Raw genomic sequence first — 57,671 nt, forward strand, 5'->3', positions numbered from 1 at the left:
GCCAGATCATCGAAGTCGGCAGCGGCGTCGATGCGCCGTTCGACATCCTGGCGGCATTCGACCGCATCGACCATCCGCCCCGCGGCCGCGATGGCGGGCGTGACGGCGAAGCCGGCTATGTCGGACTGAAGTCGGGACGGAAACTGCGCGGCAAGGGCTTTCAGACCGTGCCACCCGACGATCGGCTTGTGGTGCTGACCCCCGGAGGGGCCGGGATCGGCGATCCCAGGGAGCGCGTGCCGGCAAGCGTGCGTGAGGACGTCGAAAGTGGCCTGGTGTCGGCCGACAATGCAGCTGCGGTTTATGGTTTCACGGGCTGACGCGTCCAGCGGAGGCATGCGTTTCGACTTCAACGAACGGAGTGGGCAGATGATTACGCGACGGGCTTTCACGACAGGAGCGGCAACGATGCTCGCCGTCGGCCACGTTTCGACGCGCGCCAGGGCGGCAACGGCGAACTGGGACATGTCGACGGTGTGGCCCGACGGCAATTTCCACACCCAGAACGCCATGGCGTTCGCCGAGGAGGTCAAGAAGCAGAGCGGCGGCACTGTCAACATCACGGTGAAGGCGGGCGGCCAGCTTGGCTTCAAGGGGCCCGAACATCTGCGGGCTGTGCGCGACGGTCTGGTGCCGCTCGCCGATGTACTCAATATCCAGCAGGTCGGCGACGAGCCGTTCATGGGCGTCGAAAGCATTCCGTTCCTCGCCGGCTCGATGGACGAGCTGAAGGTCCTGCAGAAATATGTGCGGCCCGAATACGAAAAGATCACCGCGCGCAATAACCAGAAGATCCTCTATATCGTGCCCTGGCCGACACAGTATCTCCACCTCAAGGTCAAGGTTTCGACCGTCGACGGCTTGAAGAACATCAAGATACGGGTTCCGGACAAGAACAATGTCGACATGCTGAACGTGGTCGGCATGGCGCCGGTGCTGATTCCCTGGGGCGAGACGATACCGGCGCTGGCGTCGGGCGCGGTCGCCGGCGTGTCGACATCGGCGGTATCGGGTGTCGACGGCAAGTTCTGGGAGTTTCTGAAATACGTCTATCCGACTAACCATGTCTGGTCGTCGCAGATGGTGACCGTCAATCTGGATTCCTGGAAGGCGCTGAGTGCGGATCAGCAGCAATTGGTCGCAGGCGTTGCCGCGAAGATGGAGCCGGATTTCTGGGCCAACGCGCTCAAGGCCGACGTCGACAGCCTCAATCGCCTCAAGGAAGGCGGCATGGAAGTGGTGCCGGTGCCTGACGCGATGATGAAGGAGATCCGCAGCAAGACCGAGCCGTTGCTCGAGGCGTTCCTCAAGCGGGTGCCGGCGGCCGACAAGCCGGTGCGGGCCTATCTCGCCGAGCTCAAGCGCTAAAGCCCGGCCATGGCGACCGTCCTGCCAGTTGCTCCGGAAAGTCTCAACGCGGCGGCGCCTGCGCCGGTGCGTATCCTGCTCGACATGATCGATCGTCTCGGCCGGCTCGACGGCTGGATCGGCGGCGGTTGCCTGCTGACGCTGACGCTCCTGATGCTCGCCGAGGTGGCTACGCGCTGTCTCTCGAATATCCTGCCGTTCTTTCCCCCGACGATCTCGATCGCCTGGGAGTATTCTTCCTATCTGATGGCGGCATCCTTCACCTTCGGCGCCGCCATGACGCTACGCGTCGGCGGTCATATCCGCGTCGTGCTGCTCCTGAAAAACGCCCCGGCGCCGCTGCAGCGGGCGCTCGAGATACTCTCGGCGCTCGCCGGCTTCGTCTTCATGGCGTTTCTCACTTGGGCAATGGTCAAGTTCGCCTGGGGATCGTTCGTGCGCGAGCAGGTATCGACGTCGAGCGAAACGCCCCTGTGGGTTCCGCAGGCCGCTGTCACCTTCGGCATGCTGCTGCTCACGCTGCAATTCCTGGCGCGTGCCATCCAGGCGACGCTTGGGTTGCCGCTGGAAGATCATCGCATGAAGGCTTCTCCCGTCGAATGATTGTGCAATGAGAGCCGCCATGATCGCCGTCGGATACCACATCCCATGACCATCGAAGTCGTCAGCCTGTTCGTGATCCTGTTCGCATTGCTGGCGGGCGGCCTGTGGATCGGGTTGACGCTCGCGCTCACCGCGACCCTGCTGCTGGCGATGTTCCGGTCGATCCCGCTCGACAAGCTGCTGCCGCAATACGCCTGGAACATCCTGACGACGCAGGAGCTGCTGGCGTTGCCGCTCTTCATCCTGATGGGCGAATTGTTGTTCCGCACCCGCCTGTCGCGCTCGCTGTTCCAGGGGCTGGCGCCATGGGCAGGGCTGTTGCCGGGACGCCTGCTGCATGTGAACGTGATCGGCTGCACGATCTTCGCGGCAATCTCGGGCTCGTCCGCAGCGACGACGCAGGTAATCGGCCGCATGTCGCTGAACGAACTGCTGCGCCGGGGTTATTCCCGGGATATTGCGATCGGTTCGCTCGCAGGAGCGGGTACGCTCGGCTTTCTGATTCCGCCATCGAACATCATGATCATCTATGGTGTGCTCGGCGACGTCTCGATCCTGAAATTGTTCACCGCGGGTGTGTTGCCCGGCCTCCTGCTGGCCGGCACCTTCATGGCCTGGGTGATGCTGCACACCACGCTGAACGGCACGCTGGTGCCGGAGACGGAAGCGAAGCTGTCGCAGATCCCGTGGGGCGAACGCTTCGCCGCCTTGAAGGATCTGGCGCCCGCCCTGTTCCTGATCGCCTGCGTGCTCGGCTCGATGTATGGCGGCCTTGCGACGCCGTCGGAGGCGGCGGCCGTCGGCGTGCTCGGCGCGGCGCTGGTCGCGTGGGGGCAGGGGTCGATGTCACAACAGGTCATGCGCGACGTGCTCATCGGCTCGGTGATTACCTGCTCGATGATCGCGCTGATCGTGCTCGGCGCCTCGATCCTTGGCAACGCGGCAGCGTTTCTCGGTATTCCGCAAGCCGTGGCCGCGTTTGTGAAGGGGCTCGGCCTGTCACCGTTCATGCTGATGTCGTGCTGGTCGTGTTTTATCTCATTCTCGGCGGCTTCCTCGACGGCTTCTCGATGATCGTGATGACGCTGCCGATCGTGCTACCCATCGTGAAGGCTGCCGGATTCGACGAGATCTGGTTCGGAATTTTCCTGGTGCTCGCGGTAGAGATGGCACAGATCACACCGCCTGTGGGGTTCAACCTGTTTGTCATCCAGGGCTTGACGGAAGACGGGCTCGGCTATATCGCGCGCGTCACGTTGCCCTACCTGCTCATCATGGTCGGCTTCGTGCTGCTGTTGACGCTGTGGCCCGGCATTGTCACGATCTTGCCGAGGGTGCTCTACGGATAATGGCCTCACGGCCGGAAACGCTCGTCATCAGCCGCGCTGCAAGGGCGTGATAGCCACAAAAGAGAGCCTAGATCTGTTCCTCCTCGACTCGGTGGAATCCGTTTGATGGTTCATCATGGGGCGCCGCTCGCTCGGCAACAGTGATTTTCGCCGAAAGGCAAGCTCCAAAGTCGCGAGAGCTTCCTGCCGGGCCGGCGCAAGCCGATCTGGTGAAGCGCCTAATGGTGGATCGGAGCGAGAGTCCAAAGTTATTAATCGTTTAGAGGACGGCGTGTGTACGATGTGTGCACCGGGAGATCAAAGAAAATCTCAATACAGCTAGCATGCGCAGGCGCCAGCCGAGCGTGTGTCGCTTGCCGTTGAGCATGAGGTGCGTTGAAATTCGCAGGCTGTAGACGCGAGTGACTTGCACGCGGGTCTATTCGCGGAATGAGCAGTTCAGTTGTCTGCGCATTAATCGGCAGGTACAACAGCGTGTAATCGGTACAGTTGGCTCCAACCAGATCAGACGAACCGTCGACACAAGGTCGCCTCCGGCAACAACGAGATCCATCATTTCGGGCAAGGTTGTCCGGCGGCTCCCCACAGGGCCATATCCTTGACGTGATCCTCGAAGCTGCCCGGTGGCGTCGTGCGTCCTGCTCCGGGCTCCCACGCCCGGGGAATGAAGCCGTTGAGCGATGCATCGTGCCGCAAATGCGCGAGCAGTGCGATGGCGTCGCGGCCGCCATTGCGTTTGGGGTCCTTCAGTTGCGCGCAAATCTCGGCGCCACTCTTGCCGAACCAGATGAATTCGACCGGGGCAAGCTGCCAGTCGATGCCGGCGCGCAACGGCGCCGGTGCGGGTTCGTTGGGCTGGGTTGAGGTCATGTGACAGGTAGAGCAGCGGATCGTCTCAGCCCCGATGCGGCTCTTTCCGCCATGGATATTCATGCCATGTACTCGGGGCTTGCTTTCGCCCGCCGGTGTCCACATCGGAATGGCCCTGGCATCGACATGACAGTTGGCACAACGAGGATGTGTCACCACCGCCTCAATCCTCTTCCAGGCCTCCAGCCCCTTGGCGCGGCTGACACTGCCGGGCGGCAGCGCATCCTTCGCCTGGTCCTTGGCCACGACCATCCCGGTCAGGGCCGCAATCGATGAAGTAGCGAATGCGAGCGCGATCAGAGATTTCTTCATGGCTCGCCCTCACACGAAATCGATGAACTTGTTGAACGGCATTTCGCGGATGCGCTTTCCGGTGGCCGCGAATATCGCATTGGCGAGCGCAGGTGCGGCAGGAGGAACGGGTGGTTCGCCGACACCTCTCACTTTCGGGTCGTTCTCAAGTCCGCGAACTTCGATCTCGGGACATTGGTAGAGCCGCATGGCCTCATGGTGGTTGTAGTTGGTCTGCTGCACCGCGCCCTTTGCGTAGGTGAGTTCGCAGTTGATAGCGTGGCCGAGCCCCCAGATGACCCCTCCCTGTACCTGGCTCTGGAAGTTGACGGGGTCGACGACCTTGCCGACATCAACCGCGACCCAGACCTTGTCGATCCGGATGCCTCTCTCCGTCATCGTCACTTCGACGACTTCGGCCGTCGGTGTCCCGAAGGACTCGACGAATGCCACGCCGCGTCCCTTACCCTTGCCAAGCGGTCCCTTCCAGTCGGACATCTCTGCGACTGTTTCCAACACCTTGCGGTAGGTTGGAACGGCGCACATCTCGATGCGCGCCTTCAACGGATCGAGGTTCGCCGCGTGGATGAGTTCGTCGATGAAGCTTTCGGTAAAGAAACCGGCCGTCGAGGCTCCGACCGAGCGCCACGTGGTACACGGGGATAGTCCCTGCGCTTCATAGCTGGTGGCCCGAAAATTCGGGATGTCGTAGCAGACATTCCAGAGGCAGGCGGCAAGCTGGCCGTCCGGATCGTTCGTGGGCGCGCCCATGCGCTCGAGCAGCCCCTTGAATGGCGCCGTCGAAGCCAGTTGCAGGTCGGCCGCGACGATCTTGCCTTTCTTGACGCTCCCCCTGTACCGGGCGAGCGCAATCTGTCGCGGAATATCCTGGACGAAATCTTCCTCGCGCGAAAAGACGAGCTTTATCGGCGTTCCGCGCATCTGATCGGCGATCTCGGCGAGGACACGGACGTTCTCGAATTCGAGACGGTGCCCAAAACTTCCGCCGGCCCATTGATTGTGAAAGGTCACCTGCTCCGGCTTGAGGCCGATTGCTGCGGCCGCGATGGACTGCACGGCCTGGGGACTCTGGTGACTGACCCAGATTTCCATTCCGGCGTCGGACACGATGCCAATTCCGTTCAGCGGCTCAAGGGGCTGATGTGCCACGTAGGGGGCGCGATACTCCGCCTTGATTTGTGTGCCACCGTTCAAGCCGGCGTCGATGTCTCCGGTCTTCTTCCACTCCTTGCCCAGAAATTTGGGCTTGAACGACGTTTCCAGGATTTTCCAATGGTCGGCTTGCTCGGCGGGATAGGTCGAGGGCGCCCACTTGCAGTCGATCGCTTCAGCCGCCTTCATGGCATACCAACTGTTTGTCGCAACGACGGCGACGCCATTTTTGATTTCGACGATATTTTTGACGCCCGGCATCGAGTGGGCCTTGCTCGCGTCGTAGGATTTCATTGGCTGACCCTTGTTGGGGTTCAGCTTGACGGCGGCGAACAACATGCCTTCCATTTTCAGATCGATGCCGAACTTTAGTTCTCCCATGGCCTTCGGTCGAATATCGAGGCGTTCCATCGGCTTGCCGAGCAGTCGCCATTTCGAGGGATCGCGCGGCTTCGCGTCGAGCACCGGAGGAATCGTCGCCGCTTCCGCCGCCAGTTCGACGTAGGGAATTTTGGTTCCGTCGGGCAGGATCGCCTGGCCGGATTGGGTACGGATATCGGCGACGGCGACGCCGGAACGTTTGGCTGCCGCAGCCTTCAGCGTCTCGCGCGCGACCGCGCCGGCAACGCGCAACTTTTCATAGCTGTCCGGGATCGTGCTCGAGCCGCCCGTCATCTGCAGGCCGGACTTTCTGAGCGCCTCCAGCATGGCGGCACGCGCTTCTTCGGCGGCGGCACTTTGGTCCGCTGCCACAAACGGCGCGAGTTCGTCCGCGAAGCCGGTGTTGAAGTAGGCGGGATGCGGCGCTGCGAATCGGATCTCGAACTGGCCGGGATCGAGGTCCATCTCTTCGGCAATCATGATCGGCTGTACCGAACCTACGCCCTGACCGATGTCGGCGTGCTGTGCAATGAGGGTGATTTTTTCCGGGCTTATCTCGACCCAGGGATTGAAGCTCACGGAGTTGGGCCCGAGGCGGGCCGCCAATGGATTGCCGTTGGCCGTCAGGTCGACGTGTTCGGCACACGCGTAGGAGCCGAAAGCGATGCCACCGGCGATGGCGGCCGATCCGACGATGAAGGCGCGACGGGAAAGATTCTGCACATGTCGCATATCACTTCCCCGCCATCTTCGTGGCAGCCGCATGGATCGCGGCGCGAATGCGCGGATAGGTGCCGCAACGGCAGAGATTGCCGGACATCACCTGATTGATCTCTTCGTCCGTCGGCTTCGGGATCAGCTCAAGGAGCGAAATGGCCTGCATGATCTGGCCGGTCTGGCAATAGCCGCACTGCGGCACCTGGTGTTCGATCCACGCCTGCACAACCGGGTGCTGGTCTTTATTGCCCAGCCCTTCGATCGTAACGACCGACTTGCCGGCCACCTCGCCGATATGCGACTGACAGGAACGAACAGCCTTTCCGCCAACATGAACGGTGCAGGCGCCGCATTGCGCTACTCCGCAGCCGTATTTGGGACTGGTGATACCGAGTTCGTCCCGCAGCACCCAAAGCAAAGGCATCTCGGGAACGACGTCAACCCGGCGCTTGATGCCATTGACCGTGAGCTCGATCATATCGATATCCCTTCGCGGATGATTGTTGTCATCATCGGAGCGGCGTGCTCCGTCGTTCAAGCCAGGCTTCTAGCGCTGATGCGGGCCGAGATATCGGGCACGCTGCCGCGACGATACTGGCTGACCAGCGCCAAGCGGTATTCGCGAATCCTGCGGGATCATGTGCAATCCCTGCTGAATTAAGGGCGCAATAGACCGCTGACATCGACCCGGCCGCAGCACAGCTCGCGGTATTGCCCCGGAGTGAGACTCGTGGCCTTTCGGAACACGCGGGTGAAATTGGCTTGAGAGCCGAAACCGAATTCCAGCGCAATTTCGACCAGGGACAGGTTGTCGCGCGCCAGTTCTTGCCGCGCAGCCTGGACGCGGCGATCGATCACATAGCGGTGTGGTGACAAGCCTGTGGCTTCGCGGAACAGCCGCGAAAAATGATAGGGGCTGATGCACGCCTGGGCCGCCAGCTCCTCGAGCCTGATCTCGACGCCAAGAGAAGCCTCGATATAGTCCAGCACGCGCTGAAGCCTTCGCGGATCGAGCGACGGCGACCTTGCGGGCGGGCGCCAGCGGTCAATCGTATAGTGCCCCAGAAGATGGGCTGCGAGCGCGACCTGGATCCCCTCCACGAACAGCGCATCGGTCGGCTGGCGAGGACGATGGACCAGGTCACGAAGCGGCGAGCAGATGTGGAAGAGGACCTGGTCCGCCAAGCCGTCGGCACGGGCGATCTGCACCTTGTCCGGATCAACATCAAAGTCGGCGAGGGCGCTTTGGTCCAACAGTGTCGGAGACAGGTAGAGATGGAGACACTCCATCTTGTCCGACAGTTCGAGATGGGTAACGTGCGTTCCCACGGGTACGAGATAGCTCATGCCCGGCCTGGCAAGGCTCGTCTGAACTTCGCCGTTGCCGGCCCGGTAGACGATCCCGCCGCCCGCCAGCAACAGAATGACTTCCGTGCAAGTGGGAATCTTCGTTGCTTGCCGCCCCGCCTCGAATTTCCGATGTTCGATGCTCAGCGAAGGCAAGTCTGTTGCCTCCGCCAGCTTCTCGCTGTTCTGGTATTTTTGATCTCCATACGTGGCGAGCGCCATCGTGACCTCCCCTCGAACTGCGACGGGTTCCGGCCCGATATCGCGAGCGAGTGCCGATCGCGGTCGGAGTCGCGATCGCTGCGACGCAGACAGAAATCTCACTAGCTACCGTGCCGGGGCAATCATACGGAGTTGTTGGGTGAACTCGCAGCGGAGTCCAGAGGTGGAACTGTTAAAAGAGGTAAAAGGCAAGCAAGCCAATGGCTTGGCCATGCGCCAGATTGAGCCTCGCAAGTAGTGGTGATCGCGCACGGGATCAGCAGGATTCGTCCCTCATCGCGCAGGAATCGGAAATACCGGAATGCACGCGGGGTCTAGTGATGGCTCATCGAACGGTAATGCCGCCGTGTCGAGGATTGGAGCCCCTTATGAAGCCGATGCTCTCAGCGCTTGCCGCAATATCGATCGCAACCGCCCAAGCTGCCCCCGCAGCTTCGGCCGAAAGGACCGTTTCCATTGTCCTTGTCCATGGCGCCTTCGTCGATGGGTCGGGATGGAAGGGCACCTACGACATACTCTCGGACGCCGGCTATGAGGTGCTTGTCGTCCAGCAGCCGACGATCACGCTTCATGACGATGTCGCAGAGACCGAACGCGTCATCGCCAAGGCTCGACATCCCGTGATTCTCGTCGGACATTCCTACGGAGGAATGGTCATCACCGAAGCGGGAGACAATCCGAAGGTTCGCAGCCTCGTCTATCTCGCCGCATTTGCTCCTGATGCCGGCGAGTCGGTAAGCTCGCTCGCAGAAGCACCTGCGCCAGCGGGCGAGCACAAGGCTCCGCTTGTCACTGAAGGCAACTATCTCCTCGTTGACCGCGATAAATTCCCTTCGTCGTTCGCGGCCGATGTCGACATCGCCACAACGCGCTTCATGAGTGCCGCGCAACTACCATGGGGCTTGCAGGCGGTGCAGACCAAAGTCGGTCGTGTGGCCTGGAAGTCGAAGCCGACCTACTACATGGTGACAAGTGAGGATCATATGATCCNCGCCGACGGCGCAACGCATGATGGCGCAACGGTCCGGCGCGAAAGTGGTGGAGTTGAAGAGCAGCCACGCAGTAATGCTGTCACATCCTCGCGAGGTCGCGGCCTTCATCAAGAGTGCGGACCCATCCTCAACTGACTGATGCAGATCACGATAGAGCATCAAACGCCAGGGACGAAGATCTAGCGATTGCTTCCCGCGCACGATGGCTTCGCCCGCCATGACGAAGGGGATGAGGTATGGCACTCATGGATATTCTGCCCGGCAAGCTGGGCTTCGGTGCGGCGCCGCTCGGAAATATGTTCCGGGACATCCCGGAGAAGGAAGCGCTCGCGACGGTGAATGCGGCGTGGGACGACGGCATCCGCTACTTCGACAATGCACCCTTCTACGGAGCGGGGCTGGCGGAGATCCGCATGGGCGCTGCCCTCGCCACGAGGCCACGTGGCGATTACGTGATCAGCACCAAGGTCGGCCGCGTGATCCTGGACGAGATCGAGGATGTAAGCGCTCGCGATCTAGGCGAGAAAGGTAATGTCTTCAAGTATGGACGCCCGAACAAGATCGTAAACGATTATTCGAAAGATGGCACGCTGCGCTCGATCGAGGACAGCCTGACACGGCTGGGCACCGACCATATCGATATCGCCTTCGTGCATGACGTGGCGCAGGATTTCTATGGCGACGAGTGGCTGGCGGTCTTTGAGAGTGCGCGCAAGGGCGCGTTCAAGGCGCTTGACCGGCTACGCGACGAAGGCGTGGTGAAGGCTTGGGGTCTCGGCGTCAACCGGGTGGAGCCGATTGAACTGCTGCTAGCGCTGGAAGGTCCACGCCCTGACGGCTTCCTGCTCGCGGGCCGTTACACGCTTCTGGATCACGCCCGAGCGCTCGAGCGGGTGATGCCGATGGTTGCGGAACATGAACTCGCCATTATTGTCGGTGGCCCCTACAGCTCGGGGGCGCTCGTCGGTGGTCCGAATTTTGAGTATGCGCCGGCGCCTCGGGAAATCCTTGAGAAGGTGGCGCGGATCAAGGCGATCGCCGATCGCTACGGCGTCAGCATGAAGGGAGCAGGATTGCAGTTCGCGCTCGCGAATCCGGTGGTTGCTGCTGTGATTCCGGGGGCGAGCCGTCCGAGCCGCATCGCCGAGGACCGGGCTGCCCTCGAAGAATCCATTCCCGCCGATTTCTGGCGCGAACTTCGTTCGGCGGGTCTCGTCAATCCCGCCGCACCCCTTCCCGCGGCCGGCCGAGCGGTTTGAGGGCGGGGCAAGTTCATTCCTGCGAACTGAACGTCGTCCGGCGGATGGCGCAAAGTCTATTCAATTGGAAAGGAGAGGGAAATGACCGACGAAAAACGCGACACCTCCGAAATCGGGCGACGGGCGATGCTTCAAACAGCCGGCGCGGCTGTGATCACAGGCCTCGCGGCCGGCGGCGCACCGACAGTCGCACTCGCCGCTGCGCAGGACACTGGCGGCATGTCGGCGGCCGACCGCAATGAGGCGCCACTTGGTGCGCGGCTCCAGGGGGTCCAGCATTTCGGGCTCACCGTCCAGAACATGGAGCGGGCCTATGAATTCTATACCGCGGTGCTGGGCGGCACCGAGGTTTTCCGCCACGGCGATTTCCAGGGCGATGAGGTGCAGAACACGCTGCTGGCCGACCAGGAAATCGAAGCGAACGCTCGCGGGGTCAATCCTCGGACGATCGGTGTTCCCGACCTGCGAGCCGGGGCGCAGCGGCTCGATGTTCGCTTCATCCAGTTCGACAATGTCGTGATCGAGTTGCTCCAATATCGCGACGCCGACCAGCCCATGGGTACCTCAAAGAGCTTCGCTGAGCCGGTGCAGCACATGAGCCCAGCCTTTCCGCGCATGATGCACATCTGCTTCTATGTTCGCGACGATGTCGACTTCAACAAGTTCATCGTCGACCTCGAGGCAGAATCGGCGCGCCGCGGCATGACCCAGGTGAGGGCGAACCGCACGATCCGCGTCATGACCGAGGCGGACCGCAAGGCAGCTCCCCGCAGCTCCAACACGAACCGGGTGACCCAAGCCCCGTCGGACGGTTGGGAGCTGATCTATTGCAAGGGCCCGGAAGGCGAACAGCTCGAGTTTGTAAAAGCACTGGGCCCCGTCAAGAAACGTTTCAGCGAAGCCCTCGCGAAGCGGCAGCAGACGATTACCCGCTGATCCGCATGGCCCGGCGGCCGAACGGTCGCCGGCTCGCCTTGGCCAAACGTTCATGACAACCATGAAAAGGGCCCATGATGCAGACGATACGTCGCAACTCGCGCGCCACGGCGCTGTTGGCCCTCTCGCTGTCCCTAACGGCGCCGGCGGCAGTCGCTCAGCAGGCACCGCATGGGCGCTACCAGGATATTCGCGAAGGCGCCTATTCAGTGGTCGCCCAGGTGCGCGCCAAGCCTGGAAAGGAAGATGCTCTGCGGGCTGCTACCTTGCCTCTCATCGACCTGGTTCGCGGCGATCCCAAGAACCTGGTCTACTTTCTCCAGGAAGACCGCGCCAAACCGGGGCATTTCATCTTTTACGAGATTTTTGCCAGTCGAGCAGATTTCGACGCACATAACGCCATGCCCTATGTTCAGGAATGGTTCGCCCAGCTCCCAGAGCTTGCCGAGGGCGGCGTCGAGGTGATGCGCATGGCGATCCTCACGATGCCCAAAAAATAAGCGGAATTGCCGAGAATCAATCCGCAGCTTGCAGATAGCCAAGCTGCCGCGCTGGAGCCTTTACGGGTCCCAGGCCTCCTGCGGCGAAATGCCCGCCGCAGTCGGGTTCCCATGCGTCTTAGCCATTCTGCGTGTAGACTCCGGGTCAAGAGCTTGTTCGAATAGCTTTTCCCAGTTTGACTCACGCGTTGGCCGACGATGAAACGTCCTCATTCAGAAGGGCTGGCTAATAAAGCGAACTTACCGAGCGTACCTTCTGGCGGTTCGCCTCTGACGCAGACCGGGTGATGCCGGTGAGGGTCGCGTCTCAATCAATCGTTTCGCCGAGATCAACGCGTGGCAAGGGCACTGGTCAGTCTCCTGCGCATCGGGCAGACGCGGAGATTTCGTTTGGGCCATATCGGTTCGATCGTGATCGGCGAATGTTGTGGGAAGGGGACCTCCTGTTGCAGGTTGGGACTCGGGCGCTGGCAATTCTGAGCGCGCTCACCGAAGTGCCCGGACGTCTTGTAGCGAAGCACGAACTGTTGGAGCGAGCATGGCCTGGTGGCCGCGTGGACGACGCGAATCTGAAGGTGCAAATTTCCACCTTGCGAAAAGCACTCCGCGGCTGTGAGGGATTGATCAGGGCCGAAGCGTCCCTGGGCTATCGCTTCCTCGGAGAAGCGGTGCGTGCTGATCCGTATCTCGATGCCCAGCGGCGCTCCTCCTTGGTGCCGCAGCTTCTTACCGAGCCTATCGGGCGCGACGGCGTAATTGCGGAAATAGTCAGCCTTCTCAAAGAAAGCCGGCTGGTAACGGTCCTTGGTCCCGGCGGTATCGGGAAGACAACGGTCGCGCTCGCGATTGCGCATCGACTAGCCCATACCTTCACGGATGAAACCTGCTTCGTCGATCTCAGCAGGATTGCGCGCGATGATCAGATCGGTGAAGCAGTCGCGCGTGCACTCGGCTTCCCGGTCGGGGAGGCGCCGCCAGCTTTTGAGCAGATACAGGCCGCGCTGCAGGGGAGACGAATTCTTCTGGTGATCGACTCCTGCGAACACGTGGCCGATGCGATCGCGCTGCTGGTCGAGCAGGTTCTAGGCCTCTCCAATGAGGTCTGGATACTGGTAACATCCCGGGAGTCCTTGAGGGTTGGAGCCGAATTCGTCTGGCAGCTCGAGCCGCTCGAAGTACCGCCCTCTCTGATGGATAACGCAGCGAATGCTGCGCGATACCCTGCAGTTCAGCTCTTCCTAAGGGCCGCGGCCGAAGTTTCGGACGACTTTACGTTGGACGACGAGATCGCGCCGACTATCGTCGAGGTCTGTCGGCGTCTGGACGGAATTCCCCGAGCCATCGAAATGGTGGCTTCCATGGTCGCTACCCTCGACATTGGCGAGATTCGCCGCAGCCTGGATCAACGCTTGCCCTTGTTGGAGCTCGATCGCCAGGACGCCAACCCTCTGCACGATTCTCTTTTCTCGACCCTTCGCTGGCGCTGCGATCTTCTTCCGTTGAACGAGCGAGCGGTGCTGCGCCGTTTGGCGCTCTTCACCGGTGCTTTCACTCTCGATGCTGCGGTCGCGGTCGCCGCTGATGACGTTACGGATGCGTCTGCCGTTCGTGAGGCGGTTGTCGCGCTCGCCAATAAATCCTTCCTGATCGTAAACCTTCGGATCAGCCCTCCAGAATATCGCCTGTTCGAGACCATGCGGGCGTACGTGGCGAGCCCCAGAGGTGAAGGGGATGCCACGGAGCGGCTCGATCGGTGTCAGAATTGTTGACCCTTGAGGACCTGACGCCCGAGTGCTCATACTTGATGAGCGTCAGGGTGCGTTGATCCCGGCGAGGATAGTTTGAGCCCGCGCGAGAAACGGTACACGTGATCTGTCCTGCCGATTGGATAGAAGATCGACAAGTGCATTGCGGGCGGCCTGCGGTCGCCCTGCCTCAAGCTCGAACTCGGCGAGGCCAACAGCGGCTTCGCACTCATACAGATAGAAATCGTGCTGCTTGCTAAGTTCGATTACTTGGCTGAATAGCTCGCGTGCCGTATCGACATCGCCACGCCGGTTACGAGCAATGAGTACCTTGGCGAGGATTGGGTGATGCTTGCCGATGAGGCGAACGTCGGATGGGCCCAGGCACTGGCTCATCGCCTTCGCAAGTGCAGATTCTGCGCCATCCAGGTCGCCAACAATTCGTCGAGCGTCCGCGAGTTCAATCCACAAAATTGGATGAAGAGAGCCGGTTTTGATTATAAACTCATCTGCTAGGCAGGAAGTCAGGAGGCGCTCTGAGGATCGAGCGTCTCCATCCGCATATCTGAAAAGAAGCGCTCGAAATGCCTCGGCAACCGCATGCCAGGGCCGGTAGTGCCGTGACACTTCCTCCAGTTTTTGCAGGCAGCTGCGTGCACGCTGAAATTCCCCCGACGATATGTTCACCCATGTGGCACCTTGGGCAAGAACAAAATACGTGGTTGTCAGATGTCCTTTTGCCTCGGCTTCGTCTATCGCTGTGTTCGAAAGCGACAATGCCTGCTCACAATACCCCATGTAGTGCTTGGCAAGTGCCAACCCGACCTTGCAAGAGATGAACGAGTCGATTCCTCCGAAATACAGGTAGGCGCTTCTGGAGATCGACGGGCAGTCCTGCAGGAACGTCTCGAACCGCTGATGAGCTGATCGTATCGCTGAGTTTTCGAAGTCGTTGAATGCGGATATCCGTTGCAAAAGGTAGTGCACGTCAGGATTGTTGGATCGCTCTGCCGCCTTGGCAAAGGCGTCGAGATAGTGCGTCGCCTGGCGGCGGGTTAGAAGCGTACTCTGAATAATGCCGTAGAGGGCTCGCAGCTCCAGGAAGTCATCTTCGGCAGCCTGCGCCGCTTGCCAGGCACGCTCATACAAGCTCGCTCCCTCGAAACCCGGAAGGTAAACCTGCGCGGATGCGAGGGATACCAGCAAGCGAGGCCGTGCTGCTGCATCAAACGCGGAACGGCCATCGACGAGGTGAAATGCCTTGGTTAGATAAGGGACCCCTTGAACCAACGAGGTGAGCGCGAGCCAAAGCCGTTCCGCGGCGATTGCAAGCTTTACGCCGAGTTTTGGATCGCAAGAAAACGCCCAATCCAGCGCCACCCGAACCTCGTCCAGGTAGCCCCGCATTTTCGCGTTCTCGGATGCGTCGTCATAGAGGTCCCAGTCGATGCCGTCGAGCAGCCGGAGGAAGTATTCCGCGTGACGTCTCTGCGCTATGTCGCCTTCAGAGAAGTCCAGCTGAGCTACATAAGCTCTCGTCGTGTCCAGCAGACGATACTCCGCATAGATCGATTCCGAGTCGAAGGAGAGAAGTGAGCGGCGAGACAGACCTGTAATGGCGTCGTGCGCAGCGGATGCGCTGAGCTGATCGCCGCTTGCCACGGCGATGCCGGCATCAAGCGTGAAGGTTCCGGCAAAGCAAGCGATTTGTCGAAGAGCAAACTGTTCTGCTTGGGATAGCAGATTATAGCTCCAGTCGATCGTTGAGAACAGCGACCGTTGACGGGGAACAACGCTTCTTCGATCGATATTGATCACCGACGATTTTTCGTTGAGGCTGCGTAGTGCCTCCTCGAAGCCAAGTACCGCGGCAATCGAAGCGGCAATTTCGATTGCCAGCGGGATACCATCGAGCCGTCGGCAAATCTCTGCGACGGCAGCAGCGCTGCGATTATCGAACTGCAGTTTCGCCGCCCGCTGGTGGAGGCACTTCAAGAATAACTGGACGGACGAATAGGTCTTGATGTCGTCCGCGTGCGTCTCGGCAGCCTTTGGGGGAACTGTGAGGGGGGCGAGTCGCCAGACGGCCTCGTCATCAAGCTGCAGTGGCTCTCGCGTCGTAACGAGAACATCTACGTGCGCCGTGCTGACGAGCAAGGCGTCAACGAGTCTCGCCACTGGACCGAGCACATGCTCGCAACAGTCCAGGATCAGAAGCATCCGCCTGTCGTGGAGGCCCAGCACGATCTGTTCGATGTCGGGCCAGTCTGTTACCCTTAATCCGATCGCATTCGCCAATGCCGTGTAGACGAGGTCAATCGAGGATATTCGGCCAAGATCGACAAAGCAGACGCCATCGGGGTAGCTTGCGGCCCGGTCATTTGCGACCTGCAATGCAATCGTTGTCTTCCCGATGCCGCCCGACCCGAGGATCGTCACGAGTCGTCGGCTATTGATAAGGTCATGAATCCCATCCGCCGCCGCCTCGCGGCCGATTGGCTTCACGACCATTCCAGGGATGCCGAATCGAGGCTGGCTCTCGGAGCGAGGAGGGGCCGGCCTTTTCACAACCACATCGGCGTCGAAACGGTATCCCTGAGACGGATCAGCTTGGATTGCGCCGCCGTAATCACGCAGGGCCTTCCTCAGTCCCGAGATTTGCACGCGCAAATTGCTTTGATCAACGTGCAAGCCAGGCCATGCGCTTTTGATCAGGGTGCTTCGACTGACAGTTACGCCAGGTGCTTCAAGGAGAGTTTGCAGGATCGCTAACGCGCGAGCGCCAAGCCGAACCGGGACGTTTCCGTCCCATAGCGTATGGGTAGCCGCGTCAAAGCGAAACGGTCCGAAGAATATCTCTCGGTTCACCATTGCACCTGCTTGGGTCCCATATCCCGCGGTGCACTTTAGAGCAGTGCCTCAGGTTTGCTTACCAGAATATCCGGATGTCCGTTAATGGCAGCCCTTAACGGACGTCGATGTTGGGGGCGGACTGCCTCCGGTATCGGGGGGGAGAGCGGACGTGGAGCAAGGCATGTCGCACCCTAGTTCGTCGGCAGATAGCAGCCGGGCACGGCGCCTCGTGCGCATGTGCTGGCGGCAACCGACGTTTGCAACTCCGTTTCGCTATGCTGGCGCTAGTGAGCCGGCACGCGGAAGGCGGCTCGGTAATTCGCCGGGCTGGTGCCAAGCCGTACCCTGAAATGATGTCTCATGGCGTCGGCGGAGCCAAAGCCGGTTTCTGCAGCGACGCCTTCGATCGGGATTTGCGTTGCCTCCAGCAGTTCGCGCGCTGTCCCGCCAATTGCCATCGCCGGGATACGCTCCTTCGGCTTGTTTCTCATCCTTTGGGTGCCGTCCCCGGCTAATCTGGGCCAAGTACTCCTTGGCGGTGGCGCGTCGACATCTCACTAGCATCGCCAATGGAAACCCTAATTGATGAAGCCCGCTTGCCTCCCTGTCTGAGGTCGCCTTGGACCGTGAAAGTCCGCCTTCGCTTCCCAATGACGACAAAGAAGCCTTTCAATTCCGTGAGTTACTGAAGGGCGTCGTACTTTGGCGCGCTCTTGGAAGCTGCGGCGAAGCGCTAATTCTGAACTCTTAATCAGCGGGTCCCAGGTTCGAGCCCTGGTGCGCCCACCATCGCGNCCATTCTTTTTCAATAGGTTACGAAGACGTCGCCGAACCAGAACCGGATTGCTCGGTTCTCGCTCGCACTGGCTACGATTTCCTCGCCAGACTACGCCGCTCTACAATATTGCGCTCCTGACGGAGGCGGTCCGCCTCTCGCGCGAGTCGTTGCCGCGAAAGGCGCGATGCAGCCTGTCTGCGCAGACATCATGCGAGCGTTGCCAATAGGGAAAAGCGTCGAACCTGGCGCGCGACGACCGGGTATCGCTGGCCATCGATGACGATCCCGCCCAGGTAATGGATATCACTGGGCCGACCATGGCGGCGCAGCGGCTCGGTTGGCAGGCAACTGCTTCAGCCGGGTTGCGCGCGGCCGCCTCTGAAGAACTCCGAATAGAGACAGATGAGGAAGAGCGCGAAATGAACGATGGCACGCGCTCCGCTGATGGCAGGCGTTTCGACAAAGCCGGTACCGAGAAGCGGCACTGAGAACCCGGCCAGCGAAAGATAGGTCAGGTCCCGGAAGAGACGAAGAAGGCGCCAGCGAGGAATTTTCGGACATCGGTGCTCCGCCAGGCGAGGTAGAGGCTGCCGACGGCCATGAGGACGCCGGCGATGGCGTAGATCGCGATGATTATGGGTGGTCTCCGAGAATTCGAATTTCCGTTCGGCCCATAGCGCCGGCGCTCCCGTCGCCAAGTATCGGGTAAGCGTCGCGACGTCACCGTCCGGTATGCATCAATGGTTCGGGTCATCCGGAGGGTTTGGACACTCATGCCGACGAGCACGACCGCACTCAACCGCTGCATCAGCGAACTCATCGCGCGCTGGGACAGCCTAAGTTGGAGTTCCTTTGCGCTACATCAAAAACACGATTGCCGTATCGCGCTAGGAAAAGGCAGTGCAGCCGAAGAGCCTGTCAGCCGAGGGCTGTTGATGTTGGGGGCTCAACCTCCTTGGCACTCCGTGATCTGAGCAGGAGGATCACATGTCCGTAAGCAGCGACGCGGACGATCTGGGTTCCGCCGTGCGTTTCACGCTAGAAACGACCCATGCCATAGCGGTGTGTCCCTTCCACTTGGACGTAACGATCCGTACCGGTGACGACGCTGCTGAAAGCCATGCTGTTGCGCGTGCCAGAAAGCTCGTCAAGAGCGACGGCACGGCGTGGCAAGGAGAAGCTCTTCGTAAGGAGTTTGTACGCCAACTCAGCAAAGCCGCTGACCGTTACTGCCCCCACTGTGCCATGTTCGGGGACTCAGTGGTAACTCAGGAAAGTGCTGACGTTGATCGTTCGCGTTCTTCTTCGGGCGATGACGAGAAGGAGACGCAGTTTGCCTGCGAGGGGTGCGGTGATCTCGTGGCGCTTGAAAGGGCGAAGGTGCGAGAGGACATCGGGAGCCTCGATAAGGATCGGAGCGCCTTTCTCAATGGTTCATTGGCAGCCATGACGATCATTGAGCGTTTGTCCCGGGAGCATCGCAATATTGAGATGCTGCTCGGAGTCCTTGAGCGCGAACTGGAGATATTCGATCGCGCGGGCCGCCCCGACTATGAAGTTATTCGCGCGATCATTAGCTATTTTGAAATTTATCCGGAGGTGTACCATCATCCCCAGGAAGACTTGGTCTTTGCCAAGCTAAGACTTCGCGATCCCGCTGCGGCCGCAAGAGTCGGTGACCTCGCACTAGAGCACCAAAAAGGGGCCGAGCGTTTCCGCCGCGTCGCTCAAGCGATCGACGGTGTCCTCGCGGATCGTGAAATCCTTCGACAAAATGTGGATCACATCGTTCGCGAATTCATCGAGCACGAGCGGCATCACATGATGATGGAAGATCGCTATTTCTTTCCCGCCGCCCTCAAGGCTTTGCGGCCTGAGGATTGGAGTGAGATCGAGTCGACCTTGACCAATCATGATGATCCGCTGTTCAGCGAGGCGGCTGAAGAGACGTTCGACGTGTTACGAGCGCGCATCTTGCAATTGGAAGAAGAGGCTGAAGCTGAACGACGGTAGTCGCAGGCCACGCCGCGGGCGGCTCAGGGGCCACAAGGGCCCCCCGGGGTGCGTTTCTGAGGAGGCTCAAATGTATACGCGCGTTCTGGGACTCACGATATCTGCGCTCGTTCTGACGTGTGGCGCTGGCGATGCGAGTGCACAGCACCAAATGGCGCCCCAGTCAGACCAGCAACAAACTCAATCCCATCCCATGGGCGAGGGAGGGGTCGGCACGATGAGGCAAGGAGGCATGATGGGTGGGGGTATGATGGGCGGAGGCATGATGAGGCACGGCATGATGGGCGGGGGCGCGGTGGGGCACCCGATTATGTTTCGCATGATGTTCGCTCTGATGGACAGCGATGGCGACGGAACGATCTCATTGCCGGAGTTTCAGGCGGCTCACGAACGAATCTTCAAGGCCATGGACAGCAACAAGGATGGCCGACTGACCCAGGAGGAGATGCAGGCGTTCATGCACGGGGCCGGGAGATCGGTTCCGCAGCAGTAGGAATCTCGATCGATCTCCTCGACGCCGCCCTCGGCCGACAGCCGTCCACGTTGTAGAGCAAACGGTTCGTCGTGCTTTTTGATGTCGATGCCAGTCTTGCGCGGCCAGTTTGGCAAGTGAGTAGAGTCGGTTATCCGAAGACCGCCATTGCTTGCCTTGTCCGCACTTCGAAAACGAACCGACTGACATTCGCGCATTCCGCGCATCGGTAGGAATGCCGTTCGTATCCGTCTTCGCTATCTGGATGGTGCGGCTCGACGCGGATCAGGCACATGATACTGCCGGCGCAGTTTGGGCATTTCCGATGGTCGAAATCCGAAGGCATGGCGATGCTTCCCTCCATCTGCTCGACAGTGTGGAATATGGGAATCGTGGCTTGCCCGGTGAATTCAGCAGGCCAAGTCGCTAGCGCACGACGGGCCCCGCCCTTCCGGTCTCCTCCGCGATATTTCTTTCTTAGATTGGGTTCATATTAGACGGGGAACATGCGCTCTCTTTGTCGCGGCTCAAACTTCGGGACGTTTTTCGTGGAATGCGCCGGAAGGAGCCGGCCGGTAGCCTCAGTTGGAACCGTCAACCCTGTGGGAGACCTATCACATCTGAGCCTGCATCCTGCTCAAGCCAAAGGCCCCGCGTGGCCCGCTTGCGTTACCGGATTTGCGGCCTGCGATTGTACCGCAGCGCGGCCGATGCGGACACGCCAGACGTCCGGCCCGCTCTCGACATAATCCCACGTGAAGGCGCCGGGATATTTGACGTCGAACAGGTAGTGCAGCGGACGGGGGTTGTGATCGCTCACGATATCGAACGAGCCCTCGTGGCCAATCTGCTCAAAGGTATCGAAGATCAAGGCGTGTCGCATCGGCCGTGCGATCTGTCGAACGTCAATTATCTTCTGCAAACCCGCATTCCCGTGCATGTCTGTCTCCGGATATCTCATTTTGCATCAGCGCCCGCACACACTTCGGTCGTCGCCCTTCTGCAAGGCTGCGGCCAAGTCTGCGTCAATGCCAGTGGGATCATCATCAGCAATGGACGGGATTGTCTTTGCTGCAACACAAATAGCGGACGCTGATGTTGTGTGCCTCCATCAGCGATGCGCGGCGGCGATCGCACGGAGGTCGGCAAGGCGGGCTATGGAATGAGCGGCGAGCTGCTGGGCCAGTTCCAGGCGGGGCTGGTCGACAGCATTGTCGGCCTCATCCAGATAGATCGAGGACAATTGTTCCGCGCGGCGAAGGGCGCGATGCTTGATCTCCTCGAGTGTTTCAGAACGTGGCGATTGCGCTTCCTCCGCCTCAGGAACTGGATCTACGGAGCCGGTTCCGATCAGCGATAGCAGGTGCTTGCGTTCAGGCCCGGGCAGGTCCTGCGACCACCAGACGATGTCTTTGAGAAGAAGGCTCTCGAGCAACGCCGCCATGGATAGCTCGGTGGCCGCCGATGAGCCCTCGACCGCTGTCCTTTTTCGCTCGGCCCGCCACGCCAGCCGGCGTTCACGGCGAAGCAGATTGCCGTCGCGGAGCGCCTCGCGCGCCAAATTCTCGGCCGCTGCACGTAAGGCCTTGGCTTCGGCGAGCGCCGCCACATAAGTCCAGAATATGAAGGCTCGTTCGCGATGCCTAACGGCGAGAGCCCACGCGCCATAGGGGGTCGAGAGAAGAGAGTTCCCGATATCAGAGAGCTCCTCCGATGGAACCAGATCAATCGGCGTCCAGCGAAGGTCGGCCGGACCGGGAACGCGCCCGATCGCCGCAATGCATAAGTCTTTAATTGACTCGGCGCGATCCTGTTCGCGCTGGCTCAATACTTCGAATACGCAACGGACCGGCTCGAACGTTTTGTCGCCTTGTGCCGCAAGTTTGCCGTATCGCTGGATAGCTATTTGCGTTTGAGTAGATGCGATTGCGTAAAGCTCGCCGACGTCCTTTACGGGAGCAGGCGGGTCGGTTGCCAACAGGGGTTCGCTGCGCATCGTAAGATCCAATCCGAGCGGCAAGATTTAACTGATCCGAACCGCAGGTCAATTTGCGTTAGCGCAAGCTCGAAGCGATTTGGTTGTTGTAAGGACATCCATCCAGAACAACGGCGTTCTGCTGAATTGGAAGCAGGCCCTTGCGGATATTCGTCAGCATTCGTGTCCTATTTGGCGTCGTTCTGACCGCGCTTGGCTGGATCGGCCTTTCTTGCGAGGCACATGCAGTCGGCCGTCTGCACGATTATCTGGCAAAAGCCGAGCCAGGCGAGCTGGTTCCGGGCGCGAACCGGCTTGGACCGCCGCAGGGTGAACCGGCAATCGCACCGGCCTATCGGGATGACCAACTCCTGGGCTTTGTCTACCTGAATTCGGATTTTGCCAATGCCATTGGCTACTCCGGCAAGCCCATTCAGCTCTTGGTCGGGATCAACCCGAAGGGCGTGCTCACCGGCCTCAAACTAGTTGAGCACAAAGAGCCGATCGTACTGGTTGGCATTCCAGAGAAACGCATTCTGGAAGCCGTCAATAAGTTGATCGGCGCCGACATCGAACAGGTCGTTCGCGGAGCCGCGCCGTCGCCGCAGGTCGACATCGTCAGCGGAGCGACGGTGACTGTGCTGGTGATGGGCGACAGCATCGTCCGTTCCGCCACCAAGCTGATCAAGAGCGGTCGGCTCGGCAATCAGGGCGCGGTCTCGAGCGCGGCGCCGCAGGTCACCAAAACCATTGATTTCGGCAAGAGCGAAATCCGCGACTGGCAAAGCCTGGTCGGCGATGGCTCCGTCCGCCGCCTGACCCTCTCCATTGCTGACGTCAATCAGGCTTTCGAGAAATCAGGAAACGCAGCCGCTGCAGCCCATCCGGAAGAAGGTGACCCCGGCGAGAGCTTCATTGACCTGTATGTCGCCAACGTTGCCGTGCCGACCGTCGGGCGCAGCCTGCTCGGCGACGATGGATACAATCGCCTGGCAGCGCGGCTCAAGGCCGGTCAGCAGGCGCTCATCGTCGCAGGATCGGGCCGCTATTCGTTCAAGGGCGCGGCCTATGTCCGCGGCGGCATCTTCGACCGCATCGAACTGATCCAGGACACCAACAGCATTCGCTTCCGGGACCGCGATCACACGCGGCTGGGAAGCCTTGCCGCCGAAGGCGCACCCGACTTTCCGGAGATCGCACTTTTCGTCCTGCCGATCGAGTTCAACTTCGACCCAACCGAACCGTGGACACTTCAACTATTGGTGCAGCGGGTGATTGGCGCCCGGGAAAAGGCCTGGGTTACCTTCGATCTGGCTTACACGCTTCCAGATGCCTACCTGAAAAGCGAGCCAGTGCCGTCCGTGACAAAGCCGGCGGCCGCTCCGCCGGCGAAGGTGCCAGCTGCGTCCGCAGTGCCATCAAAGGGCACAACTGGCGACGGCGAGACGAAGGCCACCCCGGAAGAAGAGCCGCTATGGATGAAGATCTGGCGCGGCGACGCCGTCAAGATCGGGACGACGATCTTCGCCCTCGGTGCGCTCACGCTGATCTTCTTCTTTCAGAACGCTCTCGTCCGCAGGCCTGCGGTCTATACCTGGGTACGTCGCGGCTATCTCCTGTTCATTCTCGTGTGGCTGGGTTGGTATGCAAACGCCCAGCTCTCGGTCGTGAACGTTCTGACTTTCGTGAACTCGCTGCTGACGGGATTCAGCTGGGAATATTTCCTGTCGGCTCCATTGATCTTCCTGCTCTGGGCTTCGATCGCCGCCGGTCTGCTGTTCTGGGGAAGAGGTCCTTTCTGCGGCTGGCTTTGCCCATTCGGAGCCCTGCAGGAGCTGCTCAACAACGTCGCTCAGGCAGTGAAGATTCCACAATATCGATTGCCGTGGGGGCTGCATGAGCGGCTGTGGCCATTCAAGTACATCATCTTTCTTGGCCTGTTCGGAATGTCGCTCTACTCAACCGCATTCGCGGAGCAACTGGCTGAAGTGGAGCCCTTCAAGACCGCGATCGTTCTCAAGTTCGTCCGTGAATGGCCGTTCGTCATCTACGCATTGACGCTTCTGGCGGCCGGACTGTTCGTCGAGCGATTCTTCTGCCGCTACGTGTGCCCGCTCGGAGCGGCGCTGGCGATTCCCGGCCGTATCCGCATGTTCGAGTGGCTGCGGCGCTGGCCGGAATGTGGTTCGCCCTGTCAGCGCTGCGCCAACGAATGCCCGGTCCAGGCGATCCATCCCGAGGGGCACATCAACGTCAACGAGTGCATCTACTGCATGCACTGCCAGGAGCTCTATTTCGACGATCATCGTTGCCCGCACATGATCCAGGTGCGGTTGAAGCGGGAGAAGCGCGAAGCTCTTTCATCTCCCTCGATGCGTAGTGGAGGCAAAGGCCCAAATACAGTCATCACTGCCGGCGGCAAACCAGTTGTCGTGCCGCCGGCCGGCGGCATCACACCACCCGTAACCTGAAAGCCCAGGAGGCTACCATGAGTGACAACGAAACTGGAAAATCCGTCAGCCGGCGCACCTTGCTCGGCACGACGGCGGCTGCTGCCGGCGTCGGCCTTGCGGGTGGAATTGGTATGTCCAGCGATGGCAAAAACCTCGTTGCGACTGCCGATGCGCAAACCAAGACAGCGGCGCCGAAGGCGGCTCCGGCCCGTCCTGCGGCTCAGAGGGCCGAAGTGAAGCCGGGCGAACTTGACGAATATTATGTGTTCTTCTCGAGCGGCCAGTCCGGAGAAATGCGTATCGTTGGCCTGCCGTCGATGCGCGAACTGATGCGTGTCCCCGTGTTCAACCGTTGCAGCGCTACGGGATGGGGACAGACCAACGAAAGCCTGAAGGTTTTAACCGAAGGGATGCAGCCGGCGACCCGCGAATTGCTCAAGAACCGCGGCGGCACGTTCATGAACGGCGATCTGCATCACCCACACATCTCGTTCACCGACGGCACCTATGATGGCCGGTACGCTTTCATGAACGACAAGGCCAACACCCGGGTGGCGCGGGTGCGGCTCGACGTGATGAAGTGCGACAAGATCATCGAATTGCCGAACCAGCACACGGTTCATGGTCTCCGCCTGCAGAAGTACCCTCGCACGGGATACGTGTTCTGCAATGGCGAAGACGGTGTGCCGCTTCCGAACGACGGCAAGGTGCTCGACAAGCCGAAGGACTACCACGCGATCTTCACCGCGCTGGACGGCGATACCATGAAGGTGGCTTGGCAGGTGATCGTCGACGGCAATCTCGACAACGTCGACGCCGACTATCAGGGCAAGTATGCGTTTTCGACCTGCTACAATGGCGAAGAAGGCGTAACGCTGGCCGATATGACGGCCAACGAGCAGGACTGGGTCGTGATCTTCAATCTCAAGCGGATCGAAGAGGGCGTCAAGAAGGGCGACTTCAAGGAGATGAACGGCGTGCCCGTGCTCGATGGCCGCAAGGGATCGCCCTACACACGTTACGTCCCGGTCTCGAACAATCCACACGGCATAAATACCGCGCCAGACGGAATCCATTTCGTTGCGGCAGGGAAGCTCTCACCGACAGTCACGGTCTTTGACGTGCGGCTGTTCGACCAATTGTTCGATGACAAGATCAAGCCGCGCGATGTGGTGGTTGCCGAACCTGAACTTGGCCTCGGGCCGTTGCACACTGCCTACGACGGCAAGGGCAACGCCTATACGACCCTGTTCCTCGACAGCCAGGTCTGCAAGTGGAGTATCGACCTCGCCAAGCGAGCCTTCAAAGGTGAAAAGGTCGATCCCATCATCCATAAGCTCGACGTCCATTACCAGCCCGGTCACAACCACAGCTCCATGGGACAGACCAAGGAGGCCGATGGAAAGTGGCTGATCTCGCTGAACAAGTTTTCCAAGGACCGCTTCCTCAATGTCGGTCCGCTGAAGCCAGAGAATGATCAGTTGATCGACATATCCGGTGACAAGATGGTGCTCGTTCACGACGGTCCGAGCTTCGCCGAACCGCACGATGCAACGATCGTTCATCGTTCCAAAATCAACCCGATCTCGATCTGGGACCGGGCGGATCCGATGTTCGCCGATGCGGTCAAGCAGGCGAAGGCCGACGGAATCAATCTCGAAGCCGACTCGAAGGTGATCCGGGACGGCAACAATGTCCGCGTCTACATGACGTCGACCGCGCCGGCATTCGGCCTGGAACAATTCCAGGTCAAGCAGGGCGACAACGTGACCGTCTACATCACCAACATCGACGCCGTGGAAGACCTGACTCACGGCTTCTGCATCGTGAACTATGGTGTCGCCATGGAAGTCGCGCCGATGGCGACCGCCTCGGTGACCTTCGCGGCGGATAAGCCCGGTGTCTACTGGTACTACTGCTCGTGGTTCTGCCACGCCATGCATATGGAGATGAAGGGCCGGATGTTCGTCGAGCCCAAGATGGTCTGAATCGAGGACAGCACGTGCTTCTCCTGTCACGACTTATTCCGGCGGCGATCTTCGCCGCCGGGGCCTTCGGCTCCGCTACCGCGGCGGAGCTGAAAGCTGTCGCGGACCAGCCGCTTCAAGCGGTGCTGGACCGTGCGCAGGATGGCGACGTCGTCAAGCTGGCGCCTGGCGTCTACAAGGGTGGGATCAGGATTGACCGTCGCCTTGTCTTAACCGGGGGATCCGGTGCCGTGCTCAGTGGCGGCGGGGCCGGCAATGTCATTACTGTGGTCGCGCCGGAGGTCACGATCCGCGGCATCACCATCCGGGAATCAGGCCGCGATCTGCAAGCCATGAATTCAGGAATCTTTCTCGAGAAGACTGCCGAGCGGGCGGTGGTTGAAAACAACCGCCTGGAGGAAAACCTGTTCGGCATCTATGTGCACGGGGCGACCGGATCCCGCGTCGAACGCAACGTCATCGAAGGGCTCCGCGGCGGCGGACGCCGCAGTGAGACCGGAAATGGCGTGTCGCTCTGGAACGCCCCTGACGTCATCATCGCCGACAACACGTTTCGCTTTGGCCGCGACGGCATCTTCACGATTAGCAGCCGCAAGGATCGCTTCATCAACAATCGCTTCGAAGGGGTGCGGTTCGCCGTCCACTACATGTACACCAACGACAGCGAAGTCAGCGGCAACGTTTCTGTCGGCAATACTGTCGGCTATGCCATCATGTACTCGAACCGGTTGGTGATCCGCAACAATGTCTCGGATCGGGATCGGGACTACGGCATACTGTTCAACTATGCCAATTATGCCGAGATCGACGGCAACCGGGTCACGGGCGGCCCGCTGGACAATATTGCCGGCACTCGCGAGGAGGGGGCGCTCGATGAGAAGGGGATGCTGCCCGACGCACGGCCGGCGCAGGACGGCGGCAGCGGGCCGGGAAAATGCGTCTTCATCTACAACACAAATCATAACAAGTTTCGGAACAACTGGTTCGAGCGCTGCGGCATCGGCGTGCATTTCACGGCCGGCTCGGAGGGCAATGAGATAACCGGCAATGCCTTCATCGGTAACCGCAACCAGGTAAAATACGTCGGTACGCGCGATCTCGATTGGTCGAAGGGGGGCCGCGGCAATTACTGGAGCGACAATCCGGCCTTCGACCTGAACGGAGATGGCCTTGCCGACACCGCTTACCGCCCCAACGATCTGGTCGACCGGGTGTTGTGGACAGCGCCCTCGGCGAAGGTGCTGATCAACAGCCCCGCGGTCCAGGTCCTTCGCTGGGCGCAGGCGCAGTTTCCCGCGCTTTATCCGGGCGGAGTGGTCGATAGTCATCCGCTGATCGCGCCGCCGCCGAAACCATCGCCAGAGCGGAGCCGCAGATGACCGTTACAGTGTCCGTGAGCGGCGTCGACAAGAACTATCGCAAGGTGCGCGCATTGCGCGACGTCTCGTTCGATCTGATCCCCGGGCGGTTGAGCGCGTTAGTCGGCCACAATGGCGCCGGCAAGACCACGCTGATCAAATTGATGCTGGGATTGATCCGCTCGGACCGAGGCGCGATCCGCGTGATGGGGCAGGACCCGGCGGCGGGCGAATTCTCGGCACGCCGGCTTCTCGGCTATCTGCCGGAAAATGTCGCGTTCAACGCCGCGCTGACCGGGCGCGAGACTCTGACGTTTTACGCGCGGCTGAAACAGATCAAGCCGTCGAAAGCGTGGGCGCTTCTCGATCGGGTCGGATTGGCAGATGCCGCCGACCGCAGGGTCGGAACCTACTCCAAGGGCATGCGGCAACGATTGGGACTGGCCCAGGCGCTGCTCGGGCAACCGCGCGTGCTTCTGCTGGATGAGCCGACCACGGGCCTCGATCCGGCGCTGCGCCAGACCTTTTATGAGATCCTGAACGAACTGCGGGACGACGGCGCGACGGTCCTGATTTCCTCGCATGCGCTTAACGAACTCGAGGATCGCGCGGAACATGTCCTGATCATGAACCAGGGTCGACTGGTGGCGCAAGGCACGCTGACGGAGTTGCGCTCCCTGTCGCAATTGCCGATCCGGGTCACGTTCGACCTGGCGGGTGGCGGCAACGACGAAGCTGCCGTCTCTATCGCAGGAGAAATCAACTCGAGTCCGTGCCGCCGAACGGTGCTGGTGTCGGATGAAAAGGGAAAGATGGACTTGTTGCGTGCGGCCGCGAACGATCCGCGTGTCGAGAACATCGAAATTGCGGCGCCGACCCTCGACGATCTCTACGCACACTTCCTCAACACCCAGGAGAAGGCCGCGTGAGGACAATCCTGATCATCGCCTTCAAGGAAATCCAGGAAGGATTGAGGAACCGCTGGGTACTGGCGACCACGCTTCTGCTTGCCGCGCTCGCATTGTCACTGGCGTTTCTCGGCAGCGCTCCAACGGGCAATGTCGGCGCCGGCGCGCTGGATGTGGTGGTCGTCAGCCTGTCGAGCCTCACGATCTTCCTGCTGCCCCTGATCGCGCTTCTGATCTCGCACGATGCAGTCGTCGGCGAAATGGAGCGGGGCACGATGATCCTGCTGTTAAGTTACCCGGTGGGGCGCAGCCAGGTCATACTCGGGAAGTTCTGCGGACATGTTCTGATCCTCGCTTTCGCGACGGTCATCGGCTATGGCGCCGCGGCCGCTGCGCTCGCGATCACCGGCGCCTCGGTGCTGGCGGCGAGCTGGTACGCCTTTGCCTCCATGCTCGGGACGTCGATCATGCTCGGCGCGGTGTTCGTCGCGATTGGATATCTCGTCAGCAGCCTGGTTCGCGACCGTGGCACGGCAGCCGGTGTCTCGGTCGGCATCTGGTTGTTGATGGTGCTGGTGTTCGATATGGCGTTGCTTGGTATTCTGGTGATCGATCAGGGACAGATCATCTCGGCATCGGTTCTTGAAGGACTGCTGTTTCTCAACCCCACCGATCTTTACCGCCTGACGAATCTCACTGGATTCAACGTCAGCCAGTTTTCGGGAATGGCCGGACTGGCCGGCACCGCGACCACCAGCATTGGCGCGCTATTGCTGGGGCTGCTGGTCTGGATCGCAGCGCCACTTGGACTTGCGGCGGCGTTCTTCGCACGGAGGGAGCTATGATCCTGCGAACCATTTGTTCGGTCCTGCTCTCGGCGTTCGTTCTCATGGGCTGCAATCAGGAATCCGGCAACAAGCGCATGCCGCCGCCCGTTGCACTCAACAGCGACGCGATGGGTGTCTTCTGCGGCATGAACCTGATTGAGCACCCCGGACCGAAGGGGCAGATCATCACGGCGAGCCGCATCGATCCGTTCTGGTTCACTTCGGTCCGCGATACCGTCGCGTTCACGTTGATGCCGGAACAGCCGCGCGACATCCGGGCGATCTACGTCTCGGACATGGCCCAGGCGAAGAGTTGGGAGGATCCCGGCGCAACGAACTGGATCGACGCGCGGAAAGCATTCTTCGTGATCGAAAGCCGGAAGCAGGGCGGCATGGGCGCGGCGGAAGCGGTACCCTTCGGCAATCGTGCAGCGGCGGACCGGTTCGCCAGCGACAATGGCGGTCGTGTGGTGACGTTCGGGGAAATCCCTGCCGCGTATGTGCTGGGGAGCGATACGGCGGGTGCATCTGCCGATCATGATCAAGATGTCCGGCTGAATTGAAGGGACCTGTACAATGCGGACCCCCAACCTCACGCGCCGACGGATGATTGCGATCACGGCAACCGCGCTCGGTTCGGCGTTCGTGAGCGCGGCGCGCGTCGCTCGGGCGAGCGAGCCTGTCCGCTGGCATGGTTCGGCGCTCGGGGCGCAAGTTTCGATGGAGGTATATCATCCGGATCGTGCCGAAGCCGAGCGGCTTGCCAGGGCCTGTCTGACTGAAGTTCGCCGGATGGAGCAACAATTCAGCCTGTACCGTCCGGACTCCGCGATTTGCACTCTCAACCGCACCGGAATCCTTGTTTCTCCGGATCCCGACATGGTTGCGCTGCTCAAGGACGCGCTGTTCTTTTCCGACCTGAGCGGCGGCGCATTCGATCCGACGGTCCAGCCATTATGGCGACTGTATGCCGATCATTTCGCTTCGGAAAGCCCGGATCCGGACGGCCCCTCGCCGGAGAAGCTAGCCGAGGCGCTGAGCAGGGTAGGCCGAAACGGACTGCAGGTTGGGACGGATCGCATTGCACTTGCGAGGCGCGGTGCTGCGATCACCCTGAACGGCATTGCGCAAGGCTTCGCGACTGATCGGGTCGCCGAAAAACTGCGTAAGGCGGGTTTGTCGACGACGCTGGTCGATATCGGAGAGATCAGAGCAATCGGGTCACGGCCTGAAGGTGCGCCATGGCGTATCGGTCTTGCGGATCCGGATCGGCCGGGGGCGCTCACGGAGACGATAGATCTCGTCGATCGCGCCGTAGCGACGACGGCCGGTGCCGGATTCCGTTTCGACGCTGCCGGTCGGTTTACGCACCTCTTCGACCCCAAAACGGGGCTCAGCCCGTCCCGCTATCGAACGGTCAGCGTCGTCGCTCCTAGCGCAACCGAAGCGGACGCTCTCTCCACGGCTTTCAGCATGATGGACATTTCTCGAATACGGGACATCGTCGGCTCCCGGCCGAATGTCGAGGCGCGCATGGTCGATTCCAATGGAGCGCTGATCGTTTGTGGTGCGTGAGACAAGCCAAAAACCGCCCGTTTGAGTTATTGCCGCTGACAAACACGAAGAGGAGCTGACATGCGAGGCATTGTTGTCGTAGCGCTTTTGACAGCCGTCGGAGCGGGAAATGCGAGCGCGCAGGATGCCGCAGCTGGAGAGAAGGTTTTCGTCGTCTGCAAGGCCTGTCATCAGATCGGTGAAGGCGCGAAGAACGGTGTCGGCCCGGCTCTCAACGGCCTCATTGGACGCAACGCGGGGAGCGTTCCCGGCTACTCGTATTCAGCCGCCAACAAGGGCTCGGGTCTCACTTGGGACGAAGCGACCTTCCGCGAATACATCAAGGATCCCAAGGCAAAGATACCGGGGACCAAGATGATCTATCCCGGTTTGAAGGACGAACAACGGACCAGCGATCTAATCGCCTTCCTCAAGCAGTTCGACGCCGACGGGAAGAAAAAATAGCTTCTGACTGCGGACTTCCGAAAACTCTCAAGAGATATTGGTTTTACGATCTGGCGTCGGGAAAATTCATTGCAGTTTCATCCGCCATGGAAGCCGATCCGTGGTGGCTAGAATGGCGACATCGTCGAGCGTCAGCCTTCCCATTCGCGCATGGAAATCGCGAGATCGAGATCGAGCAGGCCGATGGCCCGCCGGGCCATATGATCGACAGCTTCCGCCAACGTGACCGGCTGGGCATAGAATGCCGGCACCGGGGGCGCCACGATCGCTCCGAATTCCGTCACCGCCGCCATCGCCCGCAGGTGGCCGAGATGCAGCGGGCTCTCGCGCACCATCAGCACCAGCCGGCGGCGCTCCTTTAGCTGCACATCGGCGGCGCGTACCAGCAGATTGTCGTTGGCGCTGCCGGCGATCGCTGACAACGTCCGGATCGAGCACGGCGCGACGATCATGCCTGCCGTTCGATACGACCCGCTGGCGATGCTGGCCCCAATGTCGGCATGTTCGTGATGCTGCGCGACCAGCGCCGCGATTCGGGGGAGGGCATCATCGCCGACCTCATGTGCCAGCGTTCGCCGGCCGGCCGGCGTCACCACCAGATGCAATTCGCATTGTCCGGTTTCGGCCAGCAGTTCGACCACGCGCATGCCGAGCGCAGCGCCAGACGCCCCGCTGATGCCAACGACGATCCGTGGGCGCGTCGTCATCGAGCGCGTCCTTGCGAAAGCATCTCGGTCAAACCAAGGCGCTGCCACAGCTCATCCACGCGGGCGACGACCGCAGCATCCATCTCCAGAACGCGACCCCATTGGCGTACCGTCTCGGCGCCGATCTTGTGCGTCGCGTCGATTCCGAGCTTGCCGCCGAGGCCTGGTTTCGGCGACGCGAAATCTAGATAATCGATCGGCGTGTCGGTCAACGTGACCAGATCGCGGGAGGGATCGGAGCGGGTTGAAATGGCCCAGGCGACATCCGCCCAGTCACGTACATTGATGCCGGCATCGACAATAATCAGGAATTTTGTGTAGGTGAGCTGCGGCAACAGGGACCACAAGGCGAGCATGATACGGCGCGCCTGGCCGGGATAGCGCTTGTCGATCGAGGCAATTGCCATCCGGTAGGAACAGGCTTCGGGCGGCAGCCAAAGATCGACGATCTCAGGCAGTTGCTTTCTGACCAGGGGAACGAACAGCTCGTTGAGTACCTCGCCAATCCGCGATGGTTCGTCGGGCGGCCGGCCAGTAAATGTCGACAGATAGACCGGATTGCGCCGCATCGTGATGGTGGTGACCCGCATTACCGGAAAATTCTCGATGGCGTTGTAGTAACCGGTGTGATCGCCATACGGCCCCTCCGGCGCGGTCTCGTTCGCCGATACCATGCCCTCGATGACGATCTCGGCGTCCGAGGGCACCATCAGCGGTACGGTGACGCACGGCGAAAGTCGCGGCCGTTCACCACGAATGAGCCCCGCGAACCGGAATTCCGACAGCGTCTCCGGCAGTGGCAGCACGGCGGAGAGGATGGTTGCCGGATCGGCGCCGATTGCCACCGCGACCGGCATCTCCTTGCCGAGGGCTTTCCACTGGTGGTGATGTCGCGCTCCGCCGCGATGCGCGAGCCAGCGCATGATGGCGCGATCGCGGCCGATTACCTGCATCCGGTAGACGCCGACATTGATCTCGTCGCCGATCGCATCGTCCGGCGGCCGGGTGATGACCAATGGCCAGGTAAGGAGGGGCGCCGGTTCGCCCGGCCAGTTGATCTGCGCCGGCAGCCGGGTCAGATCGATCTGGTCTCCGTGCCACGCGATCTCCTGGACAGGCGGCGCGTGAATCGTCTTTGGCCGCATTGTCATGGCGGCACGGGCGAGCGGCATTTTCGACATCATGTCGGCGAAACCGCGCGGTGGCCGCGGCTCCCTAAGCTCCGCCAGCATTTCGCCGAGCGAACGGAGCCCGGCGGGCTCGACGCCGAATCCCCACGCGGTTCGCTCCGTCGTGCCGAACAGGTTGACCAGAACAGGCATTTCGCCCGGACTGCCGTCGGGCATGACCGGCGCCTCGAACAGCAGGGCAGGACCATTGGCCCGCAGGGTACGCCGGTGAATCTCGGTCATGCCGTGCACGACGGACACCGGTTCCTGGATTCGGATCAGGCGCCCCTTGCCTTCCAGATGGGACATGAAACTTCTGAGATCGCGGAACGGCGGCAGGACGCGGTGGGGCACGGACACCTCATGGAAAGCGAAACTCCTCCACGAGATTTTTGCGCCCGTCTTTGTTCCAGAACAAAGATGAGCTGACGCCGGCAACGGTAAACACCGAGGCGATGGACGCGCCGTTCCGGTCGCCACGTGTCTTGCAAGGGGCTGACTGCGCGAGGATGCCGCCCGTACCTACCCTTCCGCGATGGATCGCGCGTACGCTGCAGCCATTGCCGCTTGCCCCACTGCAACTGCCGCTGGCGCTTGCACTGCGTTCGGTGGTGGCGCGGCATCCGTATATCTTTGAGCGCCTCGACGTCCACGCCTACAAGCGCTTTGGCCTCCAGCCCACCGATCTGCCGTTCGGGCTCGTGTTGGCCCCACACCCAAAGATGCCGAGCCTGATTGCGGTGCGGAGCCTGCCGGCCGGACTCCCGATCCGTATCGCCGGGCCATTGCTCGGTCTCATCGGTCTCATCGACGGCTCCTATGACGGCGACGCGCTGTTTTTCTCGCGCGACCTCGTCGTCGAAGGCGACGTCGAGGCGGTGCTTGCGCTGCGCAATGCGATCGATGATGCGGGCGTCGATCTGGTCGCGGATACGGCCGCCCTGTTCGGGCCGCTGGCGCCTTCGGGAGAAAGGCTCTTGGGTGGTGCCTTGCTGCAGTTGAAGGGGGCGGCACTCGCCACCAAACGCGAGGAGGCGCGATGATGGAGTTGATTTGCCCGGCGGGAACGCCTGCCGCCTTGCGCACCGCCGTCGATGCCGGCGCCGACGCGGTCTATTGTGGGTTTGCCGACGCCACCAATGCGCGAAATTTTCCGGGTCTGAATTTCAACCGTCGCGAAATGAGCGAGGGGATTGCTTATGCCCATCGAAGCCGCGCCAAGGTGCTGGTGGCGATCAACACCTTTCCGGCGGCTGGTGCCCAGGAGCTCTGGTACAGTGCGGTCGATGACGCAGTTGCGGCCGGTGCGGACGCGCTGATTATCGCCGATGTCGGCCTGATCGACCATGCCGCCCGCACCCATCCGCGCCAGCGTCTGCATCTTTCGGTGCAGGCTGCAGCTTCCAATCCCGATGCAATCGGTTTCTATGTGCGCCGTTTCGGCATCAAGCGTGTGGTGTTGCCGCGCGTTCTGACGGTCTCGGAAATTGCAGCCATCACCCGCGCCATCGAGTGCGAGACCGAGGTCTTCATCTTCGGCGGACTGTGCGTGATGGCGGAAGGGCGCTGCTCGCTGTCCTCTCACGTGACCGGACAATCGCCCAACATGAACGGCGTCTGTTCTCCGGCCAGCCACGTCGTCTATCGCGAGGAGGCGGGGACGCTGGTCTCGCGGCTTGGCGATTTCACGATCAATCGCTTCGCCAAGGGTGAACCCGCGGCCTATCCAACCCTGTGCAAGGGCCGCTTCAAGACCTCACTCGGATCCGGATATTTGTTCGAGGATCCCGTCAGTCTGGACGCGGCCGCCATACTTCCGAGCCTGCGGGCTGCCGGCGTCGCCGCGTTGAAGATCGAGGGACGACAGCGCAGCCGGGCCTATATCGAGGGCGTGGTGCGCGGTTTCCGCGAACAACTGGATGCGCTCGAAGCGGGAGAAAAGCCGCCGGCCGATCGTCTGGCCGCTCTCACCGAAGGGCAGAACTCAACGCTCGGCGCTTACCGCAAGAACTGGCGATAAATGATGACAGGACAGATGAAGCTCACACTTGGCCCGATCCTGTTCAACTGGGAGCCTGACGCCTGGCGCGACTTCTACTTTCGGGTCGCCGACGAGGCCGCGGTCGATGCGGTCGCGGTAGGCGAGGTGGTCTGCTCCAAGCGGATGCCGTTCTTCGAAGATCACTTTTCGGCCGTGCTCGAACGCCTCGCTGCGGCGGGGAAGGAGGTGCTGGTGAGTTCGCTGGCACTTGTCACGGTGGAGCGGGAGCGCCGGCGGACCGAGGAGCTGGCGCGCGGCGGCGAGTGGCTGGTGGAGGCCAACGATATTTCCTGCATTGCTCACCTCGCCGGGCGTCCGCATGTCGTTGGCCCGTTCGTGAACGTTTACAATGAAGGCACGGCACAGTGGTTCGCCGCGCAGGGGGCGCGACGCATCTGCCTGCCGCCGGAACTGCCGCTGGAGTCCGTTGCGGCCATTGCGGCTGCCACGCCGCAGGTCGAAGTAGAAGTTTTCGCGTTCGGCCGAGCGCCACTGGCGATCTCGGCACGGTGCTATCATGCGCGCCTGCACAAGTTTGCCAAGGACAATTGCCGTTTCGTCTGCGTGACCGATCCCGACGGTCTGCCGGTAGACACGCTCGACGACGAACGGTTTCTGGTGGTGAACGGGGTTCAGACGCTCGCGTATGCCTGCACTAATTTGATTGCAGATCTCGGCGACCTCGCGCGCGCCGGTGTCGCCTCCTTGAGATTGTCGCCGCAACATTGCGACATGGTTGCCGTGATCGGCACCTTCCGCGACGTTCTCGACGGCACGATGCTCCCGGAACAAGGGTTGCGGCAGTTGGCGGCGATTTATCCCAACGTACCGGCGACAAATAATTTTCTCAGGGCCCGCGCTACGGCGGTTTGATCCGGAGCGAACGACCTGCAGGAGTCTGATCCGCATTGGTCCGAGCAAGGCAGCGCGGGGAATGAGCACGTAACTGATCGCGTGGATCGGGAACGCGCTACGCAACGTGATCGATCCCGAACGCGACATCATGATCAGGCGTTGGTGCGGCAGATTCCTATCCGCCGGTCGGATCGAAAACATCATACGTGCGCACGCGCGGGATGCGTATCCCTCTCTCCTTCATGTCGCGCAATGCAACATACATCATCGCGGTCATCAGCGCGTCGTTGAAGGCGTCGTGTTGAGGTAGAGCGGGGACGTCAAGGTCTCTGAGAATTGCCGCGAACGAGAGATCGATCGAGGTGTTGGGCGGCGCGTCGCCGTACTTGCGCTCGTAGTAGAGCTTGGATACCTCAATGCGGGGATTTGGCAGTTCGATCTCGATAAAGGGAAGAATATACTTGTCCAGCATGGCGATATCGAAATCGACGTAGTACCCGACAAGCGGCCGCCCGCCGACGAAATGCAGGAAGCTTGGCAGCGCCTTCCAGATCAGGGGGCCCTCGGCAACGTCGACCTGACGAAGGCGATGTACCTTGATCGCCTCCGGCTGCATGTCGGCCTCGGGGCGCACGACCGCCTCGAAGCGTTCGCTGGTCAGGATACGGTTGCCACGTATCCTGATCGCGGCGATGGTGACGATGTCGTCGGTATGCACGTTCAGCCCCGTTGTTTCGCAATCGATCGCGACAACTTCGTCCGCGGGGCCACGCTCGAACATGAACCGGTACGACTGGTCTCCGATCGAGACTTGATGGAACAGGCGTTTGATGGCGCGAGGGATCACGTCAGAAGGCGCCGAGGTTGAAATGACGATGAATGAACTCACGAAACTGCTTCACAACCTGAAACGCATCGCGGAGGAGGTCGCGCTCCATGCTTGACAACGACGACGGCCGTACGAGTGTGCCGGAAGTGCCGGCTGACGCTGCCAATTGCCCATCGAGCCTCAGCATCAACATGAATTGGAAGGCTTGACTGAGTTCACGAGCGAAGTCTGCCTGCAGCAGACCGATGTCGCGCAGGCGCATGATGCGCTTGTCGGTGGCGGTCTCCATTAACCCGTGCTCGAGAGCAAGACTGCGAACGCCGTGTACAATCGGAAAGATGCCTCCCTTCTTGAGGTCCAGCGCGTCGCCATTGCCCGCAGTTGTGATTAGGTTTTTGAACAGGCCGATCGGTGTGGCGAAGGTGTCGATTGCGTGCGCGAAATGGGCCAGGAAAACCCGCTCTCCGCGGACCATCTCGATGAGTGCGGTCTTGGCCTTGGTGAGCAGCTGCGCGTCGCCGGCGACGGGCCGCGCATCATAGAAGATGGCGACGTTCAAATGGGAGGTGTCGTCGGGTAGCGCGATCCAGCGGCGAAAATCCGCGAGATAGTCGGAGAGCGGCTTGGACCACGCCGGATTGCTCACCATGATGTTGCCGGGGCAGGGTGGAAAGCCAAAGCTTGCCAGCGCGCCGGAAAAATCGGCTCGAAACGCGGCCAGCGTCGGCTCGTCGACCGGTTCGGAAAGGATAAGGCCGTTGTCCTGGTCCGTGCGAACGGTCTGCTCGCTGCGGCCCTCACTCCCCATGACGATGAGGCAACCGCTGGTGCGAAACTCGGCCGGTGCCACCATCTCGAACAATCTGGAAAACAGGCGTTGGTTCAAATCGGAGACGATTTCGCCAATCACCTCTACGCCGACGCCGTGGCGGCGCAGCGCGCGCACCTGCGCCGTCGTTTCGCGTGCGGCGGTCGCCAGATCATCCTGGGTCGACGCACGCTCGATACGGCCGGCGACGACCTGGGCACTGCTGGCAAGGAAGCCGAGCACGTCGATATCCTCCAGGACGCCGACAAAGCGCTCGCCGTCGTGAACAGCAACGCGCCGCTTGTTGAGCTTTGTCATGAGCACAAGAGCTGAGGATACGAAATCATCCGGCCGCATCGTGACCACGTCGAAGTGCGCGAATTCGCGCACAGGCGTTTGGATCGATTGGCGGCGCAACACCACCGCCTTGGACAAGTTCATGCCGGTGATGATGCCGACCCGTTCGCCGTCGCGAACGAACAATGCATTGCTGTCGATCTCATGCATCATGTGGCCGGCAGCCTCGATGCTATCGCCCGCATCAATGAAGGCGGCGGGGTGCAGGAACAGCTCGGAGATCCGCGATCGCATCAACGAGCCGTAACGCTGCTCCTCCTCGTCGCGGACGAGTTCATCCAGCTTGTGCGATATATCGCGGTAGAAGAACGAGGCAAACCGCGGATTGCTTTGGATCAGGCCGAGTATCATGGCTTTTGGAGCGCAGTAGCATAGAGTCTCCTCGCGAGCGATAAAGGCGTGGCCGCTCTTGCCGTAGACCAGAGCGCGGCTATCGAAGCTGTCTTTGGGGCCGAGCAGTGCCAGCAGGTCGATTCCGTCTCGCTCTTCGATCGTTCCTTTGATGACGACGTATAGAGCCTCGGCAGGCGTGTCTTGCCCGATAATCGTTTCGCTCGGCCGGAAGTAGGTGATATCGAGCGCCGCACGAAGCGTCTCGACCTCTTGCGGCGTCAGGCGGTCAAAAGGCGGGTTGCCGGCATCGAAAGCCTTGGGCATTGCACTCTCAGGCCTCCGGCTCGGAATGTTGCGGAGGCCAGCCTCTCAAGGTCCGCGTCTCAATGCGCGGTAGCTCCTGCTGCGCCGATTCCGGTTTGGCTACGCACAAACTGTGCGTCGAAGCCATCCCTGTCGACCGCGGCCCGCGCGCTGCGGTCCAGGATAGAAAACAGCCATATGCCGACGAACGCAAGGGCCATGGAGAAGAGGGCCGGGTTGTCCAGCCTGACCGGTGCCGACCCCTTGGCAAAACCGAGGGTCACTTCCCACACGGCGGGCGACAGTATGACGCCAACCACGGCACTTATCAGACCAAGGAATCCCCCAATCAATGCACCTCGCGTGGTGAGACCTTTCCAGAAGATCGACATCACCAGCACCGGGAAGTTGCAGGAAGCGGCGATCGCAAAGGCGAGGCCAACCATGAAGGCGACATTCTGGTTCTCGAATATGATGCCGAGAACGATTGCCAGCAAGCCGAGGAACAGCGTCGCAATCTTCGAGACGCGAACCTCATCTTGTTCGTTGGCGTTTCCGCCCTTGATCACCATGGCGTAGATATCGTGGCTGATGGACGAAGCTCCGGCGAGTGCCAGGCCAGAGACTACTGCGAGGATGGTGGCGAAGGCGACTGCCGAAATGAAGCCGAGGAACAGGTTGCCGCCGACCGCGTCGGCCAGATGGATCGCGGCCATGTTGGATCCACCCTTGATAGCCGCGATGCCGCTCTTGGTCTTCTCCAGAATGCCGGCATCGAGAAATGCCAGATCGGTCGAGACGAGCGTGATGGCGCCGAAGCCGATGATGAAGGTCAGGATGTAGAAGTAACCAATGAAGCCGGTTGCATAGAACACCGATTTGCGTGCAGCCTGAGCGTCTTTCACCGTAAAAAAGCGCATCAGGATATGCGGTAGGCCGGCGGTGCCGAACATCAGGGCCAGGCCAAGCGAAATCGCCGACAACGGGTTGGAAATCAGGCTGCCGGGTTCCATGATGGCGGTCTTCTTGGGGTGCACTTCCGTCGCCTTGGCAAACAGCGCTTCCGGGCTGAACCCGTATTTGTAAAGCACCGCGCCGGCCATGAACGTTGCGCCGGAAAGCAGCAGCACGGCCTTGATGATCTGCACCCAGGTCGTGGCTTTCATGCCGCCAAAGGTCACGTAGATCATCATCAGGCCGCCGACCAGGACCACTGCCATCCAGTACTCCAGGCCAAAAAGCAGTTGGATCAGCTTGCCGGCGCCGACCATCTGCGCGATCAGGTAGAAGGCGACAGTTACCAGGGAGCCGCATGAAGCCAGAATGCGAATGCGTGTCTGGCCGAGTCGGAAAGAGGCAACGTCTGCGAACGTGAACTTGCCCAGATTGCGCAGCTGTTCGGCAATCAGGAATGTGACGATGGGCCAACCAACGAGCCATCCCACCGAGTAGATCAAGCCATCGTAGCCGGAGGTGTAGACAAGGCCCGAGATGCCCAGGAACGAGGCCGCCGACATGTAATCGCCAGCGATCGCCAGGCCGTTTTGGCCGGCGGTGATGCCGCCGCCTGCGGAGTAGAAATCCGCAGCCGATACCGTGCGCTTTGACGCCCAATAAGTTATGGCAAGGGTCAAGGATACAAAACCGATGAACATGCCAATGGCGGCCCAATTGATCGCCTGCTTGCTGCCGCCATCGATGGCTCCGGCCGCAAGCCCAAGCGTGGGAGCGCAAATGAGCAATGTCGCCAATAGCCAGGAGATTTTTCTCATGAGCGGCTCCCTCCAACAATCTTGCGGATCAGCGGGTCGTATTTGGAGTTGGCCTTGCTGACGTAGATGCCGGTGAGAAGGAACGCCGAAACAATGACAAACAGGCCGATCGGAATACCGATGGTCATCACGCCGGTTCCCAGTGGCATACCGAGGAACTTGGGCGCATAGGCGACAAGGAGGATGAAGCCGAAATAGATGACCAGCATGATCAGCGACAACGTCCAGCCCAGCGACGAGCGTCGGCGAACCAGCTCCTGATAGTTTGGGTCTTGCTCGATCTTTTCGTGGCTGCTCAACATCTGTGGTCCCTTCGACGTTCGAGGAAGGAATTCGGACCCGTGCATCCAGGTTTCGCACGGCGTCCACTTCTCCGGCATTCCAGGTCAGGCACGTGTAAGCGTGAACCAGGATTGCTCACGACGAACAGCTGTTAAAGCCACACTACGTATGTACGAGCGGGCGGCGAGCGCCTTGATGCAGATCAATCTGCCGGACAGTGCGCCACGCCAAAGTCGTGCTGCGAACACTTTCCCAAACTGCTTCACGTGACCGATGAATGCAGCCTGGTTTCCGCTGTTCGCGTCGGCCTATTTCAAGGTTGTCAAATAGGCGATGACGTCGGCGCGATCCCTGGGCTCCGGCAATCCCTTGAAGAACATTTTTGCGCCGTGAACGTCCCCGCGCGGGTCTGCGAGATAGGCATCCAGTGCGGCGGCAGTCCACGCGGACTTGTTTCCTTTCATCGCCTCCGAATAGGAATAATCCGGCACCGTACCCGGCTTGCGTCCAACGACGCTCCAGAGGCTCGGCCCGACCTTGTTTATCCCGATTTCTGCGGAGTGGCAGTTTTGACAGATGTGCTGGAAGATGGCCTTTCCGGAAACCGAATCTCCGCTGGAGTCCGCTGCAAACGCGACGGCAGAGGACGTCATCAGCAAGGCAGAAAGAACTATACGACCGATCATGAGAGCATCCCTTTCATCGATCTCGTCAGCCGACCTCGCGCAATCTGGAAGTACCATCCTGTGGCAACCTGTTGGCGGCGGTTCGGAATGCACAGGCGCGCAAAATCGTTCGCGCGCGTCAGACGGGCACTGCGCTGTGGTCTCTCGATCCGCCACCGTCCAGATGGCCTGTTCTGGAAGGTGGCAGCGAAGAACGAGTCATGCTTTGCGTGACGCGCACGCGTACATGTTGATCTCCATCCCTACGGCGACTTCAATGATTTTCGGAGCGTTCCAGGTCATGTTTTCCTCTTTTCAAGTTGGGCGTCGACAGGTGTGTTTCCCCACCATTGCATGTCTGCATGGTGGCCGCATTTAAGCACGCGCACACGCCGACGGAACTGCGATCAAGGTAGTAGGCCGTTACGGCGCCTCTGGTGTGCAGCGGAGCCGATCAGTCGACGGTAAAATCCATCCCAAGGCGGCATGCATCTCAGCATGCATCTCCCTGCAGATTCATCGTTTTGTCGAGCGAACGATCTTTGGTCGAACAGAACTCCTGCGGCCCACAAAGTTCGATTGGTGCAGCGGAGCCGTGAGAGGCACGTCGCTGTTCAGTTGGACTACGACCTTCCGCCTATACTTGCACGACGGCATTGCTGGCACTTTGTTCGCGATGGGCGAAACAACGCCGCATCGATATCTCCGCGTGACCAGCCCTGAACTTGCGCACGCGGTCAAGAATTTCCGGAGGAGACAGATGGGACTCAGGAGCAAGAGTTTCTTTGCTGGCGTTTCGGTCGCCGCCATTGCGATGATTGCGGCGAGCGGTGTCCAAGCCAACGATTCGGTTGTGAAGGCGGTATCCGATCCCAACGGCTGGGCGATCGCTGGGCGCGACTACGGCAACACGCGCTTTAGCCCGCTCAATCAAATCACGTCGGAGAACGTTGGCAAGCTTCAGTTGGCTTACTCGTTGTCGTTGGCTTCACTTCGTTCCAACGAATCGTCTCCGGTCGTGATCGGGGACACGCTCTACGTCACGACGTCGTGGGGACCGAAATATGTCTACGCGATAAGCGCCGCCACCGGGGCAAAAAAATGGACCTATGAGCCGGATATGCCGGATGACGTGCTGCAGTATGCATGCTGCGACGTCAACAACCGGGGCGTCGCCTATGCCGACGACAAGATCTTCATCGGCCGACTCGATGGCAAGCTCACGGCCCTCGACGCTGCCAGCGGCAAGGAGCTTTGGACTTCGACTGTCGTCGACTACAAGCAGGGGTCTGTCATCACCTCTCCGCCGCTTGTCGTTCGCGACAAGGTCATCACCGGTTTCGGCGGTGGCGAATACGGTGTCCGCGGCGCACTTCTGGCGTTCGATCTGAAGACCGGAAAGCTGATCTGGCAGACCTATACCGTTCCGGCGCCGGGCGAGCCCGGCAGCGAAACGTGGAAGGGCGATTCCAGCCGTCACGGTGGCGGCGCGGCCTGGCTGGTAGGCTCCTACGATGCGAAGACGGATACGGTGTATTGGGGCACTAGCAATCCAGCACCTTGGAATACCGGCGTACGCTCGACCGGGGACGGCAATTTCGGAAAGCTGACAAACCTCTATACCGCATCGACCCTCGCCATCGATCCGAACACCGGAAAGATCAAGTGGCACATTCAAGGCACGCCGGCCGATGCCTGGGACTATGACGGCGTCAACGAACTGCTGCTGGCCGACCTGAAGATCGGCGGAGCGGACACGCCGGTCTTGATGAAGGCCGATCGCAACGGTTTCTTCTTCGTCGTCAACCGGGAAACCGGAAAAATGATCTCTGCCGAAAAATACGTTTACGCGAACTGGGCAAAAAAATTCGACATCAACACCATGCGGGCCGAGGAAGATCCCGACAAGCGTCCAGGACCCGGCCATCCAGCCAAGGACATCTGCCCGAACCTGGTCGGCGGCAAGAACTGGCAGCCGATGTCGTTCAATCCGCAGACCGGCCTCGTCTACATCCCAACCAACAATGTCTGCATGGATTGGTCGGTGAGTGATGTCACCTACAAGCGGGGTGTGTTCTACCTGGGCGCTGAATTCCCGACCAAGGAAGGTCCCGGCGGTTTCCTCGGCGAGTTGGTCGCCTGGGATCCGGTCGCCAACAAGAAAGTCTGGGGCATCAGGGAAGACCTTCCATTCAATGGCGGAACGCTGACCACGGCCGGCAATCTGGTGTTCGCCGGCGATCTACACGGCGATTTCCGCGCCATCGATGCGAAGACCGGCAAGGTGCTGTGGAGCAAGAACCTTGGAAGCGGAATCGGCGCGGGTCCTGTGACCTACTCGGTGGGTGGCAAGCAGTATGTTGCCATTGTCATCGGACGCACGGCCGCACTTCCTGCCTTCCTCGGCGAAATCGGCAAGAAGATGGTGGCGGCCGCTCCAGAGGGTGGCGCGCTGTTCGTGTTTGCTTTGCAGTAGGAAACAAACGAGTGGAGGCAACAGTGTTAAGCACAGTTCCACAGGTAGCTCGTCGTTCGCGGAGCAGAGCCCGATTGGAGAAGGTCGCTCAAGCGCTGCTGCTCTCCACACTCATAGCGACGCCGGCCTTCCGGGCCGGCGCCGCTGAAATAAGGCCATTGCGCCTGTGCGCGGATCCGACGAACCTGCCGTTCTCAAGCGATGACCCGGCCAGGCCCGGCCTCTATCTTGAAATCGGCCAATTGATCGCCCGGAAGCTTGAGCGACCGGTGACTTACAGCTGGTACAAGTCCTACTTCGGCAAGCGAACCGTTCGAGAAACTCTGCTGAAGAGGCAATGCGACGCCATGGTCGGTCTGCCGGAGGTAGACGATTTCATGGGGCCGGCCGTCATCTTCTCAAAGCCGATCGCAAGGGAAGGTTACGCGTTGGTCAGCGCGAAGGGCCGAAATATCGGAGACGTCGACGATCTCAAGGGGATGCGTGTCGCCGTACAATACCAGTCCACGCCGCAAAACCTGCTCGCGCAGCGCGACGAGATCGAGAAAGTCACCGTCTTGAGCCCTGACGAGGGAATGAAGTTGCTCGACCAGGGAAAGGTCGACGTCGCCTTTATCTGGGCTCCTGTGGCCGGTTGGCTCAACAAAGCTGCCTATGGAGAAAAATACCAGATCAGAACCACGGCGGGTGAGGGACTGGTGTGGCCGACCGCGATCGGCTTTGCGAAAGCGTCGACGGGGCTTCGGGACGATGTTAATCTGGTTCTGCCATCCCTGCAGGAGGACATCGACAAACTGTTCGCGAAATACGGCGTGCCGAGCGACGTGCCGGTCAAATTCGGCGAGCTCGGCGGTCCGACCGCGATCGCGGATGCGGGGCCGAGTGAACCCGTGACCGTCGGCCAATCGGCGGGCGACAGCAAACCTTCCGAGATCAAGGCGACGGCTTCCGGGGACATTTCGGCCGGCCGCGAACTCTTCAACGGAACGTGCGGGCACTGTCACGGGCCCGACGCCGTACAGGCCGAGAAACGTATCAATCTGCGTCTGATGAAGAAGCGTTATGGCAGCGACATGGAAGCGACATACTGGAAGACGGTTCATGATGGACGGCCGTCCAAGGGGATGCCTGCCTGGAAGGAGGTATACGGCGACGATGAGCTTCGAAATGTCCTTGTATATCTGCAGACGGTGCAGGATGCGGCCGACGGTTCGAATTAGACTGACGGGCAGGATGCCGCGGGCGTCATATCCTGGATGCAGTCAATGCTCTCTGTGAGGCTCTCATGATGGGATTCCTCATTGTCGATGATCATCCGTTGTTTGGCGAGGCACTCGGCAATGCAATCCGGATATCGCACCCGGATGCCCGAATCTTCGAAGCCGGTTCGATCCGGCAGGCACTGAATATCCTGGCGACGGAGCGCAACATCGATCTCGCGCTCCTGGATCTTTTGCTGCCGGACGCCGTGGGATTTTCCGGTTTTCTCAGATTGCGCGACAATCATCCGAAGCTGCCGATCCTCATTGTATCGAGCGTCGAGGACAAGCAGACGGTCCGCCAAGCGCTTGCGCTGGGGGCGGTCGGCTATCTCTCCAAGTCGACCTCAGTTACCGAATTGTCGGACGCAATCGCCCGGATTTTGAGTGGCTCGGTTTCCGCACCGAAAGGGTTCGTGCCAGCGGGCGCCAGGGAGCAAAACGAAGCTGCCATTCTCGAGAGAATCAAGAAGTTGACACCGCAGCAGGTACGCGTGCTGCACTTGATCAGGAATGGCCTGCAGAACCGAGAGATTGCCGCGGAACTCAAGCTGGCGGAGTCGACCGTAAAGGCTCACGTGACCGAGATTCTGCGCAAACTTGGACTTTTCAGCCGGAACAAGGCAATTATCGAAATTGGAAAGATTGCCTTGCCATTGCAGCCTCCCTGCCAAAGCGCAACTGGCGAACGGGAAAGGCCGTCTTGACGAGGGCGGTGGGTAAGCCACTTCCCCGCACGCCGGCGGATGCAGCAGGAGCGACAGGCTCCGACTGGCGGACTGATCGCCCTGCTATAGGCTTCCTTCCGTCCTTGCGATAATGTGCTGATCGTCAGAACGAATTCCGCTGTCCCGATGAGGCGGCTGAATGACGCGATCGGCCGACAGCATGCCGACACCAGGCGAGGCAAATGCAGTGAGGTTGCTTGTCGTCGAGGACCACCCGCTGTTTCGCGACGCCCTGGTCGGCGTCGTTGCCACCGCCTTCCCCAACGCCGAGGTGTTTCAGGCCATTTCGATCGACGGCGCACTGGATATTCTTGCCTCAAAGGGCTCCGTCGACGTCATTTTGCTCGATCTGTCGTTGCCCGGCACCACTGGGCTCCTGGGAGCATTCCGCGTCCGTGTTGCGGCGCCGAAAAGCGCGCTTGTCATTGTCTCGGCGTACGACAGCGCCCGGGTCGTCAGATGCGCGATGGCGCTCGGCATTTCCGGCTATATCCCGAAATCGACACCGAAGGCCGAGCTGGTTCAATCGATCCGAGCAATTTTGGAAGGGGAAGTCTACTTCCCGGAGCGAACCCATGGACACGGGGTAACCCGGCGCGCCAGCCGCGAAATTCAGGACTTGCTGTGTGAACTATCTCGTCTCACATCACAGCAGCTTCGTGTTCTCGACATGATTTGCCGGGGTCTTCAGAACAAGCATATCGCGTACGAACTAGATATCACCGTTACGACGGTGAAGGTTCACGTCACCGAGATCCTGCGAAAGCTTGGCGTGCGAAGCCGCACTAACGCAATCATCAAGGTCGCCAGACTCGATCTGACCCGATCAGAACATGGCGAGCCGGGAGCCGCTCGTGCTTCGGGACTTGCAAGCAACCCTGAATCGAGCCGGTCGCTTGGTTCGAATCTGTCCAGCAGGTCATCACGTCAATAGAAAGGAGAGCAGGGATCGCATCTCGGCCGGCTTGATCGGTTTTTTCAGGAGCTCATGCCCGAAGGATGCGGCGTCCGCGGCGGCCTTCGGGGAATAATCGGCCGTCACGATGATCGCGGGAATGTTGGTCTTTATCGCGTTGCGTATCTCCTCGACGGCTTCGATGCCCGTTTTGCCGTTGTCGAGGTGAAGGTCCGCAACGATGACGTCGGGAACCTCGTCAAGCGCCCCGATGCTATCGCGGGCGTCCGCGGCCGACTTCGCTATGGCTACGTCGCACCCCCACTTCTCAAGTAGATTGGCTAGCCCCTCGGCACTGGCGAGATCGTTCTCAATCAGAAGAATCTTCGCACCTTCCATGCCTCCAAAGGCGGATTCGGGGAAGGCTGGNTGCCTTTTCCGAAGTGGCCTCGTCGGGTGTCGTGGAGCAGGGCACCGTGACGNCCAAACATCGAGCCCCGTCCTACATGCGACTTCAGATGGATCTCATGACCGAGTTCGGTTGCGAAACGCCGGACGATCGAAAGTCCGAGGCCGATTCCCACATTGTCGCCAACGCTGGTTTCGCCGCGCTGAAATTCCGTGAAGATGCCTTCGCGCTGGGCTTCAGAGATGCCAGGACCCGTGTCGTGCACCTCTATGTTGACATTGGCGCCCTTGCGCCTGCACCCCATGAGCACGCCGCCTCGCTGCGTGTACCGCAGGGCGTTGGCCAGAAGATTTTGCAGGATTCGCCTCAACATCATCGGATCCGACCACACGGTCTCCGCGCAGGGACGGATCTTCAGTACAAGGTGACGCTTTGCGGCAACGGGGGTGAATTCCTGCCGCAGCACCTCGAATAGGGTCGAAATCGCAACCGGGCGAAATTCAGGCTTCAGAACACCCGCGTCGAGCCTGGAAATATCCAGAAGGGTCCGCAGCAGATCTTCCAATGTCGCAAGCGAACGATCAATCTGCTCGGTCAGTACGAGTGCCTTTGGCGAGGCGATCATTTCCTCAAGGGCGGATAGCGTTAGCCGCGCAGCATTCAGCGGTTGCAGAAGATCATGGGTGACTGAGATCAGGACCGACGACTTGAGCGAACTGGCCGCTTCCGCTTGCAGCTTGGCCTGAGAGAGAGAGCCGTTGGTCCTTTCCAGTGTTTGCAGAGCTTGCTTGAGCTGCTGGGTTCTGTTGCGGACCTGCTGGTCGAGAGAGATTGCCGTTTCGAACAGGGAAAATGCATTGAGCTGCTGATCCGTGGAGCGCTCCACGCGCGACATCAAGGCTGCGTTGATTTTCCGAAGCTTGGCAATCTCGCGCTCGAGCGACGCGGTCTGGTTCGGCTCAGCGGTGATCACGGCGCGATCCTTCGCCTTCCGATCGCAACGCCCGTCAGCGTTTGATTGACGTGCATGGACCGGTATTGCTCGCCATAGGTCTGAAATCCGACAACGTTGTTGCGACGATACAGCTCGGACATCTCCCGCGACAATTGGTATTGCTCGACGGCGAGCCGCCGCAGGACGCACTCGAATCCGATGAAGATGGAAACGCCGCCCAAATCGTCGATCAGGTGCCTGAAGAGGTCGTTCGTCGCATCGATCGGGTTTCGAACCTGGGCGACAGTGAGGACCATTCCTTCGTCGATGGCGCAGAAGAATCGAAGCGAGCCATCGGGATCCATGCGCTGGATCGATCGGGCGTAGTAGGAACCGCCAACCCTCACCAGTACCGGGTGCGCGGCAAAGGACAGCGCGTCAAGCTTGGTATCGCCAATCCCGACGGCACGGGAATATTCGATCGCCGCTGGTTCGGCATTGATTTCCTTGACGATGCGGCGCTCGATATCCGCTTCCGTGACCACCATCTTGACCGACGTCGGCTCGAAATGGTCGCATTTGAACAGCCGGAACGGCAGTCGGGTTTTGATCAGTATCAGAATGGCTGCATCGGAATGCGCCCGCCCACCGTAGAAGATCCACGACTTGTCAAATCGCAAACCGTCGCCGGCCGATCCGCCCACGACTGGAATGTCTTCGAGTGAGGTGTAGATCGCGGACATGAGTGCCTCTTCGCGTTGGCACATGCCGTCGATGAACAGGAACCCGAAAGCCTCCTCACCGCAGTCCCGCTCTTCGGTGCGACGGGTGAAGTCCTGATGCAGTTCGCTGCAGACGGATCGTCCGTGATCAACGCGAAAGCCAGATAAGTCGAGAAAGGGACGGGCTGCGACGACGAAATCCGCGGCGTTGAAGCCCAGCGCGACCACGCTGTCCTCCTCCCAGCCGCCAGGCGCCAGTTCACCCGCAGTGGTGCAGCCGAAAATCGGCGTGTCGGGAATTTGGCATGTTAGCTCTTCGATGAATATTGCAGGATCGTAAGATGGAGAAACGAACACGATGATCATCGCAAGATCCAGAGGCGCAAGCTGCCGCGAAATTTCCTCGGCTGCCTCGCGTGGACCTGCGGTTTTGGCGTGCGCGACGAGAATACTGTCGCCGACGCTGCTTTGCGTGCTTCCCAAGGCGATTCCTCTCGGACGTGATTTTGTTTTTCTTGAACGGTAATAGCTCTGACCNACCCACCGCAACCTTCGGTCCCTATGCTGGGGCTACGAGGTGCAGTGGTGCCNTGTCCAATTAAGCGCGCTTAAAGGACAGCCCAGGTTGATCTAACGCAAAGTCGCATTTCGGAAGTAGAATAGAAAGGGAAGCGATCCTCGCCGAACATGAGATAACGCTCCGACCAGGATCGCTTTCTTTTGGTGCGATCTGATGGAATCCTCGAGTGTTGCTATTCCGCAAGCCATGCAGCGCCTTGCAGGTAGCCGGAGTGAAAAGCAGAAGGTAACGCCGCGACCGTCGTCAACGACGACGGCCCGATACGCTACTTCCCAACAGGAAGGCGGCAGAGAAAGCAGGCGCCAATTCGTGATCGCGGGACCGGTCGAATTGGCCGCGACGCGGACCAGGATATGTCGATCTTGAAAGTTGGTGGACGGAACGATCGACAAGACCGACAGCAGTGAGTCCAGAATTTGCGAGGAACAAATGCCGGTCGATGGGAGTGCCCGCCACGCAGAGCGAATTCAGTCTGCGATCTCATCCAATGGCGCAGCGAAATCCGCGCTGATTGCGTCCTGGCAAAGGTCGGCATGCTTTCATAAGCTTGATCCGGCCCGAAGGAATCCTCCCGAGAGATTGACGGATCCGGAGTTCAGGCGGGCCAGGCAAGGGCTGGAGGTATTGATCCAGGTGGCCCAGCCGAGCCTCGACAGACTCCATCATTCGGTCGGGGGAGCGGGTTGCTGCGTCTTGCTCGCCGACAGGAACGGCGTCCCGGTCGAGCGGCGGGGCGCACCGGGCGACGATGCGACATTTTTTGACTGGGGATTATGGCCCGGCGCAATCTGGAGCGAAGAGAGCGAGGGCACGAACGGCATTGGCACGTGTCTCGTCGAACAACGTGCGCTGACGATCCATTGCGATCAGCATTTCTACGCTCGCAATGCCCTGTTGAGCTGCACGACCGCTCCGCTTTACGATCATGAGGGGCGTCTCGTGGCGGCGCTTGATGTTTCGTCCTGCAAGGCTGGACTGATCGAGAATTTCGTCAATCTGATCGCGAACGCGGTGATTGACGCCGCGGCGCGCATCGAGGCTGAATGCTTTCGGCAGGCTTACCCTGACGCACGCATTCTCATCGTTCCGGTTCCCGACAAAATGGGAAAGGCCCTGATCGCCGTCGATCAGGACGATCTTGTCGTCGGCGCGACACGCGCGGCGCGTCAGGCGTTGGGAATTTCCCGGGCCTGTCTGCAGAAATCGCTGCCCGCAGCGGAGGTCATGAATATGTCAAGGACGGTGACCGAAAATCTCGCCGCAGCGGAGCGAGGGGTGCTGCAACGGGCGCTCGCGCGAGCCGAGGGTAATGTCACGGCGGCGGCTGAAGCGCTCGGCATGAGCCGGGCCACGCTTTACCGGAAGCTGCGGCGACTGGATCTTCACCGCGCTCATTGAAATTGGGGTTCTCGACTGTCTCAGTTTTGAGACACTCGCGATTGCGAGCGGGTTTCGCGGACTGGCAAGCGGACCCAGTTTCGGCGAGCTTCTCCTCAAAGCGCCGCATCAAGCGCCGCAATTTGAGGAGGACGACTATGAACAAGGTTGAGGTTTCACGGGCCGCGAAAGTTCCCTTCGAAAAGCGCTACGGCAACTTCATCGGCGGCAAATGGGCCGAGCCGCGCTCCGGCAAGTATTTCCAAAATGGCTCACCGGTGAATGGCCAGCTGCTCTGCGAGATCGCGCGTTCGAACGAGCAGGATATCGAAGCTGCGCTCGACGCCGCGCACGCCGCGAAGGAGGGCTGGGGGCGTACCAGCGTTGCGGAACGCGCGATCATTCTCAACAAGATCGCCGACCGGATGGAAGAGAATCTTGATCGCCTGGCGCTGGCGGAAACCTGGGATAACGGTAAACCGATCCGCGAAACTACGGCGGCCGACCTGCCACTTGCGATCGACCACTTCCGATATTTCGCCGGCGCCATTCGCGCCCAGGAAGGCAGCCTTTCCGAGATCGATCACGACACCGTCGCCTATCATTTCCACGAGCCGCTGGGCGTCGTCGGCCAGATCATTCCGTGGAACTTCCCGCTGCTGATGGCCTGCTGGAAACTGGCCCCTGCCATTGCGGCCGGCAATTGCGTGGTGCTGAAACCGGCCGAGCAAACCCCGGCTTCCATCATGGTCTGGATCGATCTGATCGCGGATCTTCTGCCGCCAGGCGTGCTCAACATCGTTAACGGCTTCGGCTTGGAGGCCGGCAAGCCGCTCGCGTCCTCGCCGCGCATCGCCAAGATCGCTTTCACCGGCGAGACCACGACGGGCCGGCTGATCATGCAATATGCCAGTCAGAACCTCATTCCGGTGACACTCGAGCTCGGCGGAAAATCCCCCAACATCTTCTTCAAGGACGTCACGGCCGAAGACGACGATTTCTTCGACAAGGCGATCGAGGGCTTTGTGATGTTCGCGCTCAATCAGGGCGAGGTCTGCACTTGTCCGAGCCGGGCGCTCGTCCACGAGGCGATCTACGACAGGTTCATGGAGCGTGCGCTCAAGCGCGTTGAAGCGATCGTTCAGGGAGACCCGCTTGATCCTGCCACCATGATCGGCGCGCAGGCCTCGAGCGAACAGCTCGAAAAGATCCTGTCCTATATCGATATCGGCCGGCAGGAGGGCGCCCAGGTCTTGACCGGTGGCTCCCGTAATTTGCTGCCGGGCGACCTTGCCGGCGGCTATTACGTCAAGCCGACCGTGTTCAAGGGCCACAACAAGATGCGCATCTTCCAGGAGGAGATCTTCGGTCCGGTGGTTTCGGTCACGACCTTCAAGGACGATGACGAGGCATTGTCGATCGCCAACGACACGCTCTATGGGCTGGGCGCGGGCATCTGGAGCCGCGACGCCAACCGGCTTTACCGCTTCGGCCGCGCGATTCAGGCGGGCCGTGTCTGGACCAATTGCTATCACGCCTATCCCGCGCATGCGGCGTTCGGCGGTTACAAGCAATCGGGGATCGGCCGCGAGACCCACAAGATGATGTTGGACCACTATCAGCAGACCAAGAATATGCTGGTCAGCTACAGTCCCAAGAAGCTCGGCTTCTTCTGAGCTCTCCCCAGACTTGCCGGCGCGGCCGCTTTAGTCCGCGCCGGCAGCTTTTCTGGGCTTCACGGAGGCACGCGTGGAAGACAAGGTTTCGGCGACGCCGGCAGCGCTCCGGCTCATCGAGGAAATCGTCCGGGAGCACGGGCCGGTCCTGTTTCATCAGTCCGGAGGCTGTTGCGATGGGTCCTCGCCGATGTGTTATCCGAAGGACGGATTCATTCTCGGGGACACCGACGTTCTGCTCGGTCATATCGGTGGTGCTCCAGTCTATATCAGCGCCTCGCAGTTCGAGGCGTGGAGGCATACTGACCTCATCATCGACGTCGTTCCCGGGCGGGGCGGGATGTTCTCCCTCGATAACGGCCGGGAAGTGCGGTTCCTGACGCGCTCGCGGATTTGTTCGACGAGCCTGGGCGCGCCGCGGTCATCTGCGTGACGACAGGCGATCGTCCGCCTGCCGGCGCATTGGCGTTGGCCTGAGGAAGAGATTTCGGATCTTTGCGAAACAGATAGCGAGCGTCTTGGGATGTAAGGATGGGGTATCCAATGAACACGCGAGTGAGCCTGGAAGAGTTTGGCTACGAAGTGCCGAAGGGTTGGGCGGAGCGGGCCTACGTGGACGCGTCAAAGTATCGCGAAATGTATGCCTTCTCCTCCTCGAATCCGGATGGATTCTGGGATCATCATGGTAAGCGAGTCGATTGGATCAAGCCTTATACGAAGGNTGAAGAACACCTGTTTCGATCCCGGCAAGGTCACCATCAAATGGTTCGAGGANCGGCACCACGAACGTGTCGATGAACTGCATCGACCGCCATCTAGCCAACCGTGCCGATCAGACCGCGATTATCTGGGAAGGGGACAACCCGGGTGACTCCAAGCGCATCACCTACCGGGAGCTGCACGAGAACGTTTGCCGTCTCGCCAATGTGCTGAAGGGGCACGGCGTAACGAAGGGCGATACGGTCACGATCTATCTGCCCATGATCCCGGAAGCTGCCTATGCCATGCTGGCCTGCGCCCGCATCGGAGCCGTCCATTCGATCGTGTTCGGAGGTTTTTCGCCGGACGCGCTCGCCGGGCGGATCGAGGGATGTGGTTCGAAGGTCGTGATCACGGCGGACGAGGGGCTGCGCGGGGGGCGGAAGGTCCCATTGAAGGTCAATGCCGATGCGGCAGTAAAGAAGGCACCGGGCATCGTGCAAACGATGATCGTCGTCAAGCGCACCGGTGGTGCGATCGATTGGGTCAATGGCCGCGACGTGTGGTACGAGGACGAGGTGGCAAAGGCGTTAATTGAATGTACGCCGACCGAGATGAATGCAGAGGATCCGCTGTTCATCCTCTATACGTCGGGATCAACCGGAGCGCCGAAGGGTGTCGTTCACACGACAGGCGGGTATCTCGTCTACGTTTCGATGACGCATCAATACGTGTTCGATTACCACGATGGCGACGTCTACTGGTGTACGGCCGATGTCGGCTGGGTCACTGGCCACAGCTACATCGTCTACGGGCCGCTGGCCAATGGCGCGACCACGCTGATGTTCGAGGGGATTCCAAATTACCCATCGATGTCGCGGTTCTGGGAGGTGATCGACAAGTACAAGGTCAACATCTTTTATACTGCGCCAACCGCGATCCGTTCGCTGATGGCGGCGGGCGAGGAGCCGGTCAAGCGGACCAGCCGCGCCTCGCTTCGCCTGCTCGGCTCCGTCGGCGAACCGATCAATCCGGAAGCGTGGGAGTGGTATCACCGCGTGGTCGGGGATCAGCGCTGCCCCATCGTCGACACCTGGTGGCAAACCGAAACCGGCGGCATCATGATTACGGCGCTTCCGGGCGCGACCGCGTTGAAGCCAGGTTCTGCCACGTTGCCGTTCTTCGGGGTCCGGCCGGAGGTCGTGGACGCCAGCGGCGCGGTGTTGGAAGGGGCCTGTGAAGGAAACCTCGTCATTGCCGATTCCTGGCCGGGCCAGATGCGAACCGTCTACGGCGATCATGAACGCTTCATGCAGACATATTTCTCGACCTTTCCGGGCAAGTATTTCACCGGAGATGGCTGCCGGCGCGACAGCGACGGGTATTACTGGATCACCGGCCGCGTCGATGATGTCATCAACGTCTCGGGCCACCGGATGGGAACAGCCGAGGTGGAGAGTGCGCTCGTAGCGCACAAGGATGTCTCCGAAGCCGCGGTCGTCGGCTTTCCACACGAGATCAAGGGACAGGGCATCTACGCCTACGTGACCCTGATGACGGGTAGGGAGCCTTCCGCGGAGTTGCGCAAAGAACTCGTCGCGTGGGTTCGCAAGGAAATCGGCCCGATCGCGGCTCCCGACGTCATCCAGTTCGCGCCGGGATTGCCCAAGACCCGCTCCGGAAAAATCATGCGTCGAATCCTGCGCAAGGTCGCGGAGAATGAATTTGGCGCGCTTGGCGACACGTCGACATTGGCCGATCCAGCGGTGGTGGATGATTTGATCAAGAATCGGTAGAGCAGGTTGTGAAGGGGAGCATGGTGATGAGACTGGTTCTGTTGGGGCCGCCGGGCGCGGGAAAAGGCACGCAGGCGACGAGAATGGCCAAACGATTTAGCATTCCGCAACTCTCGACCGGCGACATGCTGCGCGAAGCGGTGGCCTCAGGCTCGGCCCTCGGGGTGCGTGTCAAGGATATCATGGAGCGTGGGGATCTCGTGCCTGACGATGTCGTCATTGCGGTCGTTGCCGATCGAATGGACCATTCGGAAGCCGCCAGCGGCTTTATCCTCGATGGGTTTCCCCGGACCGTGGCGCAAGCCGAGGCCCTCGATCGAGAACTGGCAGTCAGGGGAATCGGACTCGATGCAGTCCTTGAGCTGGAGGTCGATGAAGATGTGCTTCTGGTCCGCATCAGAGGCCGTGCCGAGGAAGCGGGAAACAAGGGTCAGCCCGTGCGCCGTGACGATAACCCCGAAGTCTTCAAGACCCGGCTGAAAGCCTACCGCGCACAAACCTCCCCCGTCGCCGCGTACTACCGGTCGCAAGGTCTGCTCCATGTCGTCGACGGGCTGCAGCCGATTGACACCGTGACCGATGAAGTCGCGGCGGTACTGTCAGCGTTCGCCTGACATTGAGTAGGAGTGAATCGACCGTCACAGTAAGAAAAATCAATAGCTTAGAAAATATGCATACGTTCGGGACGCGCAGGAGGCAAATCGTAACTTGAACTGAATCCCAGCGATCAATTGTAGGCGGACGGCAGGTCTGCAGACGGTTGGATTTTTCGCTGTAAGCCATTAATCCGTAATGATCGGATTTTGGCTTGGTTGGAAAAATTCTCTTGAGAAATCAACGCTAGCAGCGTGTCTCTTAATCAGCGGGTCCCAGGTTCGAGCCCTGGTGCGCCCACCAAGCCTTTCAATAGCCTAGGGACCACGCGCGATAGCCATTCCGACAAATGGCCAAGTCGCCACGGCGCTCTCGCTCGGGAGAATGGGGGGCGTCCCTTTCCAAGCAATCGGGAATTGCTTCCTCGGCGAGAACCCAGGCTGAACGCCAGAGCTCAGAACCGATCCGCCATAGAAGCGCGCCGCGTCAGCTAGACAACGCATGCGTTGGCGTGGCGCGTCACGATCCCGCCGCGTCGTCATGAATGGGGCCGTGCCGCATTTCAGTTCGTAAGACGGACGATTGTAGATTTTTGCCGACCGTGACGCCTCGGTAACACCAGGCGAAGGATGCAATCACAGGGAGAAAGTATAAAGTTCAAATCCTGGTTGTATCGAATCCTGGAAGCCCGTTGCCGATCCTGCGCGCGCATCGCCGCTGATGCCGACCGTGATAACTCTGCAGTTTCAATGGGTAGGCGGACGCGGCGATCGCCGCAACGTGGCTTGTGGCATTTGGGGGCGCATCGTTGTGACAAATTTGGTCCGTGTCAGGGCAGCAAATGTCGCTTGCGCCGCAATTGAAGCCTTCACTCAGGACTCGCAATGCATCATTCATTTGCAGTCTCCGCGCCTGCTGCATTGTTACAATTCATAATCTCGCCAGATTGGAAGACCACTTGTGCGGCGACAAAAACCGGTTGTTTGGCGACAAAAAAGGCCAACTTGGTGAGGCCGCAGTCTCTGGCTGTTCAACTGTCGTTCGGTGGCTCGACTGTTTGTCAGGAGAGAGCTCATGTGGTCGCGCAGCCTGTTGGTCCAGAATCTGTTGGTCCCGAAGAAGGCCAAGCGACATGACGAGGATGCGGACCGTGCCAATGCGGTCGCCGAACGACCGGCCTCTTCCGAGATGCAGATTGTGCCGCCGCTGAGCGGCAACTTTGAGCACGCGCTCGTCAATGCCGTCCTGTCCGGTGAGGTCGGAGCGGCGAGCAGATTTCTCGAACACGTCTCGACGACGCTGTGGTCGATCGTCGTGAAGCTGGTAGGCGATGGAGCCGAGGCGGAAGCTGCATTCCTTCACATCGTCGCATCATTGAAGGCCGACGATTATGCGCGGCTGCGGGGGTTCGACGGGCGTTCACGGATCACGACTTATTTGTCGCTTGTCGCTCGCGATGTTCTCGCCGACGAGTTGGCCGGGCAATTCAGCAAAACGCCGCGCGAGGCGTGGGAGAGATTCTCGCGCTACTTCGGGGCTGACCTTCGTAGCCGAATCGCCAAGCAACTGCCGAGCAAACTCGGTAGAGCCGGTCGCGAGGACGCGTATCAGGAAGTATGCCTCAAGCTGATCGAGAATGATTTCCGTCGCATCCGCTCTTACGGAGGCCGCGGCAGCTTCACCGGCTATATTCTGACAGTGGTCGATCGTATCCTGATCGATCTCGTGCGGCGTGAAACGCCTCGACGGCGTATGCCCGCGGCGATTTCCCGTTCACCGCCGCTCGACCAGGCGATTTATACGGCCGTGGTGTGGGAGGGGTGTCCGCTGGATACCGATCGGCTTGCCGCCGCGCTGCGCGGCAGGCTGGCGCAAGATCCGACGGCTGTTGACATCGCCGAGTCGGTGGCGCGCCTTGGCGGTATCGTGAGGCTGGAGCGCGCGTCGCCCGCGACCGAGGCCGTCTCGCTTGACGCATTGCTTGGCGAGGGCGGAAGTATTTCGATCG

General features: G+C 60.4%; 50 protein-coding genes and 4 pseudogenes (2 of these 54 running past the window's edge). 35 read left to right on the forward strand and 19 right to left on the reverse strand.

Going from position 1 to position 57,671, the window contains the following annotated elements; all coding sequences use genetic code 11:
- From CQ14_RS21880 to CQ14_RS21895, 4 genes and pseudogenes are all read left to right on the forward strand, one after another.
- Positions 1 to 320, forward strand: partial view of a hydantoinase B/oxoprolinase family protein gene (locus CQ14_RS21880; protein WP_057860016.1) — the final stretch only. It extends 1,339 nt beyond the left edge of the window; only the last 320 of its 1,659 coding nucleotides appear in the window; the start codon falls outside the window, past its left edge; the stop codon is at positions 318 to 320.
- A 49-nt stretch (positions 321 to 369) separates the two neighbouring features.
- A complete protein-coding gene (locus tag CQ14_RS21885) occupies positions 370 to 1,368 on the forward strand; it encodes a TRAP transporter substrate-binding protein (protein ID WP_057860017.1) in 999 nt (332 codons plus the stop codon).
- Between the two features lie 9 nt (positions 1,369 to 1,377).
- On the forward strand, positions 1,378 to 1,971 hold the full coding sequence (locus tag CQ14_RS21890; RefSeq protein ID WP_057859906.1) for a TRAP transporter small permease subunit: 594 nt from the start codon (positions 1,378 to 1,380) through the stop codon (positions 1,969 to 1,971).
- Between the two features lie 45 nt (positions 1,972 to 2,016).
- A pseudogene (locus CQ14_RS21895) lies at positions 2,017 to 3,320 on the forward strand (TRAP transporter large permease).
- A gap of 552 nt (positions 3,321 to 3,872) precedes the next feature.
- Here the strand turns inward: CQ14_RS21895 and CQ14_RS21900 are convergent.
- The 4 genes from CQ14_RS21900 to CQ14_RS21915 all read right to left on the reverse strand — a co-directional run bounded on the left by CQ14_RS21900 (position 3,873) and on the right by CQ14_RS21915 (position 8,321).
- Positions 3,873 to 4,502: a hypothetical protein gene (locus tag CQ14_RS21900; protein ID WP_057859907.1), complete on the reverse strand. Its 630-nt coding sequence runs from the start codon at positions 4,500 to 4,502 to the stop codon at positions 3,873 to 3,875.
- 9 nt (positions 4,503 to 4,511) lie between these two features.
- The gene (locus CQ14_RS21905; protein ID WP_057859908.1) at positions 4,512 to 6,767 is read right to left on the reverse strand and encodes a xanthine dehydrogenase family protein molybdopterin-binding subunit; all 2,256 of its coding nucleotides are present in this window, start codon (positions 6,765 to 6,767) and stop codon (positions 4,512 to 4,514) included.
- Between the two features lies 1 nt (position 6,768).
- Complete coding sequence (locus tag CQ14_RS21910) at positions 6,769 to 7,230, reverse strand: (2Fe-2S)-binding protein (RefSeq protein WP_199805583.1); 462 nt, start codon at positions 7,228 to 7,230, stop codon at positions 6,769 to 6,771.
- A 179-nt stretch (positions 7,231 to 7,409) separates the two neighbouring features.
- Positions 7,410 to 8,321, reverse strand: coding sequence for a helix-turn-helix domain-containing protein (locus CQ14_RS21915; protein WP_057859909.1), 912 nt, complete (start codon positions 8,319 to 8,321; stop codon positions 7,410 to 7,412).
- Positions 8,322 to 8,689: 368 nt separating this feature from the next.
- Here CQ14_RS21915 and CQ14_RS21920 point away from each other — a divergent pair.
- From CQ14_RS21920 to CQ14_RS21940, 6 genes and pseudogenes are all read left to right on the forward strand, one after another.
- Positions 8,690 to 9,311: alpha/beta hydrolase (locus CQ14_RS21920; protein ID WP_245320437.1), on the forward strand; the 622-nt coding region annotated here is incomplete at its 3' end.
- A gap of 1 nt (position 9,312) precedes the next feature.
- Positions 9,313 to 9,452 (forward strand): annotated as a pseudogene (locus CQ14_RS46585) (alpha/beta hydrolase); the annotation flags it as partial.
- A gap of 97 nt (positions 9,453 to 9,549) precedes the next feature.
- Complete coding sequence (locus CQ14_RS21925; protein WP_057859910.1) at positions 9,550 to 10,572, forward strand: aldo/keto reductase; 1,023 nt, start codon at positions 9,550 to 9,552, stop codon at positions 10,570 to 10,572.
- Between the two features lie 81 nt (positions 10,573 to 10,653).
- On the forward strand, positions 10,654 to 11,508 hold the full coding sequence (locus CQ14_RS21930; protein ID WP_057859911.1) for a VOC family protein: 855 nt from the start codon (positions 10,654 to 10,656) through the stop codon (positions 11,506 to 11,508).
- Between the two features lie 74 nt (positions 11,509 to 11,582).
- Entirely contained in the window at positions 11,583 to 12,008 is a 426-nt protein-coding gene (locus CQ14_RS21935; protein ID WP_057859912.1) for a putative quinol monooxygenase, read from the forward strand.
- Between the two features lie 446 nt (positions 12,009 to 12,454).
- Complete coding sequence (locus CQ14_RS21940) at positions 12,455 to 13,777, forward strand: ATP-binding protein (protein WP_199805584.1); 1,323 nt, start codon at positions 12,455 to 12,457, stop codon at positions 13,775 to 13,777.
- Positions 13,778 to 13,819: 42 nt separating this feature from the next.
- Here the strand turns inward: CQ14_RS21940 and CQ14_RS21945 are convergent, their stop codons facing one another.
- Positions 13,820 to 16,624 (reverse strand): winged helix-turn-helix domain-containing protein, encoded by a 2,805-nt coding sequence (locus tag CQ14_RS21945; protein ID WP_057859914.1) that lies wholly within the window; start codon positions 16,622 to 16,624, stop codon positions 13,820 to 13,822.
- Between the two features lie 266 nt (positions 16,625 to 16,890).
- Positions 16,891 to 17,097: a helix-turn-helix domain-containing protein gene (locus CQ14_RS21950; RefSeq protein ID WP_057859915.1), complete on the reverse strand. Its 207-nt coding sequence runs from the start codon at positions 17,095 to 17,097 to the stop codon at positions 16,891 to 16,893.
- Between the two features lie 583 nt (positions 17,098 to 17,680).
- Here CQ14_RS21950 and CQ14_RS46590 point away from each other — a divergent pair.
- From CQ14_RS46590 to CQ14_RS44745, 3 genes are all read left to right on the forward strand, one after another.
- Entirely contained in the window at positions 17,681 to 17,872 is a 192-nt protein-coding gene (locus CQ14_RS46590) for a hypothetical protein (RefSeq protein ID WP_245320438.1), read from the forward strand.
- A 499-nt stretch (positions 17,873 to 18,371) separates the two neighbouring features.
- Positions 18,372 to 19,397, forward strand: a complete 1,026-nt coding sequence (locus tag CQ14_RS46595) for a hemerythrin domain-containing protein (RefSeq protein ID WP_245320439.1) — start codon at positions 18,372 to 18,374, stop codon at positions 19,395 to 19,397.
- A 70-nt stretch (positions 19,398 to 19,467) separates the two neighbouring features.
- Positions 19,468 to 19,890, forward strand: coding sequence for an EF-hand domain-containing protein (locus CQ14_RS44745; protein ID WP_057859916.1), 423 nt, complete (start codon positions 19,468 to 19,470; stop codon positions 19,888 to 19,890).
- 616 nt (positions 19,891 to 20,506) lie between these two features.
- On the opposite strand, the gene CQ14_RS21975 is transcribed toward CQ14_RS44745, so the two are convergent.
- Both CQ14_RS21975 and CQ14_RS21980 read right to left on the reverse strand, forming a co-directional pair.
- On the reverse strand, positions 20,507 to 20,791 hold the full coding sequence (locus CQ14_RS21975; RefSeq protein WP_245320440.1) for a DUF2249 domain-containing protein: 285 nt from the start codon (positions 20,789 to 20,791) through the stop codon (positions 20,507 to 20,509).
- Positions 20,792 to 20,980: 189 nt separating this feature from the next.
- Complete coding sequence (locus CQ14_RS21980; RefSeq protein WP_057859919.1) at positions 20,981 to 21,865, reverse strand: ferritin family protein; 885 nt, start codon at positions 21,863 to 21,865, stop codon at positions 20,981 to 20,983.
- A 182-nt stretch (positions 21,866 to 22,047) separates the two neighbouring features.
- Between CQ14_RS21980 and CQ14_RS21985 the strand changes: the two genes are divergently transcribed.
- Genes CQ14_RS21985 through CQ14_RS22020 form a run of 8 tightly spaced genes read left to right on the forward strand, consistent with a single transcriptional unit; the run spans position 22,048 to position 31,397 of the window.
- A complete protein-coding gene (locus CQ14_RS21985) occupies positions 22,048 to 24,315 on the forward strand; it encodes a NosR/NirI family protein (protein ID WP_057860020.1) in 2,268 nt (755 codons plus the stop codon).
- A gap of 17 nt (positions 24,316 to 24,332) precedes the next feature.
- On the forward strand, positions 24,333 to 26,285 hold the full coding sequence (gene nosZ / locus CQ14_RS21990) for a TAT-dependent nitrous-oxide reductase (RefSeq protein ID WP_057859920.1): 1,953 nt from the start codon (positions 24,333 to 24,335) through the stop codon (positions 26,283 to 26,285).
- 14 nt (positions 26,286 to 26,299) lie between these two features.
- The gene (locus CQ14_RS21995) at positions 26,300 to 27,664 is read left to right on the forward strand and encodes a nitrous oxide reductase family maturation protein NosD (RefSeq protein WP_057859921.1); all 1,365 of its coding nucleotides are present in this window, start codon (positions 26,300 to 26,302) and stop codon (positions 27,662 to 27,664) included.
- Positions 27,661 to 28,572: an ABC transporter ATP-binding protein gene (locus CQ14_RS22000; protein WP_057859922.1), complete on the forward strand. Its 912-nt coding sequence runs from the start codon at positions 27,661 to 27,663 to the stop codon at positions 28,570 to 28,572. The genes CQ14_RS21995 and CQ14_RS22000 overlap by 4 nt, the downstream gene beginning before the upstream one ends.
- Positions 28,569 to 29,396, forward strand: coding sequence for a DUF2705 family protein (locus CQ14_RS22005; RefSeq protein ID WP_057859923.1), 828 nt, complete (start codon positions 28,569 to 28,571; stop codon positions 29,394 to 29,396). The genes CQ14_RS22000 and CQ14_RS22005 overlap by 4 nt, the downstream gene beginning before the upstream one ends.
- Complete coding sequence (locus tag CQ14_RS22010; protein WP_057859924.1) at positions 29,393 to 29,941, forward strand: nitrous oxide reductase accessory protein NosL; 549 nt, start codon at positions 29,393 to 29,395, stop codon at positions 29,939 to 29,941. Before CQ14_RS22005 ends, CQ14_RS22010 begins: the two co-directional genes overlap by 4 nt.
- Positions 29,942 to 29,954: 13 nt before the next feature.
- A complete protein-coding gene (locus CQ14_RS22015) occupies positions 29,955 to 30,953 on the forward strand; it encodes an FAD:protein FMN transferase (protein WP_057859925.1) in 999 nt (332 codons plus the stop codon).
- A 60-nt stretch (positions 30,954 to 31,013) separates the two neighbouring features.
- Positions 31,014 to 31,397 carry a c-type cytochrome gene (locus CQ14_RS22020; RefSeq protein WP_057859926.1) on the forward strand — a complete coding sequence of 128 codons (384 nt, stop codon included), beginning with the start codon at positions 31,014 to 31,016 and terminating at the stop codon, positions 31,395 to 31,397.
- 131 nt (positions 31,398 to 31,528) lie between these two features.
- Here the strand turns inward: CQ14_RS22020 and CQ14_RS22025 are convergent, their stop codons facing one another.
- Both CQ14_RS22025 and CQ14_RS22030 read right to left on the reverse strand, forming a co-directional pair.
- Positions 31,529 to 32,104, reverse strand: coding sequence for a UbiX family flavin prenyltransferase (locus CQ14_RS22025; protein ID WP_057859927.1), 576 nt, complete (start codon positions 32,102 to 32,104; stop codon positions 31,529 to 31,531).
- Entirely contained in the window at positions 32,101 to 33,627 is a 1,527-nt protein-coding gene (locus tag CQ14_RS22030) for a UbiD family decarboxylase (protein WP_245320441.1), read from the reverse strand. Before CQ14_RS22030 ends, CQ14_RS22025 begins: the two co-directional genes overlap by 4 nt.
- A 101-nt stretch (positions 33,628 to 33,728) precedes the next feature.
- On the opposite strand from CQ14_RS22030, the gene ubiT reads away from it, so the two are divergent.
- The 3 genes from ubiT to ubiV are packed head-to-tail and all read left to right on the forward strand — an operon-like array spanning position 33,729 to position 36,187.
- On the forward strand, positions 33,729 to 34,316 hold the full coding sequence (ubiT, locus tag CQ14_RS22035; protein ID WP_057859928.1) for a ubiquinone anaerobic biosynthesis accessory factor UbiT: 588 nt from the start codon (positions 33,729 to 33,731) through the stop codon (positions 34,314 to 34,316).
- A complete protein-coding gene (gene ubiU / locus CQ14_RS22040; RefSeq protein WP_057859929.1) occupies positions 34,316 to 35,293 on the forward strand; it encodes a ubiquinone anaerobic biosynthesis protein UbiU in 978 nt (325 codons plus the stop codon). Before ubiT ends, ubiU begins: the two co-directional genes overlap by 1 nt.
- Positions 35,294 to 35,308: 15 nt before the next feature.
- Positions 35,309 to 36,187 carry a ubiquinone anaerobic biosynthesis protein UbiV gene (ubiV, locus tag CQ14_RS22045; RefSeq protein ID WP_057860022.1) on the forward strand — a complete coding sequence of 293 codons (879 nt, stop codon included), beginning with the start codon at positions 35,309 to 35,311 and terminating at the stop codon, positions 36,185 to 36,187.
- Between the two features lie 157 nt (positions 36,188 to 36,344).
- Here the strand turns inward: ubiV and CQ14_RS22050 are convergent, their stop codons facing one another.
- From CQ14_RS22050 to pqqA, 6 genes are all read right to left on the reverse strand, one after another.
- Entirely contained in the window at positions 36,345 to 37,058 is a 714-nt protein-coding gene (locus CQ14_RS22050) for a 3'-5' exonuclease (RefSeq protein WP_245320442.1), read from the reverse strand.
- Positions 37,018 to 38,820: a putative nucleotidyltransferase substrate binding domain-containing protein gene (locus CQ14_RS22055; protein WP_057859931.1), complete on the reverse strand. Its 1,803-nt coding sequence runs from the start codon at positions 38,818 to 38,820 to the stop codon at positions 37,018 to 37,020. The genes CQ14_RS22050 and CQ14_RS22055 overlap by 41 nt, the downstream gene beginning before the upstream one ends.
- 59 nt (positions 38,821 to 38,879) lie before the next feature.
- Positions 38,880 to 40,571, reverse strand: a complete 1,692-nt coding sequence (locus CQ14_RS22060; RefSeq protein WP_057859932.1) for a cation acetate symporter — start codon at positions 40,569 to 40,571, stop codon at positions 38,880 to 38,882.
- Positions 40,568 to 40,870 (reverse strand): DUF485 domain-containing protein, encoded by a 303-nt coding sequence (locus CQ14_RS22065; RefSeq protein ID WP_082649984.1) that lies wholly within the window; start codon positions 40,868 to 40,870, stop codon positions 40,568 to 40,570. Before CQ14_RS22065 ends, CQ14_RS22060 begins: the two co-directional genes overlap by 4 nt.
- Before the next feature lie 291 nt (positions 40,871 to 41,161).
- A complete protein-coding gene (locus CQ14_RS22070; protein WP_057860023.1) occupies positions 41,162 to 41,539 on the reverse strand; it encodes a c-type cytochrome in 378 nt (125 codons plus the stop codon).
- A gap of 198 nt (positions 41,540 to 41,737) precedes the next feature.
- The gene (gene pqqA, locus CQ14_RS42450) at positions 41,738 to 41,821 is read right to left on the reverse strand and encodes a pyrroloquinoline quinone precursor peptide PqqA (RefSeq protein ID WP_082649977.1); all 84 of its coding nucleotides are present in this window, start codon (positions 41,819 to 41,821) and stop codon (positions 41,738 to 41,740) included.
- Between the two features lie 511 nt (positions 41,822 to 42,332).
- On the opposite strand from pqqA, the gene CQ14_RS22075 reads away from it, so the two are divergent.
- The 4 genes from CQ14_RS22075 (at position 42,333) to CQ14_RS22090 (ending at position 46,915) form a co-directional block, all read left to right on the forward strand.
- Positions 42,333 to 43,994, forward strand: a complete 1,662-nt coding sequence (locus CQ14_RS22075) for a PQQ-dependent methanol/ethanol family dehydrogenase (RefSeq protein WP_347337153.1) — start codon at positions 42,333 to 42,335, stop codon at positions 43,992 to 43,994.
- 74 nt (positions 43,995 to 44,068) lie between these two features.
- Positions 44,069 to 45,214: a c-type cytochrome gene (locus CQ14_RS22080; protein ID WP_057859935.1), complete on the forward strand. Its 1,146-nt coding sequence runs from the start codon at positions 44,069 to 44,071 to the stop codon at positions 45,212 to 45,214.
- Positions 45,215 to 45,279: 65 nt separating this feature from the next.
- Positions 45,280 to 45,960, forward strand: coding sequence for a response regulator (locus CQ14_RS22085; protein ID WP_057859936.1), 681 nt, complete (start codon positions 45,280 to 45,282; stop codon positions 45,958 to 45,960).
- 160 nt (positions 45,961 to 46,120) lie between these two features.
- On the forward strand, positions 46,121 to 46,915 hold the full coding sequence (locus CQ14_RS22090; RefSeq protein WP_082649978.1) for a response regulator transcription factor: 795 nt from the start codon (positions 46,121 to 46,123) through the stop codon (positions 46,913 to 46,915).
- On the opposite strand, the gene CQ14_RS46600 is transcribed toward CQ14_RS22090, so the two are convergent.
- The 3 genes and pseudogenes from CQ14_RS46600 to CQ14_RS22100 all read right to left on the reverse strand — a co-directional run.
- A partial coding sequence (locus tag CQ14_RS46600) for a response regulator (RefSeq protein ID WP_245320443.1) occupies positions 46,904 to 47,305 on the reverse strand: 402 nt, incomplete at its 5' end. The genes CQ14_RS22090 and CQ14_RS46600 overlap by 12 nt on opposite strands.
- Before the next feature lie 54 nt (positions 47,306 to 47,359).
- A pseudogene (locus CQ14_RS46605) lies at positions 47,360 to 48,180 on the reverse strand (sensor histidine kinase); the annotation flags it as partial.
- 74 nt (positions 48,181 to 48,254) lie between these two features.
- Complete coding sequence (locus CQ14_RS22100; RefSeq protein WP_057859937.1) at positions 48,255 to 49,424, reverse strand: FIST N-terminal domain-containing protein; 1,170 nt, start codon at positions 49,422 to 49,424, stop codon at positions 48,255 to 48,257.
- A gap of 526 nt (positions 49,425 to 49,950) precedes the next feature.
- Here CQ14_RS22100 and CQ14_RS22105 point away from each other — a divergent pair.
- From CQ14_RS22105 to CQ14_RS22130, 7 genes and pseudogenes are all read left to right on the forward strand, one after another.
- A complete protein-coding gene (locus tag CQ14_RS22105; RefSeq protein ID WP_057859938.1) occupies positions 49,951 to 50,919 on the forward strand; it encodes a GAF domain-containing protein in 969 nt (322 codons plus the stop codon).
- A gap of 137 nt (positions 50,920 to 51,056) precedes the next feature.
- Positions 51,057 to 52,574, forward strand: a complete 1,518-nt coding sequence (gene adh, locus CQ14_RS22110) for an aldehyde dehydrogenase (protein WP_057859939.1) — start codon at positions 51,057 to 51,059, stop codon at positions 52,572 to 52,574.
- A 73-nt stretch (positions 52,575 to 52,647) separates the two neighbouring features.
- Positions 52,648 to 53,007 (forward strand): DUF779 domain-containing protein, encoded by a 360-nt coding sequence (locus CQ14_RS22115; protein WP_057859940.1) that lies wholly within the window; start codon positions 52,648 to 52,650, stop codon positions 53,005 to 53,007.
- A gap of 110 nt (positions 53,008 to 53,117) precedes the next feature.
- Positions 53,118 to 53,295, forward strand: a 178-nt coding sequence (locus tag CQ14_RS46610) for an acetyl-coenzyme A synthetase N-terminal domain-containing protein (protein ID WP_245320453.1), incomplete at its 3' end; no start/stop codon positions are given.
- A 54-nt stretch (positions 53,296 to 53,349) separates the two neighbouring features.
- Positions 53,350 to 55,069, forward strand: a pseudogene (acs, locus tag CQ14_RS22120) (acetate--CoA ligase); the annotation flags it as partial.
- A gap of 26 nt (positions 55,070 to 55,095) precedes the next feature.
- Positions 55,096 to 55,683: an adenylate kinase gene (locus tag CQ14_RS22125; protein ID WP_057860024.1), complete on the forward strand. Its 588-nt coding sequence runs from the start codon at positions 55,096 to 55,098 to the stop codon at positions 55,681 to 55,683.
- 1,054 nt (positions 55,684 to 56,737) lie between these two features.
- Positions 56,738 to 57,671: the 5' portion of a sigma-70 family RNA polymerase sigma factor gene (locus tag CQ14_RS22130; RefSeq protein ID WP_057859941.1), read on the forward strand. 284 nt of this gene lie beyond the right edge of the window; only the first 934 of its 1,218 coding nucleotides appear in the window; it begins with the start codon at positions 56,738 to 56,740; its stop codon lies off the right edge, out of view.

The sequence above is a fragment of the Bradyrhizobium lablabi genome (assembly GCF_001440475.1).
GTDB lineage: Bacteria > Pseudomonadota > Alphaproteobacteria > Rhizobiales > Xanthobacteraceae > Bradyrhizobium > Bradyrhizobium lablabi.

Bases quoted from the DNA above. Each gene is read 5' to 3' on its own strand.
- CQ14_RS21885 (WP_057860017.1), top strand. From the start codon at position 370: ATGATTACGCGACGGGCTTTCACGACAGGAGCGGCAACGATGCTCGCC.
- CQ14_RS21890 (WP_057859906.1), top strand. From the start codon at position 1,378: ATGGCGACCGTCCTGCCAGTTGCTCCGGAAAGTCTCAACGCGGCGGCG.
- CQ14_RS21900 (WP_057859907.1), bottom strand. From the start codon at position 4,502: ATGAAGAAATCTCTGATCGCGCTCGCATTCGCTACTTCATCGATTGCG.
- CQ14_RS21905 (WP_057859908.1), bottom strand. From the start codon at position 6,767: ATGCGACATGTGCAGAATCTTTCCCGTCGCGCCTTCATCGTCGGATCG.
- CQ14_RS21910 (WP_199805583.1), bottom strand. From the start codon at position 7,230: ATGATCGAGCTCACGGTCAATGGCATCAAGCGCCGGGTTGACGTCGTT.
- CQ14_RS21915 (WP_057859909.1), bottom strand. From the start codon at position 8,321: ATGGCGCTCGCCACGTATGGAGATCAAAAATACCAGAACAGCGAGAAG.
- CQ14_RS21925 (WP_057859910.1), top strand. From the start codon at position 9,550: ATGGCACTCATGGATATTCTGCCCGGCAAGCTGGGCTTCGGTGCGGCG.
- CQ14_RS21930 (WP_057859911.1), top strand. From the start codon at position 10,654: ATGACCGACGAAAAACGCGACACCTCCGAAATCGGGCGACGGGCGATG.
- CQ14_RS21935 (WP_057859912.1), top strand. From the start codon at position 11,583: ATGATGCAGACGATACGTCGCAACTCGCGCGCCACGGCGCTGTTGGCC.
- CQ14_RS21945 (WP_057859914.1), bottom strand. From the start codon at position 16,624: ATGGTGAACCGAGAGATATTCTTCGGACCGTTTCGCTTTGACGCGGCT.
- CQ14_RS21950 (WP_057859915.1), bottom strand. From the start codon at position 17,097: ATGAGAAACAAGCCGAAGGAGCGTATCCCGGCGATGGCAATTGGCGGG.
- CQ14_RS46590 (WP_245320438.1), top strand. From the start codon at position 17,681: ATGGATATCACTGGGCCGACCATGGCGGCGCAGCGGCTCGGTTGGCAG.
- CQ14_RS46595 (WP_245320439.1), top strand. From the start codon at position 18,372: ATGTCCGTAAGCAGCGACGCGGACGATCTGGGTTCCGCCGTGCGTTTC.
- CQ14_RS44745 (WP_057859916.1), top strand. From the start codon at position 19,468: ATGTATACGCGCGTTCTGGGACTCACGATATCTGCGCTCGTTCTGACG.
- CQ14_RS21980 (WP_057859919.1), bottom strand. From the start codon at position 21,865: ATGCGCAGCGAACCCCTGTTGGCAACCGACCCGCCTGCTCCCGTAAAG.
- nosZ (WP_057859920.1), top strand. From the start codon at position 24,333: ATGAGTGACAACGAAACTGGAAAATCCGTCAGCCGGCGCACCTTGCTC.
- CQ14_RS22000 (WP_057859922.1), top strand. From the start codon at position 27,661: ATGACCGTTACAGTGTCCGTGAGCGGCGTCGACAAGAACTATCGCAAG.
- CQ14_RS22010 (WP_057859924.1), top strand. From the start codon at position 29,393: ATGATCCTGCGAACCATTTGTTCGGTCCTGCTCTCGGCGTTCGTTCTC.
- CQ14_RS22015 (WP_057859925.1), top strand. From the start codon at position 29,955: ATGCGGACCCCCAACCTCACGCGCCGACGGATGATTGCGATCACGGCA.
- CQ14_RS22020 (WP_057859926.1), top strand. From the start codon at position 31,014: ATGCGAGGCATTGTTGTCGTAGCGCTTTTGACAGCCGTCGGAGCGGGA.
- CQ14_RS22025 (WP_057859927.1), bottom strand. From the start codon at position 32,104: ATGACGACGCGCCCACGGATCGTCGTTGGCATCAGCGGGGCGTCTGGC.
- ubiT (WP_057859928.1), top strand. From the start codon at position 33,729: ATGGACGCGCCGTTCCGGTCGCCACGTGTCTTGCAAGGGGCTGACTGC.
- ubiU (WP_057859929.1), top strand. From the start codon at position 34,316: ATGGAGTTGATTTGCCCGGCGGGAACGCCTGCCGCCTTGCGCACCGCC.
- ubiV (WP_057860022.1), top strand. From the start codon at position 35,309: ATGAAGCTCACACTTGGCCCGATCCTGTTCAACTGGGAGCCTGACGCC.
- CQ14_RS22055 (WP_057859931.1), bottom strand. From the start codon at position 38,820: ATGCCCAAGGCTTTCGATGCCGGCAACCCGCCTTTTGACCGCCTGACG.
- CQ14_RS22060 (WP_057859932.1), bottom strand. From the start codon at position 40,571: ATGAGAAAAATCTCCTGGCTATTGGCGACATTGCTCATTTGCGCTCCC.
- CQ14_RS22070 (WP_057860023.1), bottom strand. From the start codon at position 41,539: ATGATCGGTCGTATAGTTCTTTCTGCCTTGCTGATGACGTCCTCTGCC.
- pqqA (WP_082649977.1), bottom strand. From the start codon at position 41,821: ATGACCTGGAACGCTCCGAAAATCATTGAAGTCGCCGTAGGGATGGAG.
- CQ14_RS22075 (WP_347337153.1), top strand. From the start codon at position 42,333: ATGATTGCGGCGAGCGGTGTCCAAGCCAACGATTCGGTTGTGAAGGCG.
- CQ14_RS22085 (WP_057859936.1), top strand. From the start codon at position 45,280: ATGATGGGATTCCTCATTGTCGATGATCATCCGTTGTTTGGCGAGGCA.
- CQ14_RS22090 (WP_082649978.1), top strand. From the start codon at position 46,121: ATGACGCGATCGGCCGACAGCATGCCGACACCAGGCGAGGCAAATGCA.
- CQ14_RS22105 (WP_057859938.1), top strand. From the start codon at position 49,951: ATGCCGGTCGATGGGAGTGCCCGCCACGCAGAGCGAATTCAGTCTGCG.
- adh (WP_057859939.1), top strand. From the start codon at position 51,057: ATGAACAAGGTTGAGGTTTCACGGGCCGCGAAAGTTCCCTTCGAAAAG.
- CQ14_RS22125 (WP_057860024.1), top strand. From the start codon at position 55,096: ATGAGACTGGTTCTGTTGGGGCCGCCGGGCGCGGGAAAAGGCACGCAG.